Here is a 57,671-nt window from a genome sequence, read left to right on the forward strand (position 1 = left end):
CGCCATCTGATGGGACACCACCACGACATTCGCGCCCTTAGCCATGAACTGGTCACCTTCAAGGCGGAAACGCACTCGGGCTTCATACAGACATGAAGAAGAGCGGATCTGGGAGCAGCTTTGTTCCGGCTGAATCCTCTCACCAGCTCTTTGTGAACGTCTTTGAACTCGTGCCCGGCTCCGGCGTGACCCAGCGCCATGTCGGCTCGCGCAAAGTGCGCGAGCGCGAGGATCGCTGGACGCTTGTTGTGCTCGGCAGGCCAGCGGACGGGTGCAGATCTTCGATTTTCATGTCGAACCTCTTCTGTTGAGGCGCGATTTTGTAAGATTTGGGGCTGAAGAGCCCGACAGACTTATGTGTCCTTTGACCCATTTATATGGCCCCGCACATCCGTTCACCATGCGGACGCGACACGCCCGCATGCCTCAACGAGAAAGCCGCAGATTGCTCTTTTGTTGCTAAGGACCGGTCACCCGCCATGTCATGCGGTTTGCCCGGTCAATCCTCATGAGGTCGAGCCGTTTCTCACGAGCACCGTCGCGTGGAGCTGTCTGCGCCGGCAAATCCCAGAGGCTGTCCTGTGTGTGCGTCAGCGGGACCGCTAAAGCCTCAAAGGCCGATTTCACGTCTGCATAGGCGGCCTCCTTCAAGGCGGTAGCCGTGGGCTCGACCTCATTATAGACGGCCAGCGCCGCTGCATAAGTTTGATAGAGCGGCATTTGGGCCTCGTTGGTCCAGCCGAGACCGAGATGGTGGAACTGATCAGCCGGAACAGTGATGCGGCTTTTGTCCAGCTCCCGGAGGTAGTCCGCCGACCAGTCGTGGATGGTATAGGATTCAATCTTATCCATCATCGACCGCCAGCGCCTGACACGCTCCTCCAGCGGCATGTTGGTCGCTTTCGAAATAGCGTCTGCAATCTCTTCGGGATTATTTGGATCGATCAGCAGCGCCTCGTCTTCGTTCAAATCTTCAGCCGCCCCGGCAAACTTCGATAAGACCAGAACACCGGGATCATTTGGGTCTTGGGCCGCGACATATTCTTTCGCCACGAGATTCATGCCGTCGCGCAGCGGCGTGACGAGACCTATATTTGCGGCGCGGTAAAGACGGGCGAGTGCAGCCTGGCTGAACGAGTCGCTCGTGTAGTGGATCGCCTTCCACTCGTCCGTGCCATGCTCAGCATTGACTTGGCTGATCGCATTCTCCACGTCCTCCTTGTACTTCTGATATTCGCCAACGTCCGCACGAGAGGACGGCGCGATCTGCAGCAACGAGATGCTGCCAGGCTCCGCGGCTAAAAGGTGGTTGAACGCTTCGACCCTCTTATCGATACCCTTCGTGTAGTCGAGCCGGTCGACGCCGATCGCAAACTTTGCGGCCTCGAATTTCTGCAATAATGACGAGAGTTTTTCTTCCTCTGAGGCCGAAAGCTCTGCCGCAAGATACTTTGCGAACTGGTTGGGATCGATGCCGATCGGGAATTTTTGCAACCGGGTCTGGCCACGGTCCGTTGTCACGGTGCCACCCTTGCTCTCCAGCCCGAAATAGACCCGAAGGCAGGCGAGGAAATTGTTGAGATCCCGGTTTGTCTGAAAGCCGAGCAGATCGTACTCGAGCATCGACTTCATAAGCTCGCGATGGTGAGGTACGTGCTCGATCAAGTCGGGCGCCGGCCAAGGCGTGTGCAGGAAAAAGCCGGTCGGCCGATCAATGCCGAGCCTATGCAGCTCAGCCGCGAGCGGAAGCAAATGATAGTCATGTACCCAGAATACGTCTCGATCCCGGACGTCAAAGGCGGCTCGCGCTATGAAGGCGTTAACGTTTCGATAGCTGTCATAATCGCCTTCGGAGCCCGACATCCGTTCGGACAGGGAATGCATTGCAGGCCACAGTGTCGAATTGGAAAAACCTCGATAATAGCCGGGATAGTCTGCCTCTGGCAGGTTTAGCCTCGCCACGTCGCCTGCACCGGTCTTCACCAGCGGCAAGGGCTGGTCGGTCCCATCTCCGCGGGTATCCGAGGAGCCCACCCAGAGTGCACCGGAACGTTCAACGACCGGTTCCAGGCCGGCCGCAAGCCCGCCGGTCTGAGGCTTATTGGGGTCGAAGGGGGCAACCCGGTTCGAGATGACGACGAGCTTCATATCGCGCCGCTGGTCTACCGGGGCGAGGCCGTCCTTCGGGTCGCTTGAGGCAACGGCAGTGGAAGGTCCAGCTTCTACGTGTTTCCCTTGCTCCAGCGGCACGCTGTCCAGGTGCATGTCGAAGGCAGTCTCGCCTCCAGCTTCATCTTGCTGCGAAGCGCCTGAAGTTCCGGTGTCGAGCGCGTCATGGATTCGAACCATTTCGTATCTCCGTTTGACGATGTTTCCGCTTGACGCTGCGCGGATCGGCCGAGATATCTTCACGATCAGGTTGGCAGGCCCAGCTTTCTGGAAGCTGACCAATCGGCGGGACAGATAGCCGGGCAGGCGCGGCTCCATCGGCGAGGCAAGTGCAACAGGCGGTCAACCATATTGTTGACGAGGAAATGCGCGGTTCGGCTGACGCCGGAATCGATTGGCTGGAAGCAAAACGCTGGCCTATGATCGTTACGACAAGGCGGGGTGTTTTCGTGTTCCTCAATGAGGAGATCACGCTCGGATGGAGCGCGCATTCACCGGTTAAGCTGACGAGAGCGGCACGCAAAAATGTTCAGGACAGTTTTTTACGCCAGACGGACGCGTGTGCCCGTGGCAGAGCGCAAGCAAAACACGCTCGCGCGGCAGCGATAAGACTATGATCCGCGACCCCCAGGACACATGAACCCAGCGCCTCGTCGTCCAGGCGTGTCCCTCATGGCGATCTGTCCAAGCGACGTGAGTGCGATCGGAGTTGCGGTCTGTGCAAATGCGTCCGGTTCGTCGGTACCTTGATGGCCAACTACCCTTTCTCACCGGTCCACGAAGGCTGCGATGCCGTGCGTTATCTGCTATCCAGCTCATTTAACAAGCTGCTCAGATTACACGCGCTTCAGCTATCCACTCCGATGCGATCTTGTCGTCGCAGCCGCGTTCACTAGATCTCGTACCGTGACGCGCTGCGCAAAATGGTGAGATGATGCTGGCCTAAATCGGCAAAGTGTTCGTCCTTTTGATTGGGGGCCGTCGTAGGGAGTGCTGTTAGGTTGTCGCGGTTGGCACCGTCACTGTCTTGCTCAAGACATTAGTTGTTTCAGGCGCAACAAATGGGGCGCCGGTGACGAGATGGTGCGGGAATGCTGAGCTTTGTACCGTATGAAAATGCTCGAATGCATGGCATGCCGGTTGCTTGAATCGGTGACGACACCACTTGTGTTCATGATGCTCATCCAGCACGCGACCCGAGTCTTGAAATGAACTGTTACGACTTCATCAGGCGCCGGTCTCTTGATGCAACTCAGCGCGAACTCAATCATCTTGAGATCGCGCGTTGCTTTGGCGGCCAAAATTCCGGGCCTCTAACAGAGTCGCGGCGAATGTCGGTCCAGATAATATGACGTTATGCTTTGGAACAATCGTTTGTGTCACTTTTAAGCTGCGCCTCAGGCGCTGGAAGCGGTGAGATGCCGAGCGGGGTCTTGCAGCTAGGCCACCGGGCTAGCATCGGTGTTTGCAGATGGTGATGAGCTGATGCAGGACGACTGGGATCCTGAGAAAATAACCAGGCAAATGGACGAGCTCAAGGTCGAGCTGCTTCGTGCCCAATCGGTTGTCGCCGAATGTAAGGCAGGATTGGAGGAGTTGGAACGGAGGCTTGAGCGTCGAGCAATCCCATCGTCGCTTGATGAACGCCGCCGGGACCCTGCGGCAACCGATCCAACACGTAGAGCGCGATCGCCCGAATCGCGAACCGTCGATAATCCCATCGACGAGGAGGGTCCCGTGGCGTTTTCCAGTCGATTATGGGACCGTTAAAAGCGGGACACACGTTTACGGCAGCAGGTTTCGCCACCGACAAACTGAGACGCATCGCTTTCGATCCGGGCGCTCGCAATGGCGGCCTCCCAACATTATGGGCGTTTTGGCGATTGTGGTGCGTTGGCCTGCGGATGGGTGCGGAGTAACATCACATCAGGGAGCCCACACTGCAGTTTTGAGCCTAGCTTCCCGTCTGGCGGCTGTTGGCGCAGATGTCCTGAATGAATGTCAACAACTCTTTAGGTTTGGCTCAGGGCCAGCTCGGTTGTTTAGTACGTCATCTACGCGTCAAAACTGCCTGGCAGACCTTTCTGGGCGCGCGTCAACATCGTGACACTCCACAATAGCCTCGGCGCTAGGCCTGCGACGGCTCTGGTACTTGTGACTGCGGATAAAGGGCCAGATCCGGAAATTCGCATCGACGATAACGCGAACTGGCTGACTATGTCCCGCAAAATGTGGTTCGGAAGAAGCCGGAAAACGGCAGTCACTTACGCTACATTCGCCCCGGGCAATGCTCTGCCTGATGCCTTACGGTAGGCCCCGGCTGTAACCTCGTCAGCTTCTCGAAAGCTGGACCGAATACCGAATAATCAACTGCCCCCCGGACGAGAGGTTGCCGTGGACTCGCACAATTTCGACGTATCCAAATGCAGCGGCTCCGCCATTGGTACAGGGCGCTTCTTAGTCGATCAGCAGCCGAACCTGGCTGAACATAAGGTGTCCCTAAGCCTTGGGAGATCGCCCATGACGAAACCCTTCCCCATGAACGCCTGGTACGCCGCCGCGTGGGATGCCGAGGTGAAGCCGGCGCTGTTGCCCCGGACGATCTGTGGCAAGCATGTCGTGATGTATCGGAAGGCCGATGGCTCGGTGACTGCGCTGGAGGATGCCTGCTGGCATCGCCTGGTGCCGTTGTCGAAGGGCCGGCTCGAAGGCGACACCGTCGTCTGCGGCTATCACGGCCTGAAATACAATGCGCAGGGGCGCTGCACCTTCATGCCATCGCAGGAGACCATCAACCCGTCGGCCTGCGTCCGCGCCTATCCCGTGGTCGAGCGTCACCGCTACATCTGGCTCTGGATGGGCGATCCTGCGCTGGCTGATCCCGCGCTGGTGCCCGACATGCACTGGAATCACGATCCAGCCTGGGCCGGCGACGGCAAGACCATCCGCGTGAACTGCGACTACCGTCTCGTGCTCGACAATCTCATGGACCTCACCCACGAGACCTTCGTGCACGGCTCCTCGATTGGAAACGACGCCGTGGCCGAAGCGCCGTTCGACGTCACCCATGGCGAGAAGACGGTCACCGTGACGCGCTGGATGCGCGGCATCGAGGCGCCGCCGTTCTGGGCCAAGCAGCTCGGCAAGCCTGGTCTGGTCGACCGCTGGCAGATCATCCGTTTCGAGGCGCCCTGTACCATCGCCATCGACGTCGGCGTCGCGCCGGCAGGTACCGGCGCGCCCGAGGGCGACCGCTCGCAGGGCGTCAACGGCTTCGTGCTGAACACCATCACGCCCGAGACAGAGAAGACCTGCCATTATTTCTGGGCCTTCGTCCGCAATTACCGGCTCGGCGAACAGCGCCTCACCACCGAGCTCCGCGAAGGCGTCTCCAGCATCTTCCGCGAGGACGAGCTGATCCTCGAGGCGCAGCAGCGCGCCATGGACGAGAACCCGGATCGCATCTTCTACAATCTCAACATCGATGCCGGCGCGATGTGGATGCGCAAGCTGATCGACAAGATGGTGGCGAAGGAAAACGGACCGCAGCATCTGCAGGCCGCGGAGTAGGGCATGGCCGAGGTCGACCGCTCCGTCTCGCAGACCGTGAAGGCGCAGCTCGCGCTGCGCGACCAGATGTTGTCCGGATCGCTCTGAGAACCGTGAGGGTGCGCGGGCCGAAGCGATCATGCGCGAGCACGCCCGGCTTGCGGTGCGCAATCTCCGCCTCGCACTGCGCAATCGCACCCATCTCGACCTCTTGCCGGCGCTCGCGCTGATCAAGACCACAACCGATTGAGGGCACCATGCGCTTCATCGAAACCTGGATTCCCGCAACGCTGGTCTCGACGCGCGATCTGTCGCCCGGCATCCGCGAATTCCTGATCAGGCCCGACCAGTTTGATGGCGCCGCCTATCCGGTCGGCAGCCACATCAGTGTCAGCGTCACCATCCACGGCCAGCCGGAGACGCGGTCCTATTCACTGGTCGGTGAAGCGAGCCCGCAAGGCTACAGGATCGCGGTGCGCCGCGCCGAGGATTCCCGTGGCGGCTCGCGCTACATGTGGCAGCTGGCGCCGGGCGCGCGGCTCGACATCACGCGGCCGGCGTCGCTCGTCGCGGTCGACTGGGAGCGCGAAAACTATTGCCTGATCGCCGGCGGCATCGGCATCACCCCGATCCTCGGCGCTGCGCAGGCGCTGGCGCGCCGTGGATCGAAGGTCGCGCTGCACTATGCCGTGCGCGGGCGTGCGGATGGCGCCTATCTCGATGACCTCGCAAGCCTGCTGGGTGATCGGCTGGTCGTCCATGCCAGCGACGAAGGCAAGCGGCTCGATCTCGAGGCGCTGTTCGCCTCGCTGCCGAAGGGCACGCTTGCGCTGTTCTGCGGCCCGATGCGCATGCTCGATGCCGCCCGCCACGCCTGGATCGGCGCCGGCCATCCGCTGTCAGATCTGCGCTACGAGACCTTCGGCTCCAGCGGCTCGCTGCCGACCGAGGCCTTTCGCGTGCGCCTGAAGGACACCGATGTAGAGCTCGAGATTCCGCGCGAGCGTTCGATGCTCGACGTTCTCAACGCCAGCGGCTTTGAGGTGATATCCGACTGCAAGCGCGGCGAATGCGGCCTATGCGCATCGACGTCGTCGCCTTCGACGGCGAGATCGACCATCGCGACGTCTTTTTCAGCGATCACCAGAAGCAAAGCAACGCGAAGATCTGCACCTGCGTCTCGCGGGCGAGGGGCACGATCACGGTGGATACGCTGCTGCGGGCCGATGCGGTTTGAGTTGAAGCGTCATGCCCGGGCTTGTCCCCGGCATCCAGGTTCTGCTGACTGTTTAACGAAGCGGTTGAGAGCACGAGGCATCTCACAAAACCACGTTATTGCGTCAATGCAGAGTGATACCGTTTGGCATTCGCCGCCCGGCCAATGCTGCGTCTTATAAACGTCATCTTGCACGGGCCAGTAGCGCGCGGCGCGGCTCGATCAAGCTAGCGCTCGGCAATTGACAGCAACGGGCAGAGATGCGCGTGACAAAACACGAGGAGATTGATGACGAAGCGTTTTTGCAATTTGGCCCTATTGTCCGTACTCACCTCGTTACTTGGCTTCCCAGCCGCGAAAGCGCAAGACCGGCGGATTATCAGTGAACCTGTTGCACCTCTTACGGTGTGCGACCGCCCCGTGCCGTCTGGCAAGCAAGATACGGCCATGTTGCAAGATGCTATCGATCAATGCCCCTCCGGAGCCGCCGTGTATTTAGCGCGTGGCGAATTCCGCTCGGGCCCACTCGAGATGAAGTCGGGCGTGACCTTATGGGTCGGACGTGGTGCGAGGCTGATCGCCATCGCAGAGCCTGCTGCTTACGACAAGGGTTTCGGACAATGTGGGCGCATTGCGGAGAAGGGCGATGGCTGCCGGCCATTCATCAGCTTTTCTAAGACGCGAGGCGGCGGCATCTACGGAGAGGGCATCATCGATGGTCAGGGCGGCGCATTGATTGCTGGCAGCGCGGAAACATGGTGGCAGCTTGCCCGGCGCGCCCAAGCCGAAGGCGGCAACCAGAACGCCCCGCGCTTGATCCAGATCGATCATGCGCAGAACATCACGTTCTCTGGTGTCACCTTGCGCAACGCTCCCAATTTTCATATCGCGATGAACCGGGGCGAAGGTGCCACATTTTGGGGCCTCACGATCGATACGCCCGCGGATGCCCGCAACACCGACGGCATCGACGTTGGCGCGAGTCAGGATGTGACCATCACCCACAGCTTGATCCGCACGGGAGACGACAACGTCGCAATCAAGGCCGGCGACAGTGGTTCAAGCAGCCATATCTCGATAATCGATAATTATTTCGGCTCGGGGCACGGCATGTCGATTGGCAGTGAGGTGAATTCCGGTGCCAGAGACATATTGGTGCGTAATCTGACGTTGGATGGCACGACGTCGGGTCTGCGCATCAAGAGCGATGTTAGTCGAGGCGGTCTGGTCGAAGGTGTGACGTATGAGTACGTGTGCCTGCGGGGCAACCGGTGGCCCTTGTCTTTCGACGCAAAATATGATCCGCGCGCTCAAGGCACTAAGATTCCGGTCTATCGGCAAATCGTTCTCCGTCATGTGCATGGTGACTCTGGTGTGTTGCTGATGCGCGGCCTAGACGAGGCGCACGCATTTGACGTGACACTCGAAGATGTCCGATTTTCCAGGACCGCGACTTGGCAAATCGAGCACGCGAAAGTCACCGCAGATCATTCCGACGTATCGCCGCCGCTGCCGGGGCGAGCCGCAGGACCACTGCTGCGCGGGTCGGAGGTTTGTTCCGGGGCATTCCGCGATGGCAAACGGTAAGCACGACATCCGCCGGCGATCTCGGGTGGTGAGTTACGCATGGTCCAAAGCGGCCGGTGTTGACGCAAGTGAGCCCGTTGTCCTGACTTCGTTACGATCGTCCGGCGGCTTGCCAACCTCGGAATGCGAAGCTGACGTTGGCGGGGCTGATTTCGCGCGAAAATGTGTGGGGCTTGGCGCGGCGGCTGTCCCGCTGAGACACGCTCTACCAACTGCGCCCAAGGTGCCGCTGATTGAACGAAGTGTAAGATCACATGGGAATTTTCGTTCGCCGCGCTGTAGTTCTGGCGGGATGTTTGTGCATCCCTCCGGCGTACGCTCAGCCACTGTTGGTGTCGCATGCCGAAAATGCAGATTATCATTCCGTACAGCAAGCCATCGATGCTTTGCCGGCGGAAGGCGGAGATGTCCTGATCAGGCCGGGCATCTATCGTGAGAAGGTCAAAATCTCCAAATCCGGCGTTCATCTCTCAGGGACTGGTAGCAATCCGGGGGATACCGTCATTGTGTATGGGGACGGTGCCATCAATGTAGGAGGAACCCTCCTCTCGGCGACGTTGAGTGCCACTGGCGATGACTTCCGGCTCGACAATCTGTCCATCCAGAACGACTACGCCCTCAATCCGGCCAATCCACCTTCGCAAGCGGTTGCACTATCCCTTACCGGAGACAAGGACGTCGTTACGCGCGTCCGCCTGCTCGGCGCCCAGGACACGCTGTTTGCTGGCAAGGGTCCAAACGGCAGAATGTCACGCCAATACTTCTCGAACTGCTACATCGAAGGGCATGTTGATTTCGTGTTTGGCAACGCCAAGGCTTGGTTCCGGCAATGTGAGTTGCGCGGCATCGCCAATCAAGCGGTCGTCTTTACGGCCCAGAGCAAGGCAGCTCCCGATGAGGACAGCGGCTATGTTTTTGATCATTGCAGCCTAAGTGCCGATCCTGGCGCGCGCAATATCGCGCTTGGTCGCCCTTGGCGGGCCTACGCTACAGTGGTTCTCCTGTCGACCAAGATAGATGCGCAGGTCGTTGCGGAAGGCTGGCGGGAATGGGCTCCCGGCAAGACCAACTCTTTGAGCACGAGCTATTATGCCGAATATAGATCTTTCGGGGTCGGGGCTAACCCCTCAGGCCGCGAACCTCACTCCCATCAACTGACCGATAGCGAAGCCGCGAGATGGTCGCTGGGAGTGTTCTTCGGAGGTGCCACAGATTGGCTGCCAACGGAACGACGTGGAGGGAACACAAAGCAGCACTGACGGTGAGGAAATGACGATGCTCCTTGGATAAACAGCGGGGCGGGGAGGGCAGATAGGCGCTGCCGCGGGCTCACGCCTCACCGGCATCGCTAGGCGCCGTGTCGGAAGACAGTTTTTAGGAAATCGGAGCCGTTCAGACACCTACTCACGAAAGGGGAAGCCCCTCTAGCAGCCTGCGATAGCCGAGTGCTTGATCGACGCCATGCACGTTGAAGCGCTCAAGTTCACCTGCCTTGCCTGTCTCGCAGCGATCTGCAGGAGATAGGTGAGTGGCGCAGTCCGGGGGACTACGTCAGAAGCCGGTCCTCGACGCTGCGATGCATGGGCTCTCATGATTGATCGTTGACCCGTCAGCACGGTGCGAATAGGTCCGGACGGGTCGCCGCAGCGCGCTAACCCTTTCCATACAGCCAACGGGTATCGGGGAAAGGTTTGTACTTTCGTGTTCCCCCTAGAAGAACGGAGGGATCGATCCTGCGCAAGTCCTCTTGAAGCTTCAAAGATGGACCGCCGCCGGTGGTCGCGACTCAATCTTCCCAATCGCTGCCGGAACGACACGAACCGTCCATCATGTTGATGGTCACCATGTATGGCGGAAAGCGCGTCGGCCAAGAAAGTCAAACTACCAGCCTAGCCAGAGCAACGCTCTGGTGGTTCCGGCCTTCACTTCCGAAGCGCCGTGAAGCAAAGAGAGATGTTCGAGCTAACTCTCGCGCACCACGGTCTTCAGGTACTGGTAGGCCTTGATTATCTCGACCAGGCGAGTTTCCCTGGAGTGATCGCCGCCATTGACATCGGGATGGTGCTGCTTAACCAGCACCTTGTACTTCGCCTTGATATCGCCGAGCGTCGCATTGGCATTAAGGCCCATCACCTGCAACGCTTTGCCCTCGGCATTCAAAATCTTGCGCGCCTCGGGCTTGGGCTTCGCGCGCGGGCGGGCCCCGGCACGTCCGTTCAGCTCGGCGAGCGTGCAGAGGGCATGCCAGTCGTCCTCGAAAGCGGCAGTGCTGCCAGTCGTTCTGCGAGCGCTGATGTTCTCGCCTATCTTCCAGGTCGGACGATGGCCAGTCAGCGCATCCTTCCGGTAGCGCTCGACCGCTTCGGCGTCCATCCCCGAGAAAAAATTATAGGACTGATTGTATTTGCGAACATGCCCGATGCAGAAGTGCCAATAGTCGCGCGCATTGCCGCGGCCCTTAGGCGCGGGGTGGGTAGCCTTGTTCTGGCAACCAGGCCATTCGCATCGCGCCGCGGTCTGCGGTTCCTGCGCTCCCTGCTTGTTGATGCGAATGGAGGCGAAGATTTCGGATGTGTCGATCAGCATAACCTTGCTCCGTTGGCGGAGCGGCAGTTAAACAGCGCCGCTTCTATGCTAGAGACTTGACTTGGACGGCAAGTTGGGTCTGGCTCGGCCTTTGCGTCTGGTCAGTCGCCTGGTGTAGCAGGCACGTCCTAGCAATCGATATGCCAGGCCTCGCGAGCTTGGTTCGGACCATCATCTCTTTGCGAATTCAGCTCAGCTAATCGCAATTTGCTGTCGGATTCTGCACACGGACGTCTTGAACGGGACCGGGGAAATACTCCCAAAGGTAATGTGCAGTAATCCGTCGCAACGACGAATGCGAGCGGCGTCTTCTCAATCTTGTTAAAAAGCTCGAAAAAGATTCCGTCTTGCGCAGCGAAACAGAAAGCGCACTGTTCGCGAGGGGCATTCGCAAACTGCTCGTTCACGGATCAACGGAAGTCACAGCGGCGGCGGGCAGCCGACCAATCCCCTCTATTCACCAGCCTACTCATCAAAGCCGAAAACCATTCGCTCTGTTGGAACGGGTGTATACTGGCTCTGATCGACAACCGGATTGGATTGACGGCCGAACGGTAGCTGTCGTGGAGGCGTTTTCGCCGAGGACTACGACGGTATAAGATGCCTTAGTAGGAATACGAGCGGATCATGAGGTTCGCATCTTACCCGCTTGGGCACATGAGCGTCCTGGGTGGAAAATCGATGCCGCACCGAAGTTCAAAATTTCTGGATTCAAAGAGGACCTCGCTGAGTCAGTACGTTGTCGAGCTCGATAGCACTTTCAATGAGCTCTGGGACAAATACAGGAACTGGACGAAGGCGATTTTGTTTATGCGCAGCTTAGCCTCAAATAGACCCGAAAGTCTGTGAGGTCGAATTCCTCTATGTCGGCGTCCCTTGCGCTCGTTTCTGTTCCCGTTGTTCGTCTGTATTGTTGCAATAAGTTCTACATCCAGAAGTCGGTGACCGTAAGGAAATGATGCCAGTTCGTTAGCCTTTGCGCGTCGTCGGAGTCCTCCAGCAACCAAGTACCAGCAATACCGCTGAGAAGTCGCGACATGCTGTTACTCTTCGATCCATGGTAGAAGCAGGTATCATTCGCGAGCAGGCTCATATCGGGTCGGGAAAAACACGGGTGGCGGTGCTGTACTAACGATAATCGTCAAGGCGTTATCCGGTATTGCCTCAAGACAGTTGTAAGGATGCTGCTCCAATTTGTCCTCGCTGTGCCGGCTCGCCGCATATGTCTGTCGCCCGTCCATCTCAGTCCGAGGCAGTCCTGACTAAGCTGAAGTTTCTTCCTCAGGCAGCCCGAAATCGAATGACGGTTGTTCCACGTGCCAGCCCACCAGATCATCCATCGCAATTGCACGATCCGGTCTGTCAGAGCGGCTGACTGTATGGCGTTCTCCTTGAAAGCGGATGTCGTGAGGCGACGGTGCGCGCTTTGTTCTTCAGCGACGCCCGTTGAACTGTTGGACGATCCGATCCACTTTGTTTTCCGTCGAGTTTCGCTTGCACTGCACGATACCCAGTCCGTCGAGTGGACGGCAAAACCGTCCACGCCAAAATCATTCGATTTCGGTGTGGCCCACCCTTCGAGCCCGGCCGGTTGAAAAAAGCGCATGCAGCGTCGTTCGAATTTGAATTTGTCCCTAACAAGCAAATGCTGCCGTAACGCGATCTCCTCCTTCGGCATTACGAAACGGGTGGGTTCATCGGCTGCTCTCTCAGTGCTGCTGCCCCTGAACTCGGAGGATTGCAAAAGACAGCCGAGGGCTCGGTACGATTAAGGCGGGTTCGAAATATCGAATTGGCAACCCCGCCAAGGTCAACTTCAGGTACAGGCTTCAGTCTCACGCGGTCGGGGGTGATGAGGATGGGGACGAGAGCGTTCTGGCTGACGATTTGCCCGCCGTAGACCTGGCTGTAGATGATACGGAAGAGGCCGAAGTGCCGCCGTCGACCGATGTTCCGGCCGACAAGCTCCCGGCGATGTCGCGCGCCATGGAAAACTGCCCCCTCATATTGCCTCAGATGACAATGTTACCGAAGCGCACCCTGGTGTTTTTCTGGATCGGCTGCCGCGAGTCGGAGCAAGCTGCTCGCGAAGCGCGCCCTACAGAGCGCCGTAGCGAGCGAGCGGCTTGCGGTGCTTCGGCGAAAGAACCTGTCAGGATTTAAATACTAAGGCACGAAGCTTGGCCCGATAGTGTGATCTCTGTGCTGCTGATGAGCTGTCGAGCGGCCTTTGATCGCCAATTCTTGACCAATCGCTGCACCGTGCGCCGCTGATGGCCGCTGAACCGACCGGGCGCATGCGCTTCCAGCCGGGAGAGAAGATCGACCGCGGACAAGTGCGGAGCCGCGGCGAGCCATTCCTCGATGATGGGAATGTAGGGGTCGAGCATCGATGGCCGACGTGGCACAGGCTTGCGCCGCACATAGCGACGACGATGAATGCCCCGCTGCTCACCCTGTTTCCAACCGTCGCCGAGCTCTCGGGCAAAGGCCGCTAAGTCGCTATGCCCCTGCGCGACAGTCATCGCTGGCTTTCCAGCCCGTTGATCGACGCGCTTACCCAGCTCATTCTGAGCGTCCCGCATTTGTGCCAGCAATGCCACCGGATCAAGCGTCCGGTAAATCTCCCGCAGCCGACCTTTGAATGCCTCATTGAGCCTCGGGTGGACCAATGCTCTTTCGTACGGCGTAGCGGGAGGAAGATAGCGCTTGATCATCTTGGCACCTTCGCGGTGCTTCTCCTTCAGCTTAAACGAGGGCTGGAAGAAATTGATGTGCAGCCGTGCCGCAGCAAACAGGCGAGCTAATGAGCGAGCGGCATCAATGCCTTCAAACCGCCCGTAGCCCACCAGGCGGCGAACGATAGCTCCGTTCTTTTGTTCAACGAATGCCTGATCGTTCTTCTTGTAGGCCCTGGAACGAGTGACTTCGACATCGTGAGAACGGCACCACGACACGACCGTGTCGTTCATGAAGGCGCTGTCGTTATCAAAATCTAGCCCCCGAATGGGCCAGGGAAATAGGTTCTGCGCCCGCTCGAGAGCTTCGATCACAAGAGCTGCTTCACGCACGACGAGCGGAAAGCATTCGGTCCACCCCGTTGCGATATCCACCATTGTTAGCGTCTGAATGAACGCGCCAGATACGGACATGCCGCCGTGCGCAACCAGATCCGCTTCGCAGTACCCCGGCGGAGGTGATCCCCAGTCATTGAATGTACGCACCGGGACTTGCCGCCGTACGGCACTAGAAAAGCCCGCCCGCCGTCGGCGCCCTCCGGCTGCTGCGATCTTTACGTCGCTCAGCAGGCGATCGATCGTCGCCGCGCTCACCTTCAAAACCTTCGACCTCTCATCGGCAGAAAGCTTCAATCTGCCGTGCCGTTCAAGTGCCGGAAGCAAAAACGGGATCATCGCGACGAGCCGCTTACTGCAGAGCCGGTCAGAGGCGTCCCAGAGCACAATCAGTGCAACGCGAATGGAAGCTCCGTAACTGCGGCCCCGTCGCCGCGGCACGGCCGATCCCGATGCCCCGTCCACCGACAGTGCTCGGATCGCGTGCTTACGATGCCATCCCGTAAGGGCACACAGCTCGTCCAGGATCCGTGCCTTCTCGAGCCGTCCGCTCGCCCGATAACGCTCCACCAGCGCTGATGTGATCTCGCGCTTTGCGCGCATGCTGATCTTCCCTGCCATACCCGCCACCGAACTGATTCGGCAGCTCCGCCCCAGACACGACAGGAAAGTTGTCCGGTAACATTTTTAGTGAGGCAATGCGCCCCTCGGCGTCATGAGGAATTGCCCCCTCCTTGGATAGCCGAGGAGAGAGTGAATGAAAGAGGAACGAATCGCGGAAAGCTCGTCGTGGATTGATCCACGGGGGCAGGTGATGAAGACGCCGGATGACGTGGCGGAGATGTTGCGCCTGAGGGCGTGCGGGTGGGGTCTGAAGCGGATTGCGCGGCAGCTGGGCTGCAGTCATCACACGGTGAAGGACTACGTGGCGGCGGGCGGGGTGAAGCCGTTCAAGTCGCCTGAGCGGCCGAAGCGTCTCGACGGCCTTGAGGGTTGGCTGCGCGAGAGGCTCATTCGGCATCGCGGCAATGCCGACGTGGTGCGCCAGGACTTGTTGGCCGAGCAAGGCGTGGCAGTCAGCCGGCGGACGCTGCAACGCGCCGTGCAGCCCTATCGTCAGGCGCTGAAGGCGGAGGCGTTGGCGACGACGCGGTTCGAGACGCCGCCAGGCCGGCAGCTGCAGATCGACTTCGGCGAGCGTCTGGTCGAGATCGGAGGGGCGAGAGTCAAGGCATTCGTGTTCGTGGCAACGCTTGGGCATTCGCGGCGGCTGCATGTGCGTGCGTTCCGGGCCGAGAGGCAAGAGCATTGGTTCGCCGGCTCGAGAGCACATTCACGACCTTCAGCGGTGTGCCGGAGGAAGTGCTGATGGATAATCCCCGGGCGCTTGTCGTGCGCCACGACGCCGTGAGCCGGTCGGTCCAATTTAACGACAAGCTCATCGCGTTCGCGAAGCATTGGGGCTTCCGTCCTCGCGCCTGCGCGCCGTATCGGGCGCGGACGAAGGGCAAGACGGAGAATGGCGTCGGTTACGTGAAGAAGAACGCGATCGCGGGGCATTCCTTCGCGAGCTGGGAGGCATTCGAGGCGCATCTGGCCGGATGGGAGCGTGAGGTGGCGAACGTGCGTATCCACGGCACGACCGGGGAGGCGCCGATTGCTCGCTTTGCGCGTGACGAGGCACATCGGTTGAAGCCGCTTAGCGGGCAACCGTCGTTCGGATCGTTGCGTGAACTGACCCGCGTCGTCGGGCACGATTGCGCCGTCGAGATCGACACGAACAGCTACTCAGTGCCGTGGCGCCTGATTGGCGAGCCCGTGGCGGTAACGATCGCGGCCGGGGAAGTGCGGATCCGCCATGGATTGCACCAAGTTGCGATCCACAAGCAATCGGATGGACGCCGGCTGCGGATCATCGACACCGCTCATCTCGATGGTGTTGCTGGTCGCAATGGCGCGGTCCGCCGGGCTGAGATCGCGGCGGCGGTGCTGGCGCCGTCCTCACCCCCCTCGTTGTTGCGCCCTCTTGCCGAATACGAAGCCGTGGTCGGAGGAAGCTTCTGATGGCACGGGCAAAGAAGATAATGGAAGCAACGGCCGATCCGCTCGATGCCATGCTGGCGCGACTGCAGCTCTCCGGTATCCGCGATCAGCTCGACACCCTGCTCGACGAGGCGGCGCGCGCGAACCTGTCGGCGCGTGAGACGCTGATCCTGCTGTGCGAGCGCGAGATCGCACGCAAGGACCATCGCCGCATAGAGATGGCGCTGAAGCTCGCACACTTCCCGGCGGTGAAGGAGCTTGCTGGCTTCGACTTCGAGGCGCAGCCGTCAATCGATCCAAAGCAGATCCGTGATCTTGCCGCATCACGTTGGATAGCCAACGGAGAAAACGTGCTGCTGCTCGGGCCGCCAGGCGTAGGTAAGACGCACTTGTCGATCGCGCTCGGGCGAGAGGCGATCCTGGCCGGATACACGGTGCAGTTCACCACGGCGACGACGCTGGTCGCTGGCCTTGCCAAGGCGCACGGCGAGCGACGCCTGGACGAGAAACTTCTCGCGCTGTCGAAGCCAAAGCTGCTCATCGTCGACGAACTCGGCTACTTGCCTCTTGAACCTGACGCGGCCCATCTGTTCTTCCAACTGGTCAGCCGGCGATACGAAACTGGCGCGATGCTGATCACGTCGAACCGCAGCGTTGCCGAATGGGGTACGGTGTTCGCCGATCCCGTGGTCGCCACCGCGATCCTTGACCGGCTCCTGCATCACAGCCACGTGCTGACGATCCGCGGCGACAGCTACCGACTTCGCGCCAAGCGCAAAAGCGGCCTCATCAAGACGCCGACCGCCGGTGACGGCCCTCCGGTCGGCTCCGCCTCCCTCCGGCCCGTCACCGGCGGAAACAACCTTCAACCGAGATCATAATCCGATGGTGGGGGCAGTTCTTCGTGACGCAAAGGGGGCAGTTCCGGAAGGCGTTTGACAGGCGACGTTGCGCGGTATTCACGGAGCGTGCTGAAGCCATTGCGTCTGATACGGGCGAGAAGGCCGGGGAGATCAGTTTGTTAAAAAAACGATGGTGCTCGACACGCTGAATGTAGATCGCAAGCGTCGGGTGCAGGCGTGATTAAAGACCTCACGGTCGCCGCGCGGCTGTTAGCTAAGCTGGTCGAAGCGGGTGAGGTCGCTAAGCCGGGAGACAACAGGCTGACAGAATATCGCCTGGCGAGGTGACAGACAGAGCCATGCCCGCATCCTCAGGAACAGTCGGACCAATCGACATCAAGCTCATCATCGTAGCGCATGCCGACAATGCCCCGATGGAGAGCTTCTTCCACACTCTCAGGACCGAGCGCGTCCATCATCGCCAGTACCAGACCCGCACAGAGGCCCAGCATGATATCCTCGCCTTCATCGAGGGTTTCTACAATCGAACCAGGCTCCATTCCGCCATCGGATATATCCCTCCGATCCAGATGGAGCTAAAGCTGCTTAATCCCGTCCACTTTTTCGGGGGAAGATCATTCCCTGGGTCGCTGCCATCATTCCGATGCTACTCTGGGCTCCACGCTCTCCGAGTAGACCCTAAACAAAATACTTAGCTAGTTCCGAAGCGGACCATGATAGCCATCCTGTATGGCACCGAGTATTCAGTTTGCATTGTGCTGCTCAGTGACGTTACTGCCGCTGAGTCCTGCACTCGCATTGGCAGATCATGAGAGCTTTCATGTATCACCTGCAACACGGGTCTCAAAGCCGATCTCGGCCTCACCACGGGATTGCAGCGCGGGCGACGAAGCGGACCACTCCAATCGGCTTGTTATGTCCTTAAGGGCTGGCGCGCTGTAAACAAAGCGCTCGTCATACCGCAGATACAAGGTCTTAAAGAACTCTTCAATCCGGAGGGAGCTGCCTGTTGGCGGAAACTCCGGCAGAAGACCGCCGACGTTTCCATGCAGCATGTCAATCATCGCGAGTGAAACAGCTTCGTATCGGCTTACATCGTCACGAATGCCGCGACGGCCGGTCAGTTCGCGCAGAGCGGCGTGAAAGCGGATTATGCCCTCAACTGGTTCTCCACCTACCCGAATTGCGATGTCATTCGCAGCAAGTTGACGCGCGGCCGGAAGACCTTCCAGAAGGGTCTTCGCAATTGCTTCCTCTTCCAATCTGTTCGCGCGGATTACGAAAAGATAGCCAAAGACAAGGGCTGGGTAAGTGATGTGGAGGTTGGTGCATTCACCAATGGTTTCCTCCATGCGGTTCGTGAGATTGCGAAAGGCGCCGGTCATGCCCTTGCAGGAGACGGCCAGCACTGGCCCGATCCCACTCTTTTCAACGACCACATCGACATTTTTGGTTTTCAAGCCGCCCAGGATTGTCGCTTCGCCGCCTTGAGCTGCGCTCGCATCGTACTCCAAAAGGAATTCGTCACGTTTTTTACGTACAACGAACGGAGGACGTGGGGTTATTTCCTCTGGACGGAAGCCTCCTTCAAGTACAAGGCGGCATGCCACGTACCAATGCAGCGGCTTTATGTGCTGTTGGCTTTGTGTTGGTCCAGAATACGTCGCGAAGTGGGTCAGCGCCTCGGCTTCGTTCTTCCACTGACACACTCGAACATCAGCATCAGTCATCTCACTGGACGGCGTCATAGTGCCTCCAGCGCTGCATCCTCTCAACCGCTTCGGCAATTACTGCGGAGGATAATAACTTTGCCTGATTGGGAGCTGACACCACAATCTGGGCTGCTTCACGCGGCTCCAACTTTAGCATTCCTCCGCCGAGAGGGTGACCTTCGAATTCGCAACTCAACTGGGTAAACGGCGTATTCCAAGTTTCGACAATGGTGGCCATGGCCGCTTTGTCTCGAACCCGGACGGCGTGCAGAGAATTGGTGCAGGTGCAGCCGGCGGCATTGCGAACGAGGCTGGCCGCACGACCCGACATGTAGCTGAGAAAGAAATCTGGGATCTGGACATCCGGTACCGCGAACCACGGGTCGCGGACACGGCATTTGTATGCTTCCCGCGCTTCGTGGCCCGCATCTGTGTCCAAGTAGCGCCGAACCGATGTCGGGAGCTTCTGGTCCTTTGAAAGCCGGAGCAGCAGCATCGGCTCATCTTGCTGCTCCCACTTTCGCACAACGGCTCGCGTCAAAGTGCCTTCAGGCAAAGCGCGGCCGTTCCGCACCGACGGATGTAGGAGGTCAGATGGAATTTGATGCCGCTCAGCCTCTGATGGTCTCAGGTGAAAGAAATCGTTTGCACCGCTCACATAGCCAATACCAACCGAAGCGACATCACCCATACGGCGCGAGCGAGGATCAAACGCAATTTCCTCATAAAGTGATCTTGCGTCAGCGTGGGCAAGGAACGGCCGCAACCGCCGGTTCCACTTGGTGCGCCATTCGGAAACAGATACACGGATCGCATTTCGAGGCGGTCTGCTGTTTGGCCTGAACTGCTCGACTGCCGAGAACAGAATTGAGGCTGTGCTCCCACCGAAGCCGTCTGCATAGAGCAGCCAACAATCCTCCGACAAATCCGGAAAGAGCTTGCCCTTTACCGCGACCACGTGAACGTGACGGAAGTTGCCGATTAGATATTCCAGCAAGGGCGCGGCGTATGGAGCATGTCCGATCTCGGCGGGGACGACGAAAGCCATTTTCCCATTCTCTTTGAGAAGGCTCGCCGTTGCGACTAAGAAGGGCGCCCAGGAGGAGGTGAGCCCCGAGAAGTTGGCGCCTAGACGCTTGCAGAGTTCAAGCGCTCGTTCGCGAGCGGCGCCTTTAAACGTCTGGTACCGAATGAAAGGCGGATTACCGGCCGCGCACTCAAATCGCTCACTGGTGTTAGCAGCCCAGGCGAATAGGTCACCCTCGTGCACCAGCGCCCACGGCGCGCGCGAGATCGCGGTGCCAATGGCAGCAGGGTCCTGCTCGATGCCCACTGAGTTGCGGTGACCCGCAATAAATCGGCCGTCACCACAAGAGGGGTCAAGAAGCCGATCCGACTGGTCGCGAACGGCCCAATTGAGCAAAGTCGCGACGACTGCCTCGGGAGTGTAGTATGCTCCCGAGATCTTTCTATGCTGCGCGTTCACCTGCTACGCCTCCGGCACCCACGAAACCGACTTTAGGTGATTCGCGAATGCGACCGAACAGGGAGGAGGCCGGGTAGGGCGTGCAATCTGCCGCGTGGCTGCCCCTGGCGAGGGGCGACTAGACCACTTTTGGGTGGCCAAGTGACATCGGCTTGCAGAAATCTGTGGATAACAGGATTGACTTGATGGATTTCCAGGATCTTTAATCGCGCCTAACGCAGGGGACATTGTGTCCGCAAAAAGCCGCCCTTAGCGGGCGGCTTTTTGTTTGGCAGTCACGTAGCCGTGCGGCATCGGCATCGCCCGCTGGGCCCCCCCCCACCACCTAATCCGGCCACCACGAACTCGCCGCTGTTAGCGGCGGGTCGCGACACCGTTTTGGCACGTAGGACACAACTCAATGTAGCGCCTGACGCTAGCCCAAATTCAGCTCGTCACCGACATCGGCGAGGAGGCCCTCAAATCGATGCGCGTCCCGGCCGGATCGCACTTGCCTTCGGCCGCCGTGACGCATTTGCGTCCTCTTGGTATCTGCCGGTCGATGCCCTCGCTATGACGCTCAGCACCACGCTGGCGAGCGCGTGTTCAGCGACACTCTGCTCACGGTGGTAGGCGCGGCCGAAGGGGAGCTCTCGACCGACGCGCTGTTCGCGATCGTTCACCTCATTCGCGAGACTGATGACACGCGTGCTCACCTCGCATGGGGCGCCCGCGAAGCGACACCGGAAGCGATCGCAGCAACTGCTGCGCGGTCGCGAGCAAACCAGGGTTACGTTGCGGACGAGATCAATATCGTGAACGTCTCGCATTTGATCCGCACCGTCCGCATCAAGGCCGCGCGGAATAGGATCGATCTCTTTCTGCCGGCGCCAGACAGCATCGAGTTCGCCGAGATGATGCAGCCCTATGCGACGTTGGAGGGTGGCATCGTGACGCAGGAAGTGATGATGAGGCGCGACCGCGCCGCGCAGCACATCGGCGCCCAGGTGCGGGCTCTCGCAGTCGGGCGGGGTGCTGTTGGCCGTGAGGCGCGGCCGGCGGCAGCTTAAGCATTCGAAATGCAGCGGCCAGGATCGACTGTGCCTCTAACTCACTGCATCAGCCCAGACAAAACCCCCGCAGCGGCTGGCACTAATGCGGGGCGAAATGTTGCGCGTAAACAACCACAGGCCCTTTAGAAAGCAATGATTGCTAAGTCTTCTCTAGGCGAAGTCGCGACTGATCGCAACGCTCGTCGCCAATATCTCGCCGAATGGCTCGCCCAGCACGTTAGGCGACTACCAATGAGCGCGTGCGCGACCGCTGCTCTCAAATATGCGCGATGGGCTTCGAGGTTTTTCCCGCACCACCTGGGACGAAACAGTCTTACAAATCGGCTGAGCACAGCAACGGTAGGCAATGGAGCAAGACATCCGACCCCGAGGAAATCGGCCGCGATTTCCGCAGATGGCCCGAGGCCGATGTCGCTGTCGTCACTGGCACAGTGTCCGGCATCTTCGTCGTTGAAGCCGACGCCGTCCAAGGTCACGGCGTTGATGGTCTCGCCTCGATGGCTGCGCTCGAAGCCCAGCATGGACCGTGGCCCGAGACATTGATAGCGGTCAGCCCCAGCGGTTCGATCCATCGTTACTTCGCCCGCCCCGGCGCCGACTTCAAGGTCTGGAGCCGTAGCGGCAAGCTCGCGCCGGATGTGGATATCAAGCGCGACGGCGGCATGGTGACCGCGCCGCCCAGCGTCAAGCCGGCGTTGGTGAGTATCGCTAGCTGAAGATAAGCCCATCGCAAATGCGCCGGCTCGGCTGATCGAAACCGCCACCACGACAAGGCGTCGCAGAAATACGGACAAGGAATTCGTCATCGAGCGCGCCGTCTGGTGAGCAGGCGCATACAGAAGCGAACGATCCATTCGCAGCATACAGCGAGCAGGCCGTGGCGTGTGCCAGCGCCGATCTGGACCTCGATTAGGTCTAGGCGGCGTTGATGGTGATCCCGAACGACGCCAGCGTCCCTCTATGCCGCGACCAGCGGCTCTGCTGCTGGGTTCGCGATGTTCGGCAGGTGGTCGCAGAAATATCCCGACTATGATGCCGACGACACCAAACCAAATGGGAAGCTCTGAAAAAACGCCCGCCGACTGGCATCGGCGTGGGCTCCATCTTCTATCGTGCAATCAGGCGTCGCCGAGCTGGCGAGATGACTACCGCTCATCGCCTATCGGACGCTTTTCGACCGGCCACCGAGGATGCGAATGAGGCCTGCAACGTCGTTGCAGTCGCCGACCCAATCGACATCTTATGCAGCACAGCCGTTGCGCGGCTCGCTCGCCAGCGTGCGTAGGCCATGCGGGCCAACATGGTGAGCGCATGAGCATCGGCAAGAAATTGCAGGCTGCGTTGATGCGGATGCCTGATGGTCGCGTGACGCGGCAGCCCTGATCGATGCGGGCGATCTGAACATCAGCTACTCCGATGCGACCAAGCTCGAATATGCGCGCAAGGTCCGAATTGCGGCCGGACACGAGCCCCTGGTTTCCGTGTCGGGCCGCTTGGCGAGATCGAAATGCGCACAGGTCGAGGTGCGCGTTCTGATTGCGCGCGCGATCAACGAAGCGTTGAAAGAGCTTCGACCGAAACGGCGCGATGACTAACAGCGCGTCAGCTCTCGCGGCCGAATTAGAGGCGGTCGCCGCGCGTGTGCGCCAGATGGACGCTGGCGGCGATGCCATCGATCAGCTTGCAACGCTCGAACTCCTGCGCCGCGACGATCCCGCGTTTGTCAGCGGACGGGACACATCGACACTCGCGCGATGGGCGGCGGCGGCCGAGGACGAAGGCGCGCCCATCGCCATCCATCGAAAAACGAGTATTTGAGGCTCATACGCATATATGGATGACCGCAGTTCGTACAGATATGCGAGATCAAGCGGAGCAAAAGCCGTCAGATGAACGCATCGCCCGGATGAAGCGCGATCACAATGCCGATCTAGCCATTGACCTGGGAGGAAGCCCCGGGAGCCGGCCAACGCATTGCGCGCATGACAAACTTTCGTTACCAATTCTTGTGACCATTCTCGGTTGCAGATTTGGTCTCCAGAGTCTCGTCGGCCCAGAAGAGAGAATGGCTTCGTTCACTGAAGAGTGGCCTTGACAATCTCCGAGACGATCAGAGCTCTGCCTGGTAAACACCGGCGCGCTGAGACAACGATTCGGCGTAAGGACGACCTAGGAGTGACCGGGCCGGAAGCTGCTCTAATACGCAAAGGCCGCTTCATAGGATAAGGCCGTGCTCATTGAGCACTTTGTCTCTTAGAGCGCCCTTGATCTCACGGGCGAGTTCCCTACGAATTGCGGCACCCAACTCTCGCTTAGCATCGTCAACGAGGTCAGCTTCAGCCTCGGTCAACCCTTGGGCGGCGAGCTGTTGCTGCAGCCGGCTGTTGAACTCGGTTTCCATTGAAGCCATAAGCTCATCGTGTGCCGCGGCGTGGTCTTGGGGTGCGATGTGACTGACGACGTCGTCCCAAGGTTTCCAGTCCACCGCCAAATAGTCGGCGAATTCCGCCGCCTCCCTGTTTCGCACGGATGTCTCTGCGCTATCAACGTCAGCGTCGGTGACGCCCGAAACCTCAAAGAAACGCATGTTCGGGGCGACGTGTTGCAGCCCCAGCCGCTCGCGGAGCTTATTTTGATAAGCAAGAAAGACCTCAATGGGGTCGATGTCTTCGACGTTGTTGCCCGAGCTTAGCGAGGCAACCTTCTCGCGCGCAATCCCCTCCAGCGCGTCCAGGCGGAACATGACCCGGCCAAGATTGACGAGATCGGGAAGCCGAGCCTTCTTGTCATAAGCGCCGTTCTCGACGTCTGCGATGAGGCGTGCGGTCTGCATGCCGTTCCAGGTCAAAGTTCTGCGATCCTCGCAGCTCTCGTTGGCGTCCAGGGCTAATTGGAAGTAGCGCTTACGCAATTCCGGGTTTTGCGCCACCTGGCGCAGATCATTGGCCAGCGACTGCCGGAATTCTTCGTTGCCAGAGTTCACGGAGTCGAACAGGTTGCCAATGAAGAGCGCGTACTCTCGGGCGCCCGGCTCTTCAGCAACGCTCTGCCAAGCGGCCAGCACCTCTCGGTCACCCTCCTGTGGATTACCCCGGAGCCAGTTTGCGACCGTTTCAATGAGAGCATCGGCCTGTTCATCGTCTGTCTCGGACAATTCACTTTCATCATTGCGCGAATGGTAGACGGTCGGACCGGCATAGCCCTCGGAGCGTAAGGCAGTATCCAGATTTGAGAGCACCTGCTCGGGCAGAGGATTGTCGGTCAAAACTATGCTGCCAGAGGCGGCAAATTGCGTCAGCAGATCATCCGGTAGGCTCGTCATTTGGTTTTGGCCGACGTCGAGCAAATCCAGCGAAATAGGGAGGTGCCGCGGCAGGCGCGTCAGTTGATTTTCGCTGACGTCGAGAAACTGGAGAGTGGCTGGAAGGTCCTCCGGTAGATTCGTCAACTGATTGTGGCTGGCGCGGAGAAATTCCAACGAAGCGGGGAGCAGCTCGGGCAGTTCCTGCAACTGATTGTGGTCGAGGTAGAGAAGCTCGAGCTCAGCAGGTAGGACTCCAGGCAAGCTCCTCAGTCGGTTGAAGCTCGCGTCGAGCCCTCTGAGCTCGGTCGGAAGTTCGGGCAGGGTTGTCAGCTGATTGCCCCTAACGTCCAGACGCCGGAGCGAAGCAGGGAGGCTATCGGGCAGAGTGGTCAACCGGTTGAAGGGCACATCAAGCGCAACGATAGCGCTCGGAAGTCTTGGCAGGCTGGTAAGGCACAGCGATCCAAGATCCAGTGTACTGGTCTCACCGAGAGTATTCACTCGGCGCACTGCTTCTTCCCGATCCTCGAGCGGGCCTACCTCCGGTTCAGCAGCCCAATTCTCAAGCAACTCGCCTTCATCCTCAGCCTGGGCAGAATCTCCGGAGCTTTCTGCGCGGACTGTCGCGAGGGCGCTCCACTGCGCCGCCGCCGCTCCGTTTTCCCCACCCTCCTGTCCGGAAGATGCAGAAAGAATGCCACCGCCGCGCTGAATCTGTCCTGCCTCAAAAGGATCCATCTCACCCTCCTTACGAAACTGAGTAGACACAAGCCCGTGGTGACATGCTCTAGGACCTAAGACAGTTAGCTTTCGATAAGCTGACAGACCATCACCGCAAGTGGCACCGATGGCACGAAGCTGGCATGACCCTGAGCGCATGATTTGATCGGCCAATCCCCGACCGTAAGATATTTTCCGCTGACACGTTTCTGCGCACAAGCACGCAGTAGTGGCTCAAGTATAACGACCGCGCCGGGCGGCGGTGCCTTTCGCCAATTGCCTGCGAAGCAAGAGCGCACGCTGTCCAACGTCTGCCTCGGTCCTCTCTCGTGCCAAGACAATCGCTGCCGTGCTGGTATTCGCCGTTGGTGGCGAGCCCAACAATCTGGGTCTTTGCAGCGACACCGTCAGCTGACCGACAGGTGGGCCTGCTAAGGGCGGAGGCTTGCCAGCGTTGACGGTTCTCCGGACTTATCTGGCCGGACGAGATGGCAGACCGCGGGCAGCAGTATCGATCTATTGCCCAGGTTGGGCTCGTATCGGCCTTTGTCGAAGAGATGCTGGACGGCAGTCGCGGCCCACGCACACAGGCCTTCGAATCATCATTTGCTCTGCCGACTTAGCTGCTTCGCGGCCTCGGGAAGCGGAGGTGTACTTTAGCTCTGACGATGGAGAGATTGATGGACACAGGACACGCACAGCGGAGCGGGGCTTCCTCCCGGGACGCATTTGAAGAGGTGGAGCAGGAAAGCTACCTCGGCGGCTTCAATCGTGCCGTCGCGAATTTGGTCGAATCCTTGACAGGGTATCGGACCCCAGCCTGCGCGCGCGCACAGATCCTGGACAATTGGGTTGCCGAAGAAGGGCAGGGCGAAGCCGAGAATAGGCGACAGGGGCGCAGGCGAATCAGGAATTCGGATAATACAGGCTCGCGCTCGCTGGATTTGTCCTCGCTTACGCTGACCGCTCTACCCGCCGCCCTTCCGCCCAGGCTGCGGGAACTGCGCGCCAGACACAACGAGCTAAGCAGCCTGCCCGCCATGTTCCCACCCGGTCTCCAGCATCTTCTCATTAGCCATAATCGCTTGACCAGTTTGCCGGACAATCTTCCGGCGACCCTCTCTGAGCTGGAGGTTGCTGACAACGCCTTGACCAGTCTGCCTGCAAACCTTCCGGCCGGGCTCCAGATCCTGAACGCGAACGACAACCGGCTCACTAGCCTGCCGGACGCTCTTCCGAGCGGGCTCACATCGCTTGCGGTCAGTAGCAATCAGCTGACCGAGCTGCCCGACTCCCTCCCTTCGTGGCTCATTGAAATCAATGTCAGCGGCAATCAATTGACCAACCTGCCCGACCCACTTCCGAGCACGCTCCAATCACTCAATGTCAGCGGTAACCGGCTAACCAGCCTGCCCGAAGGTCTTTTAGATGCTCTTGTGCCGAATAATAGCCTCTACTACCCGCATCTTGAGAGCTTCGAGCTCGCCGATAACGCGCTGCCTGACCACGTCCTCGCTCATCTTGCGGCGGCTGAAGGGCCTCCGCAGCTTGCGCAGCAATCCCTGCATGAGGCTGCCGCACACTGGCTCACAGACGACCCGGCCGCGCTGGCCGAATGGCAGAACTTTGCCGATGAGCCGGGCGCCCAGGACTATGCCCAGTTCCTAGATCGGCTACGAGGCACTGTGAACTACGGCAATGACCAGTTTCGGCAGGCAGTGGCTGACAATCTGCGGCAAGCGGCCGCCAATTCGACATTGCGCGAGCAGTTCTTTGGGCAGGCTTCCGAGGCGAACACGAGCTGCGAGGATCGCGTCACCCTGCACTGGAATGGTATGCAGACCGCCCGCATCAACGCCGAGGTCAAGGACGGGGTCTATGACGATCGGCTTCGTGATCTGATCCAGCGCGGCCGCGTCGCCTTCCGCTTGGAGGCTTTGGACGAGATCGCGCGCGCCAGGATCGACTCGCTCACCAGCGGCAACCCGAACGTAGACGAGATCGAAGTCTACCTGGCCTATCAACATCGGCTGCGCGAGCCGCTCGAGCTCAGTCATCTCGCCCCTGACATGCGCTTCCTGGAGGTCTCTCACGTCAGCGAGGGCGATGCGACGGAGGCGCTTGACCTGGTCCGGGAACGGGAGGCAAGCGAGTTCACCGACTACATGGCCAGCAGCTGGCAACCCTGGGAGACGGTGCTGGAGCGCATCGCTCCGGACGAACATGCAGCGATGGGAGACCGAGTGCTCGAAGCCATGGGCGAAGTGTTTCAAACCCGCTTGGATCAGCGACTGGCCGAGCATGATCTTCTAGGCGATCCAGATGCCGAGCGGGTGCTCGGAGCCCAAGTCCGAAACGAGATCGCTGGTGAGATCAAAGGCGAGGTCATGCACCGTGTGCTCGCAGAGCGTGGCCTCGAGCTATGAGGCTCCGTACCGCCGCAGAGAAATTTATCATTGCTCTGCGGCGGTACAAAAAGATCGATCGTGAAGCTAGCCGATCGCTCTCAAAGGTGCTTTTGCACCTTCGAAAGCGGCTGCCGTCGATCGAGGCCTTTCTGTCTTGTCGAGCGATAAAAGGTCCTGCGCGCGAGGCAACGGCATAGCTGCGTGCGGTCGAAAACCTTTGGGACGAAAACTTCGTCGGTCAAAAAGTTGTCGAGGAGAGCAAGGCAAGTAGCGGCGAATCATTAGTTACGGGCGCTACCGCAGCCGCCAGCTCGGTTTGACGAGGAAGCTAGCTGTTCGCCAGGTCTATTTGACGCGTGCTTCCCGCGAGCTCCATTTTGGCAAGCAAGCTGTGGAGTTCAAGCATGCACTGCGCTGGCAGCTTACGACCGCCAAGCCGTCGTGCAGGTGATGTCGTGCGTGCGCTCGCGCGGGTTGGTCCCAAGACTGCACAAGAAGCCTTGGGCCCCTCAGTCAAAGATTGAGCCCCATCGAAGTGAGCGAATTGAAGTGTGCCGGATGTTCATTGCCGAGTGGGCTTGGCATGCCCGTAAGCGAACTGCGCGCTGAGCAAACTGTGAACCTTTCTGATCACAAGAGGCGCTCGGCGTTGTTGCTGTGAGTCAGGACGGCCTGCACATCTTCTCGAAGAACATTTTCAGGTCGTTCTAATGGGCGCTCGCCGGCCACTGGGGCTGAACCTCCCTTTCGAAGCAGGACCTATGGAACACCAGCGAAGACAATTCGGTCTCTCAGGACGTCAGTCAAGAAAACGTGGAACACCAAGGCACGAGAGCGCTCCCAGTTGCGTCAAGCAAAGACCTTGCGAATCATCAATGCGCGCCTGCAGCAGGCTCACTGCCAAAGTTAATGCCAAGGGCGACAAGATCTCGTCACCTATGATCGACTCGAGACTGGTACCCGCTCAGGCGACCCATTGTCAGATCGGTCGTCAATTTCGTCGGCTCAAGCCGAGGGCTGGCGAAGAGGTGCGGCAAAACTGGATGGACTCCATCCTTCGTCAGGCGGCTTCGGATGCGACGCCTTTGCGTGCAGCAATATCCTGATCTCGTCAGCTGTTCGAAAGGTTGCGGCTATAACAATCGAGAATCTGACGCTTGCAGAACGAGCTGCTATTGGGCCGTAATCCACGCCGTACGATTGCTGCAGGGGTCTATGCAAACATGAGGAGAGCAGGATGGATCCGGTCGACCCATTCTTCGATTCAGGAGCCTGGATGCGCGAGTACGCCGCCCTTCAGGGGCGGGCTGGCCAGCGAGCAGGCAGCCCAAGCGTGCAGGGTGACTTTGAAGGGCGGCTGCAGGATCTGAAACTCCATCGGTCTGATGAAGGGAACTCAACTTCGCCTAATCGGTCCCCCGCAGCAGGTGGTCGAGCAGTCCGGCGGGGCGACTTCGGCGGTTCGATGCGGGTGCCGCCGCACTCCGCTTTTAGGGAGAGTGCGCTAGGCGGTACGCGTCGGAGCGTAGACATTCCCAACTGTCAGCTTCCAACTTCGGCACAACCGCAGTCTAGATTGCGAGACGATCTGTTCAGCAGCTCACGCTACAGCTTTCCGGACGCAGTGTCTGCCGCCTCGGCCAAGAGCGAAAAAAGTCGCGGGTTATGGTCACGCTTCAAGTCGGGAATCGGCAACGTCCTCGGCGGAAGTGGGAACGAAAAATTATCGCGCGACGCTGGCCAATCTGACGTCTTTTCGACGAATGTGCGAATTGATTATGCAAGGCAGCCGGGCCGGACGCGCGGGGTCTCTGCCGAGGACAAGGAGCTTATTGAAGATTTCAGAAACAAGGCGGCGGGTAATCTCAGCGACGGGACCATCAAGAATGCGGCAGCCGATTTGCGCCATTTGAGCGCGCGACTGAGCGACGCCGGCAGGCCCTCGATCGCCGATCGAATTCGCCGGGAATTGGAAAACGCGCAGCTGGAAAATCCCGATGTGGAAAACCACCAGCTTGAAGCTGAGCTCGATGAGGACGTGGACACCTACGCAAAGGACCGCGGCAGGCGCATCAAGGCGGCCCTGAAGAAGCTTCGTGAAGTCGGCGCCGGAAACACCCTGGCGGCGGATGTCCGCCGGCTGGCTCCTCATGCTGACGACGCAACCCTCATCGGCATGTGGGCGGCTGCGGAAAAGGCGACACACAGGATCGACCCAAAGACGATCGACAGGCAAACCCGCCGCATGTTCAGGCTGAGTGAGTGGCTGCAGACCAATGACAGGCCGCCGATCGCCGGTCGGCTGTCCACTCCTGGTCTCGCCCAGGATGTGGAGGCGTACAAGCGCCAAACGGAGGACAGCAAGATTAGCGCTGATCTGGTCAGGCTCGGCCGTTACCAGCAAATCCTTGAGGCGAACAGGGCACTTGGATTGCCGCCTCCTCAGGATCCGGGTCATCCTGCTGCGGAAGCTGCTCGGCAGGCCCGCTCGCCACGGGAGCTTCCCGCAACGCCCGCCACGCCGAGCGCGGGAGCTTGGGAATGGCTTGGAGAGCAAATGCATGGATCTGGTTCATCGATGCCGGCGCCGCAAAGCGGATGGCAGGCCGGCTCGTCCCAGCAGCTTCCCGCAACGCCGGCCACGCCGAGCGCGGGATCCTGGGATTGGCTCGGCGAGCAAATCCATGGTCCTGTGTCACCGCTTCCAGCGCCGCCCTGGGCCGCCCACGCTGATCTGCCAGTCGAACTTCCTGCGACTCCAGCCACCCCAAGCCAAGGCGCATGGGCCTGGCTTGGGCAGCAGATGCAAGAGCCCGCATCGTCGTCGTCAGTTCGGCCCCAATCGTCGAACATCTACGGCGGTCTCGGCTCCTTCGTTGATCTGGATCCACCTACAGCCCACGACTTGCGTGACGATGCGCGCTCTGCGCCAGCACCTGAATTTGCACCCGCCTCGTCGTTCGCAGGATGGCCGGGAGCGGCTCCGGAATTGCGGGACATTGGAGCGATCGTGGGCACCAACTGGCGCCACGGCTCCCAGCCGGCTTCAGACGTGTTGATCGATGTCTTGGGCAATATCAATTTGCTGCCAAATCAGTTCGGGCCAACTCAATTTGCGATCAATGGAGAGCGCTATTCGGCGACCTTTGGACCAGGCGGTCGCAGGGATGTCCGCCTGGTTCATCACCCGCGCGCCGGTGGGATGAACGAGGCCGGGTCATCCCGGCCGCAGCATCGTCCACCGCCAATCGCAAGCGCAAGGCAAACCGTGGAAGGTGTTGTCGATCTTGGCCATCTTATCCGGGGCGGCTGGGAGCATAGGGAGCGGTTCTTGCCGCCTTACCTCGTACGCGTTTTGGAAGGCGAGCGCATCATGCCGCAGCCCGGGCGGCCGACCTATTTCCAGATCCGCGGAGTGCCTTATAGGGGCGAGTTGGTGGAAAGCGAAGGGCGCCAGCGCGTTCGCGTCTATCCCGAACAACCTCGGTGAACAAGTATTCCAAATGCTCCGCCGGCGGCTCGCCCGAGGCGTTCTTCGCGCGTCGCTTGACCGGCCATGCACCCAATTTATGCAGATCGCAGAGTTGGGGCGGGAATACACGCCTGATTTCGAGCGCGATGTTGGCTCAGTGCGGATTCCGACGAAGTCGCCTCAAGCGAGCGCGGCGCGGACCCGATCGAGTCAAACAACCCATTCAAAACGGAAGTTTGGGTACAGGGTAAGCTGCCCTGCAAGATCCGCATCGGGCGAGTCAACATCCGGCAGGCGTCTAGTTGCATGACGATCGGTCCCACGCACGCGGCGTTTGCCTCATGGTGCCGCTTTATCATTGGCTCGCCGTGCCGTGTTCGTGGTGCTGAAACAGGAGCGCGTCGGCCCGCTCGCTGCGCCATGATTTAAGTCGGCGCCCAAGCCTTCTCATAAAAATTATCAAAATACCGCACTTGAATGGCCGGTACTCACGTCAGCTGGTACCATCACGTTTGCTGATACCGCACAAGGAGGAGCGAGCACGCCTGTCTCCAGGATTCCCCCAATTATCCCTGCGAACAGCCTATCGCCTAAATCGATGTGCCCTTTTTGCGGATTCCGATCGATGTCGCCCAGGATTCCGAGATGATCTCGCCCACCATTCCGATTTGAAGTCGCCCACCCGTTCCGAGATGATGTCGCCCACCATTCCGGGATGATGTCGCCCGGGTGACGAGACCTCTTCTGGCTCCCATAGGGTCAACCTTTCGGCTTTGCGAAGGGGGACCCTGGATGCCGACGGAGAGGCTTGCGATGCGCCGTGTGCGCGATGTGATCAGGATGAAGGCGGCTGGGCTGCCGAGCCGCGAGATTGCTCGGCGGATGGGCGCGGCGCCCTCAACAGTGCGGCTGACTATCCGGCGGTTCGAGGCCGCAGGCCTGAGCTGGCCGTTGCCCGACGAACTCACGGACGCGGCCTTGGAGGCCCGCCTGTTCGCCAAGACCGGCAACGGTAACCGGCAGGGTCATCGCCGCATCGCCGAGCCCGACTGGGCGGCGGTGCACCGCGAACTCAAGCGCAAGCACGTGACGCTGTCGATCCTGTGGGAGGAGTACATCGGCGCCGAGCCCGGCGGATACCGGTACTCGCGCTTCTGCGAGCTTTACCGCGCCTGGGAGGGACGCCTGTCGGTGACGATGCGCCAGGCGCACGCGGCCGGCGACAAGCTGTTCGTCGACTACGCGGGCGACGGCGTGCCGGTGGTGGTCGACCGCCTCACCGGCGAGCGGAGGACGGCGCAGATCTTCGTCGCCGTGCTCGGCGCCTCGAGCTTCACCTACGCGCAGGCGACGTGGACCCAGGGGCTCGCCGACTGGATCAGCGCCCATGTTGGCGCCTTCGCGGTGATCGGCGGCGTCCCGGCGCTCTTGGTGCCTGACAACACCAAAGTCGCAGTCATCAAGGCGAGCCTCTACGACCCGCAGATCAATCGCACCTATGCGGAGATGGCCGCGCATTACGGCACGGCCGTCTTGCCGGCGCGACCTCGCAAGCCGCGCGACAAGGCCAAGGTCGAGCAGGCCGTCCTCATCATCGAGCGCTGGCTGCTCGGCCGCCTGCGCCACCGCGTCTTCTACAGCCTCTCCGAGGTCAACGCAGCGATCGGCGAGTTGCTCACCAGGCTCAACGAGGAGCGGCCGATCCGGCGGCTCGGCGTGACGCGCCGCCGGCTGCTCGAGGAGATCGACCGGCCGGCGCTCAAGCCGTTGCCGGCGAGCCCCTACGTGCTCGCCGAGTGGCGGATCCGCCGCGTCAGCCTCGACTACCACGTCGAGGTGGAGAAGCATTATTACAGCGTTCCGCATCGCTTCGCGCGTGCCGAGGTCGAGGTGCGGTTCACCGCCCGCACCGTCGAGATCTTCCACAAGGGCGAGCGGATTACCGCGCATCAGCGCATGAGTGGCAATCACAAGCACACCACCGTGCCGGAGCACATGGCCTCCAGCCATCGGCGCTACGCCGGCTGGACTATCGGGCGTATCCGTCAGGACGCCGCCGCGATCGGGCCGGCAACCAGCGCATTGTGCGACCTCATTCTCGACGAGCGCTCGCACCCCGAACAAGGCTTCCGCGCCTGCCTCGGCATCCTCAGGCTCGCCGCCTCCTATGGGCGCGAACGGCTGGACGCGGCGGCTGCGCGGGCGATCGACATCGGCGCGCGCACCTATGGCTCGGTCAAGTCGATCCTCGCCAACAATCTCGATCGGCGTCCCGCTCACCAGCGCTCCGCGGACGATGCGCCGATCCTGCATGCCAACATCCGCGGACCGCGCTACTACAACTAGGAGACCGTCCCTTGCTCACCCATCCGACCCTCGACCGCCTCAACGCCCTCGGCCTCCACGGCATGGCCAAGGCCTTCGCCGACATCGAAGCCGCCGGTGAGGCTGGCAGCCTCGGTCACGCCGAATGGCTTGCTCTGCTGCTCGAACGTGAAGCCTCGCTGCGGCACGACAAACGGCTCGCCACTCGCCTGCGCTACGCCAAGCTGCGCCAGCAGGCATGCGTCGAGGACATCGACTACCGCACCCCGCGCGGTCTCGACCGCCCGCTGTTCGCCAAGCTTGTCGAGGGCCGTTGGATCGACGACCCACGTCAATCTCCTGATCTGCGGCCCGGCAGGCGTCGGCAAGAGTTGGCTCGCCTCGGCGCTCGGCCACAAGGCCTGTCGCGACAATCGCTCCGTGCTCTATCAGCGCGTCCCGCGCCTGTTCGACGATCTGGCGCTCGCCCGCGGCGACGGTCGTCACCCACGCCTGCTGCGCGGCCTTGGCCGTGTCGATCTGCTGATCCTCGATGATTGGGGGCTCGAGCCGCTCGATGCCGGCGCCCGTCACGACCTCCTGGAAATTCTCGAAGATCGCTACGGTCATCGCTCCACCATCGTCACCAGCCAGCTCCCCGTGGACCAGTGGCATCTGCTCATTGGAGATCCCACCTATGCCGACGCCGTGCTCGATCGCCTGGTCCACAATGCCCATCGGCTCGACCTCAGCGGTGAGAGCCTGCGCCGAACCCGGCAATCCGCCCGAAAGACCTGAGCGCTGTGGACATGCCGCTGCGCTTGGACAACGCAACCGCGTTGCCCACATGCCCACAGCAACCGCAGAAGAAGAAAAAAGGTTGAAGTCGCGATTCCAGATTGACCGCGCGGCTTGACCGATGCCAGAGAACCAGCCGGCCAGAACGCCTCGCCGCTGGGCGAGATCAAATCGGAAAGGTGGGCGACATCGTCTCGGAATCCACGGGCGACTTCATATCGGTACGCCTGGGCGACTTCGTCGGAATCCGCACCCTTTTCGAACGCGGACGTCATTCCCTTCCTAAAGCTCCGTTAATTATTCATCATCAAGCAGTCGCCGAAGCTCCCCTGGAGAAAGCCCCTCCGGCTCGAAAGTAAATTCTTCTGGATCAATGGAGACCGGAGGAGAGGAGTGATCGTCCCGTAATCCGTGAAGTGCGTCGTGCAACTCCTTTTCCAGTTGCCGCAGCTCTTCTGGAGGGACGGAGGCTGGCAATTGGCTGGGTGCATCATCGCGAAGGTCGGCCTGAGGGAGCTGCTCCGAACTGAGTGCGACTCGCTCATGGATGAAAGCCGAGGTGGCGGGTTGATCATCACGCCCCTCGGTAAGCTCCTGTGTGTCTTCATCCTCGAGCAGTCGCCGAAACTCCGCGGGAGAGAACTGGTCCAGATCAATGACAAGCGCTTCTGGATCAAAGGAAAACGAGGGGGGAGGAGGATCCTCCGATTGCCGGAGCAGCTCGTTACGCAACTCCGTTTCCAGCTGCTGAAGCTCTTCAGAAGGCGGGGAAACTGGGGAGGGGATGGCATGGTCATCAAGCTGGTCTCGCAGGTGCCCAAGCTGCTCCTGACGAAGCTGCTCTGGATCGACTGCGACCTGTCCTTCGAGGAGAGCCGGGAGAGGTTGATTGTCGTGTCCCTCGTGATGCTCTTCTTGCCGGTTGGCTTCGTACGACGCGTGGTGCTGCGCAGGGGTGCTGTCGATGCGTGTCAGGTGTGCCAGTAAACCGGCTTCGGGATTGATGCGCGTCACGTTCTGGAGGGAAGGATTGAGCTTAGCGCGACGCCCTGGACGCACGATGGGCATGATGGCCCCCGTCGACCGAAAGGTCCGCAGATGCTCTAATGCTCTAACGAGACTGTTACTATCAGAGGCACCGCTGAACTCGCGCACGTCACTGCCATCGCTCAGCGATTTGCCGCCCAGCCGAGCAACAATGCTTGGTTTGCTTTTTGCGAAGAGCCAACGGCTATAGCCAAGAAGTGAACCTGCATGCTGCTTCGCCGTACTGGCCGCCGCGCCACTCTCAATAAGCGCTTTCTCAAGTCTGAAGATATCGGCAGCATCTTCGGGGTAAAGAGGCCGCTTGTCCCATCGTCCCCGAATTATGACGCCCGTTGAGGCGACCGGCATTGCTCCGCCACTTTCTCCTGAAGCGGCGCTTGCGCTCGGTTTCCGATATACCTGAACTTCTTGCGGATCGTTCAGCGTCCTTTGTCTTTTAGCTGCTCTCGATTGAGCTGTGTCATCTTCATAATTGACGGGGACCTCCTCGCTAGCCAGAAGATTGCTCCGGGCACGTGGATCCATCGCCTCGTCCGGGAATTGCTGGGCATGCTCAGATGCGTCCTTAGCTGAGGGGAGCGCGCGCGGTCGCCCACGAGAAACTAAATGACCGGAATCATGATAGGCTCGAAGGACGCTTATGCCTGTCTTCATGAGGGCGTCCTTCGGAAAGTAAGTATCTCGGTGATTAAGCAGGGATTGGTGGTCCTTTAGATCAGTTGTTTGGCCACGGGCGCGGAAATCATCCGCGAGTCGACAAAGTGCCTGAGTATAGAGCCTGACCGTGTTCGTTTGTGGGTTCTTCTCATCTACATATCGAGCAATCGCCTTGTCGATCAGGTCCCGGTCCTCTGTAGATAGATGGGGATAGGAGCTTTCACCGGCGACAGGAGCGGGTTCGACCTGCTTTGCCTCAGCCAGGTGCTGCTCAAAGCGATCTTTTCCAAACTGGCTCGTCTGCGGCTCTTGCGAGACTGCGTGCTGCACCTGCGACCAATCTGGCAAGTTAAATGCGTCATATTCTTGCGGGTCCACGCTAACCTCACCTCTAGGATCACCTGAACAGGTCTGCCTAGTCGGGTAAGCTTTCGAGAACCTGACGTGACCATGATTCCGCGCGGAGCGTTGTTCGCGGTGGCCAACCGCGGAAATGACGCGTTTGGAACCAGGCTCTTCTAGAACACTGCCTCGGCCTTCCTAGGATCTATCTCTTTTCCATAGGTTCTTATAGCTGGCGGACCCTAACAGGCTGGTCTGGCACAGATGCAGTTGGTCCCTTCACAATATCGCGAAGCCTCAATTCCCATGCAGCACGTGATGGTTGAATCAAAATGACCGTTTGCGATGATCAGAAGAATATCAACGTAGATACCAACAGATTGAGGGCGTGTTCAGTTTGGGGCGTGTGGGTGATGCTTGTGGGGTTATGAACGTATGATAGTCCCACACCGGCATATATTCCTGGAGCAAGATGGGCCGTATATGTTGCGGTAATTGCTGTGGTATCGCGATGCGCAAGCCGGCCTCCAGCCAAGGCTACATCCACCGCAAATTTGCTCCAGCTCGTGTTGCTAGCAACGAGCGCAATCAGATCGCTGGATCGACTGTCAAATGCGCCCCTCGCGTAAAGGCGAAGCTCATAATACCGGCTGATTCTATTCAGGTCCGCCGGAGCTCCCATAATGGAGAAGCCGCCGTAGATGCCTCGAGATGGGGTCCCATCTGCGTCGTTTTGCCAGAACTGCCTGTCCGCAGCGATGTAGTGAAAGTTATTCCCGTCTTCACTCCGCCGCGAGGGATCCGTCAAACTTGTGTACCGGCTGCTGTTGAAACCAACGCCCGCCCGCAGCCATGTGTCCGGTACGCCGGAAGCTGCCTTGCTCTTGTAGCCGGCTTCATCAACGAGAAGAATGCCCGCATGGGGCGTGCTCCAGTTCAAGCCCGTGGGATTTTCCGTTATCTGCACATAGGGACCATCTGGGCTAATCGAGCGCTGGACGGAGACCTTGTTGTATAAGCGGGGGTCAAAATTGTACTTCAGGTTGACCGCAGGCGTCGGTGCGGCATTGGTGCTCATGCCTGCCTGTAACAAGGCGGCCATGTTCGATCCTGTAATCCCTCCGAACAGGGTGCCGGCGAATTCATTTTGGTTTCTGAGGTAGCCAAGTTTTAGCTCTACGGTCCTGTCGAAGAAAGTCTGATAGTAGGCGAGCGTGTTGAGACCAACTCGATCTGGACCCGGGCGATCCCACGTCGAGTATTGCTGCTCGACCCCTAGGACGATCTGTCCGTCGGAAATGCCAAATCGGCTGAGATCGTAGGTCACTATCATAAAGTTTGCCGACGCGAAGGTCGGATTCTGGCCCATGTAAAGCTGGTTTGCGATAGTGCTTCTGGCGGCATTCGGCAGCAGGTTGTTTGCAAAGCTGTTCTGTGTCCAGCCGATGTAGCCGATTCCGACATCTGCAAGCGCCGATCTGACGCCGCCTTTGTCTTGATCGATCGTGTCCGCAGGGCCAGGTATGTTGAACCACAGTCCTTTTTCACGCAGATTATCGTACCTTGCAAAGTCGATGGTCGTTTGCGTGCTTGTCTGGGTAGGCCTGTCCGCATTAGCGCGCTTTTCGAAGGGCACACCGGAACTTGGTGCTGGCGCCGGGACAGGAGAGCTGATTTCCCGGTCGACCCGGAACTTTTCAACGTGGTCAGAAGCCTCTCGTCGTCTGCTGGCCTGATCCACTGGGTGGTTACTGGCATCAACCCCGCTCGCTCTTTGTGCAAGTACGGAATTGTTGAACAGACAAGCCGTCACCGAAACTGCGATAGCAAGCCCACGTTGGTTTCGCCTTCGTTCTAAATTGAAAGAATGTGCGGCCGCCGCGGAGCATCTCGGTGGCAAAGTCGTCTCAAGAAAGCAGTCAGGCACAGCGTACGTCGGTTCCATCTCTGCCAGCCATGAATAGATCGCGGCGAGGCCTGACTGGCCAAGAGTAAACCTCTTAGCGCTTTCGCGTCCGAGGGCTCGCAAGACGCGGTAGATCTCGATTTTTCCAATCAGAGCCGCTCACGCTTTGCAAAGCTGTTAGCTCGGGGGGGCATGGACCAGGATCGCAACCGTGCTTATGGCGCCGGTGGGCCGAGAGCGCGCCGCGAGCGTTGGCTTGTCAATGCTAACAACGAGCGCGAGGCTGTCACGGGCACAAAAGGCTTGCGAATGTCCATTTGCTCCCCCTGGCTCAGGCGCGATTTTGGCGGCGAGGCCAGGCTTTACAAAGCACCTCATTGGTAATTGTCGCGGAACACGATACAGTCGCCAAGCTGGCGGAGCAGCCGTCGAAGTTGCGCATCCGGCAATCCCAGCTGTCTGGCCTGCCGGCCAGGCGGCCGGAGCGATCGGGAATAGAGCAGCTTTCGCGACTACCTGCGAGCAAGTTGCTGGCTCTCTCAGTGCCGGTGTTGCGGCAAAATCTGTGTTGCATCCGATTTCTCGACGTGCGCGCGTTCGTTGGTCACGCTTGCCATGTATCCGTCGCCTCGAACAACCCGCCGAAATTGGTAGTTGAACAGTAACGATGATAGCTGGTCCAATCTGACATTGCGGCTCAGCCGCTCACCCGTGGCGGCTATTTTGATGTGCCGGATGAAGTTGCTGATGTCGTCAAGGCGCAAGGCGAGGCTGAGCAATCTGCCGGGTTCTTCGTCTGAATGATAAGAAAACGCTGCGCCATCAACCTGCGAGACCCAATCTTCGAGGGATGAGCGCAAACTGCGCCGTTGCCTAAAAGGGGTAAAATGAAAGCAGGAGCAGCCGGCCAGGAGTTCGCCAAGATTTCTTATTGTGGACGCTGGCAGCTCATTGAGCGCTTCTGAATCGCAGGCCGTTGATCGTCAAAGAAACCTGCTGGAATCGGATGTTGAGCGAGGAACAATGGATGTGAGTGATCCAGCTGCGCCTTCGGACTTGCGGCCGCTCTTGCACAGTCCGTCAAGACGAAATCTCGCAGTGTTTTTTGTGCTGCCGGTTCTCCTCGCTTGCTCGTGTGCTTCGGGAGCTTGGCTTTGGATTAACCTTGAGCAGTTCGGTGAGACGCCGGAAGTCCAGGATGTCGCTTCAACGATGAGTTCGCCCCCAGGGGACAGGCCTCTCCTGTCGGAGATGAGGTGGGCACAACAGAAAGCTGACGATGAGATCGTGATACTCAACCGCCAGTTCGATGCGCTGCGTGAGGACTTGAAAGGAATCCTGGATCAGATCAGCATGTTAGCCTCGCGAATAGATTCGCTGCAAAGTTCAACACCTCTGCCTCCTGCTGCTCCTGTGCCGCCTTTGCCGAAAGCCCGCGCTGTTTCAAGCGGCACCACGAAAGGCTTCGGCCGGCCCAAACCAGAAGGGCCTGTTTCTGTCGGAGGAGCGCCAGTGGTCGCAGGACCGAAGAAAGACGAGCCGTGAGGTCGAGACCGCTGCAGGCGTACCCGCTTCCAGCTGCCCCCGAGGAGGGCCATGCTTCGCAAAGCTGCGCCGATCGCAAATAGCGAAAGCTGAGGTGGTGCCGGCGTATCGTGTCGGAGTTTGATCACGATAGAGATCCTCTGCCGTAGCGGGCAGAGCCTTCCTCGAGGGTAGACCGCAGCGCCCCCATGCACTTCGTTTTCAATCGGCTCTCCTCTCATCAGCTCTCGCCAGTTTCGAGGCCATACCTGAAAGCCTCGTCATACCGCGCATCCTCGAGATCTGGCCTGTCTGCCCGGACGCGCTTGTTGGATCTCTCCATCGCAAGTAGCGTTTTGGATGTAGTCTGCTTACATGCGTGGCTTAGGTAATAGGAATACGATCGAGACAAGTGTCGAATGCGGCAGCAACTGCACGAATGACAAACCTATGCTCCTGCTTGACCCGAATAAATCCATCTTCAATGTCCACGATCCCATCTTTGGCAAGCATGCCTAGGCGGCCTGCAGAATCGAGGAGGAAAGCCGGATCAAATTCGTGAGCAGCGCAGATCGCTGGTATGTCGGCCTGCAAATCGCACATCAGACGCTCTATAATCGCGGCGCGAAGGCGATCTTCTGCGGACAGACAGTAGCCTTTTGAAGTGGCCAGGCGGCCGGCCTGAATGTGTTCCTGATACGAAGTGGTCGACATCTCGTTCTGAACGTAACCCTCACGCAAACGGCCGATGGCGGACGGACCTAAGCCGATCACCGTCTTGCAAGTGTCAGCCGAATAACCGAGGGAGTTGCGGCGCAGTCGACCAGCTTTCTGCGCCAGCGCGAGCTCGTCGCCGGGTAGAGCGAAATGGTCGAGCCCGATCTGGTGGTAGCCGGCCGAGACCAGCGTATCTGCGATGGCCGCGGCTTGCTCAGCGCGGGCAATATTATCCGGCAGCGCCGTCTCGTCGATGTGGCGTTGACGTTTCATATAGGAGGGGACGTGAGCGTAGCCAAAGACCGCAAGCCGGTCTGGCCGCATTGCCAGTACTGTCCGCGCGGAGGCTACGCAGGACCGCACCGTCTGATGCGGTAGCCCGAAGAGAAGGTCGAAATTGATGCGTCTAATCCCATGCTGGCGTAGACTGGCGACGAGGGAAGCCGTCACCTCCTCGCTCTGCACGCGGTTGACAGACCTTTGAACCACGGGATCGAAGCTTTGCACGCCGATGCTCGCGCGGCTGACCCCGGCCGCTTGTAACGTTTCGACCATCTCGGCCGTGAGTCGACGCGGATCGATTTCTATGGCAATGGTAGTTGTATTGTTGAACTGAAAACGGTGGCGTAGGAGTTCCATCAAGGCGAGAAAATCGCAAGGTGCAACGGTGGTCGGCGTCCCACCGCCGAAATGCACATCGCTCACCGGCAAAGCGCTCGGCACTTGCTCTGCGACCAAGCCTATCTCGTCCCACAGTGCTGCCAAATAGTTGCGAAGCGGTCGCTTGCTGCGCGCAAGGCTGGTAGGGAAGCCGCAATACCAACAAATAGAGCGACAGAACGGAACGTGGATGTAGAGCGATACAGGGTCGTCGGGCAGCAGCCGAGACAGCCATGTTGCACAAGTGTCAGCGCCAACTATCGCGGAAAAGTCCCGGGCGGCCGGGTAGATCGTGTACCAGGGCAGGCGAGCATCGCAATACTTGTTCAAAAGAGAGGTCTGCAAGTCCTAACTTTCCCATGCTCAGGTAAGCACAAAGCTGACAGATCCTCTCTCCAATGTCTTTGCGTTATGTCAAACGGGCGTCGTGGGCCGAACCAGAACTTCGCAACGTTGCGATGCCTAAGTGTCGGCAGAAGCGTTCGATGGACGTGAGGATGTCGTCTGGGGATTCGGTCCACTTGAATCGCAAGGGATTGGCATTGTGATAACTGATGAAGTCCAGAATGCCCGTGCGCACGGCCTGGGACTCTGCGATAGACGCCAAGCCGCATCTTCTTGTCGGTGATGAGCGCGAGGAAGCGCTCAACCGGAGTGAGCCAGGACAAACTGGTCGGTAGGAGCTCAATATGCGAACACAGCCGTTTCGCGAGCCAGCTGCGGATCAGTGGGGCGTTGTGTGGCGAGTCGTCAATGAGGAGATGGACATTGCGTCCGCGCGGGATGGCGGCCTCGATCGCGTCGAGGGACTTGGCGAATTTGCGGCACGGTAGCGGGAATAGCATTTGCCGATGACCTTGTCCGTTGCAATGTCGAGCGCCGCGAAGAGCGAGTCGTCAGACGCTTCAGGCCCGTCAGCTTTTCATCAGCAGTCACGCGTAGCAGGTAATCTCTGCTATTTGAGTTTCCTAAAAAGGATGAGGCCGCCTCGAAATGTTGTTGATTGCCGGCAGTCCCGCACAATTATCGCTTGGACCGATGTGCTGGCGCACGAGTCGTTGAGCGTAGACTTGCCTTCAGAATAGCCAGGTGGCACGAGCAACGCTCGCAGCGTTTTCGTGACATCGCCAGTCGCCGTGGTCGGCTCCCGACCGTCGAACGCGCGCCTCCTTTTGAGGCGGACGTGATATGGATGATAATCTCCATGAGAGTGCGAGTAGCGTCACAGTACAACGTGACGCAACGTGCGATTCAAGTCCTTTGGCACAGCGCACGAAGATAAGTTTGATCCAGTATCGAACACACAAGCCTCAATTCTGCCACGCTAGTTGTTTCATTGCCGCAAGCATCATCACGGATGTACTGATGATGTTGGGGCGACCCCAGCGCACTTTCCGTCCACGGCGAAGTGCGTCGGGGCGCTTTCGTTAGGCGGCGGCGTCTCGTTCCTGCCCGATGCGGTTCACACACCCGCAACGACTGTGAACGTCTTGCTAATTGCAAGAGGAGACCGTCCCGAATGTCTTCAGAGGCGAGACTATCTGCGATATTCGATTCTGCTTCACAGCTGGGTTGTTTTCGTTCTGACATTGCCTTTGTAGGCATCGCTCGCTGCCACGTTACGTGGCTCAACAAAGCTCATGATGTCGGGTGACTTGAGGTTGAGGCTATTTGACGCGCTATTCCGAGGCGAAGCATCCTTCGGCTCTGCACACGGCCAGCGAAGCGCTCATTACTCGAAAGCCTGCAGCCGAAATCGCTGAGGTGAAAGGCGCCCTCAAGTTGTAACCTCTTTCCAAGAACAGATTTTCGTGATCGCGTGAGTCAGTTTTCGGAGCTAGGAAAGACACTCGGACCAGACCCCGCTGCGGCCTCCATCATCGTGCCTGCCGATCTGACCGCGCAGGACCTGCTGCCAATCGCACTAAAGATAGAGTTGAGACTTTCAAGCAAAAACCAACTGGACGCCGGCAATGAGCAGAACCGTCACGAGAATAAAGTTGATTCCTGTCGCGTCCAGCCATTTCAGGCTGATTATCGTTCCAGCGACTGCCCCCGCCAACGCTGAGATCGCGTAAATGGCCAAATCTGGCGAGGGAAATTGCCCGGCGAAAAGGGCTCCGACGAAACCCACTGTGGAATTGGCCAAAATAAAGGGCGGTGATAGCGCCACGGTCTGCTTCGGTGACGCCCAATTCAGTGCGATGAGCAGCGGGGCGAGGAACACTCCGCCTCCCACCCCAGTCAGCCCGGAAACGAGGCCTAAGACCGCGCCAATGCTCACGCTCGCCCGCAGCGGAGTTTCGCGAGCGCGGCCAGCAGCTCGTCCCCGCTGCGTGATCATCGCTGCGCTCGCCAGAAGAAGAATGAGCCCCGTCAATGTTCTGTACATATGCTCACCGAGCACAATTAAGCCGCCGACGAGGGACGTCGGCATCGAGGAAAAGAGAAGCGGGCGCAGGATTGCCCACTCAACGACCTTGTTGCGGTTGAGGAGCCAAGTAGAATAAGTCGCGACAACAATGTTGAGACCAAGTGCCGTCGGGCGCATCTCTGTCGATGACATCCCAAACCATGCCATTAGGGAGAGGAACGCAGTGCCACCAGCCTGGCCAACGCTCGCATAGAGCAGTGAGATGATCGCGATGAGCAGAGAAGCCATGCTTCACCGATCTTGGCGGTGATTTTCGTCCTTTTCCATCAAGCTCATCATAATTCCTCCTTTAGGTGCGGCCGAGTTGTATTTGGCTCGAGGGATCCAGGCGAACTTCGCCGACACGCGCGGCTGGAACTGCAGTTGGTTCAAGTTCCTGGACGAGTGCCATGTGTGGATCGGCCCATCAATTGCCGACGTTGGCACTTGACCAGGCCGTAATGGGATTGCGTTAAGGTCCTAAAAAGGCGGGGCTTGAGGCGGCCGGCCGCAGTGAGCTGCCGAGGTGAAGTGCGGTGTAGCTCGCTTGCTGTCGCATTCCCTCGCAATGTCATGAATGCTTCGAGGTACCTACGTTGTACCCAACCGTCCGCGTTCGGAGCGAGTTCTGCGACGCCTGATTTTAGCAAGCTGATAGTTGGTATGGCATTTGCTGGTGCGTCTGGCCCGGGTCATCTCCCTGCTGGAGAAGCGCATGCACAGTGTCCTCTGCATCAAGCAGATCCCGCGTGTACGAGTAGCTCTCGTTGCGCCTGTAGCATGGCCCGCTTCTGAGCGTTCGGCTTTTTCGCGCCTGCCACGCCGGGCGGACCCAATGAGACGCCGTACAATGATGCGAAAAAGATGTCTTGTGCCTTGGCTATTCCGTGTTGCTCATCGATCGCGTTCGCGTCGCCGCCACAGGGCGGTGGATGAGCGAACGCCATGGTGATTCGCAATATAGGTAAAAAAGATGGCGTTCCTGTTGTCATCGTCTAGAAGCAAGGTCTTGATACGGACAAGGGGCGGGTCGAGTCCCGCATCGCCATGCGCATGCTCTACCTTACCTATATCGCGCGATTTTCGAGCACAGGATCTTCTCGTGCCATTCAAGACTACACGAGCCTCATCCGAGCACGATTAAATTCTATCCTCATGCGAGCTAAACAGGGCCTCGGGTCTTGCGGTTAGTACTGCTTGGTCCTTGTTCCAGGCGCAGTCCGCAGCCTCCCACGTTCTATCATTGCCGCATGAGTAAGGTGGGCGCATCGCTTAGTCCTCATCGACGGCAAACCTCAACAAAACGGGCGGCAGACGATGATCTCCGATTTTGTCTGTTCGCTATCGGCGACCTGGACCGATCACTTCATCGCTCGCCTCGAAGCAGGGATGATGGCGATATCTCGGCTCCCTGACCATGCGATCAGGCAAGCGCCGGCAGCAGAGCGCCGAGTGCGGCGAATGGCGTCTGAATCTGGCGAGCGATCGCACTTCGACCTCTTCAGCTTCACCGAGTGCACGAACCAGACGCATTCCCTCAGGGCGCCGTTCGAGTTACTTGTGCGCTGTGCCGGCAAGGAAGGGTTCACTGAAGTCGGCCTACGGCGCTCTCAACGTCGTCCAGGCAATCGGGCTAGAGGACTGTCCACCTCCGATATGGCTGTGAAGTGGCCGCCACCGCTAATTTAAGCGCAAGTACCACACTATCGTCCAGTGGTCCGGCGGACGCCGATGCTTTCGCGACCGTTTTTGTGGGATCACGTCGCCGAACACCATCAACTTCAACCGGATGAGAGACGCGTCCTGGAGGAGGCGAGAGAGGCGGGCCTGAAGCATGGCATGAGCGTGCCTGCCGTTGTTTGGCCCGTTGGGTCGGATATCTGTGGTGTCGTTTGCATGGGACTTCGACGATGCTGATCCTCAGGGAGCGCATCGGGCATCTGAACACGCTCGCCTGTCTGATTCACGCGCCTACAGCGAGATCGCTCGTCCTCGCAGTACCTTTTGCGAGAAGAAAGTGACGCTCTCGAAGCGGGAGCTCAGTTGTATGCGGTGGGTCGCTGAGGGAAAATCGTCCTGGGAAATTGGGATGATCCTAGGAATCCGCGAGAATACAGTCAATTTTCCTGTCAAGAACACGATGCCAAAACTGGGTGCTGACAGCCGGATTCAAGCAATCGCCATGGCTATTCGCCTTGATGTTCTTTGAATTCGATTGAGCGACGATCGCTGACCGGCACATCTTTGCCTTCCGGCTTCAGGCGAGTTGAGCATCGTCACGAACTCGCAGATACAGTGCTCTTGGACAAGTCGGCTATCTCGCGCTGACCGAGGTTCTTGGACTTTCGTAAAGCCGATGGGCAGTGGAACGGGCGCAGCGATTTGCCTCACGAGTTGGGCGTGACGGCCTCACTCTATCTCGCGGGCGACCATTTGCTCAAATAAGCTCGCAGCTGTGGCTCTGGAACTGGGGCCGGAGAGGAGCACTTGAGGAAAGAACCCCGACCGCGGGTCGGGGTCCCGATTCATGCAAGTGCGTGGGGATCTTTATCGGGCAAACGGCGCGCCAAACTTGTAGTTAAGCCGAGCCGTGATGAGGTCGACGTCCTGATGCACGCGATCGGTGCCAAGTGCCGCTGGGAAGCTGATGTTGCTGCGCTGCATGAACAAGTGGTTATACTCGACGCCAGCTGACCAGTTCGGCGTGAGGCTGACTTCGGCGCCGGCGCCCAGCACGCCTCCCCAACGCACATCATCGTTTTTGCCACCCGCACTGGTTGTCGCCGAGTTGACCTGATAGGTGTTGCTGGTCACCGCAGCACCGCCCTTGCCGTACACTAGCACAGAGTTGAATGCGTATCCGATATGGCCGGTGAGTAGACCGAATGCATCTGTCGTGGTGCCAATGGTGTTTGCCGGGAAGGCGGTGCTAACATTGGAGCCTTTGAAGTCCGCCCAGTTGCCCTGACCTTCGATGCCATAGACCATGTTGAAGATGTGCCAACGATAGCCGATCTGGCCGCCAAAGGTGCCGCCAGCCGAATCATGACAGCCTTCGGAAGTGACGCCATTGAAATCCCAGCAATTGCGGCTCGTTCCCCAGCCACCATTGACGCCGACATAGTAGCCGGACCAATCGATGACTGGGGCTGCGACCGCCACCGGTGCCGCCTTGACCTTGTTAGGCTGCTCGGCCAAGTCCGCGCCGAATGAGGGAGCGGCCGCACCAAGTGCGCCGATGCTGGCAGTCAGAACTAGAATCTTTTTCATTGCAGTGTCGTTTCCTTTCGGTGCCCCCAGCGGCGTGCGTTTAACAACATGAACGCGAATTGCTGTAACTGCCGCACAACATGTCTTGGAAAGAAATGTGCGCAATCGCACGCCACGTCAGGTTGCGCGGCGCGCAACTCGCCGCTGCTCCGCTCCTAACGCGACGCTGTGGCTCGGCAGCGATCGCGTCGAGGCTTCGTCGCATAGGATCGTTAACCATGATCTGCGAGGCAGAGCGGCGGTGTCTGGCTCCATCTGTCGCAAGGGACGCCAACAGGCCGCGCCTAAAATGCCGGCCCGATGCGCGCCAACGCGATGCTTCGGGCAACACGGTCATGCTATCGCTCTTAATCGGAGCTGCGCGATGCCGACCGACCGCGCGCGCAATCGCCGGGTCGGGAAAGCCATTGCGGCTAGATATTGCTCTTTTAGTTGCGCAAAGTTGTGCCGAGCTCAGGGGTAGGAGAGAAAACGGTGATCGGTTTCCTGACGCCAGCGAATACCAGTGCGGCCGGCGCCTCTCATCGTCGACCCGGCCTGGTGTTCAGCTTACGGGTCTCGAGTCGGCAGATGAGGTGCAGAGGTAATAGCTTTTCGGGAACGTTCTCATCAACGAAGATGCACATGAGGAGAGCAAAGTTTGCTCGAACGCGCGCTGACCCGGTTGTTCTATCGCATTGCGCCTCTGAATGCGATGACATCAAATCGTCTCGACGCTAAAGGTGAAAGCGCCTCATTTCTGGCTCGACGGCGCCAATTCAGCCCGCAAGTTGCGTATCGCGTCGTTTGCCAGATTTAGAGTATTCCGTTCGCCGTTTTTTACCGAACATTCGAGGTAAGTGCGCAGCCGGCTATAAAGGACGGCCCTGAGATTATGTGCTAACAAGGGATCCGTCTCAACAAAGCTCCATGCCTTGTCCAATGCGGCGCTCACGACGGCGTCTGGCACCTGCGCGTGCTGGGAAAAGATCTGATCCATCTCAAACATTCCTCGACATCTTGAAACAGAGAAAGCTGACATTATGCAGCGTGCGTCAGCAAGCAGGGCGTCAGCCCGGCAGACTTTCTATCGAGCTGCTCTCGATGCTTTATGGAGAGCATATAGATGCTTGTTGAAAGTCCGATGACCGAAGGTCGCATCGCCGCGCCGAAATCGGACGAATTCGGAAAAATAGATAATCAAAATGCGGGTCATTGTTCATTGGTTGCCGGAGTGGTCCTGTTGGTCGGCATCGGTCAAAAATCACGAGATGTAGCTGCTCTTCATGCCGGAGCATCGGCACCAAACAGTCGCGATTGAAGCCGAGCAATGCGAAAATGGACAGGGCTGGTCATTTCTCGCGCTGCAGCCAAGAAGCGTCCAAACACATTGGCGCTGGTGATATCCGCTGCGGGATCATGTAAGCGTGTTCTGGATCCGCCGTGTCGGCTTTCTGACATAACTAAATGACCCATCGACGTTTTACTCACCCAGCCTATGCTTCTGCCCTGTGTGTGTGGCGCTTGTTCCAGGTCAGTCGCCTACACAGGGAGCGCGATGCAAGGGCAAATGCGATGCTCTCGAGAGGGCTCTTTGCCACTCGCGAAAGAAGCGGTGGCCGTTCGCTTCCGGGCTCAAAACAGAGCGAGCGGAGGGGAAGCCGGCACATTCGTAATAAACCTCAGTCCACTGCTGCACGTGAAAAAATGAGCTTGGCGATCGTCATTCGATTGGCGGAGGTTCGTAGCGCTTCCGGCAAAGCCGCCACAGTTTGATCAAAAAGGCGTCCCAAAACCCGGAGCTCCTCGGGGTAGTAGACACCGCGGTCTCGCGACAGTCGCATTTGTCCGCCGCCGGATCTGGCATCGCCAAGCTGGACGAGCTCCAGCTCCGCCGCAATCATTTGACTTATGAGCGCATTGAGCAGTCGGATCGCTTCAAGCTCGTCGCCTTCTTCGCGCATGAGTCCCGCCACGATGTCGAGTTGCAGATCGATCCGATCCTCGAGATGCTGTATGCGTGAATTGGAAGGGTCAAGTTCCACGGTATTTCTCCAAAGTAGTGAATGCAACGCAGGCTGACTAAAGGTATCGTTTTGCGTACGCCAAACGGCGGAAGCTCCGCTGGACAAATGAATGCTGCACGGCAGGTGTGCCGGTTTTCTAGAAAGGGGGCGCATAAGTGCCGCCAACGATCCAGGGGAAAACGAAAACTGTTGATGGCTAGCGATTTGAACGTATTGCGAGCCATCCAGCGCGCTCCGCAACAGCAGTGACTCCGTTCGGGGCCATGCAGCCGATTGTGACGCTTTGGCCGCAGGCCGCGATGACGGTGTCGGATAGCTGACGCTACCGGCCTGGTCGGAGCGAAAAGTCCAGCCCGCACCGGTGCAGAGGGCAGTTCAGCTGCCCAAGCTCTATGCTGCAGAGCATTTACCATTGCCGAACAGTTTGCCTGAGAGCTGACTTCGCGGAGCCATCAAGTATCATGCCAAAGGGATGGCCACGATGTTAGAGATTGCGCGGCTGGCTAAGATCGGACCTCGCACTGCATTCGCCCCCACATGTCTCGCTGCCAGGCGATGCTCGACGCAGCCGCGATAGACGTGAGCTGGACTGCGACCAAGCTGAAAAGGATCCATTAACACGCGACATTCGTGAGCTGTGCCTTCCGTAAGCCGGCGGCCGACTTATGCGGTGTTAGGCTCGAACTAGTAAAATCGAAAGTGTTGATGGAATGCATCCAGTTCGTTGATAGCGCAGCTATCTCAACTGCCTTGATGGGAAACCGGTCAATGGGTGTTTCCGGCTGTCTAGCCTTGGCAAGCATAAGAGATATCGGCAGATTGCTGATCCGCTGTTGGCGGGCCATGAGTGAGAGGGCAAGAGATAGCAGCGAATCGTTTTGACGAATCCCGAACTCTGAGTAGTCCCAGACCGAAGTGGGAGACGAGCAATCTCGGCAACTTCTATCCGGCAGCCCGGCTGCTCCCACTACCCTGGTATAGGCTAGGTAGTCTGTCCGACTGCGTCATACCGTCCCTCTCTCACTCGATCGTGGATCACAGCTTATGATCGAGAAAAGAGAATACGTGGATACTGAATCTGACAGCAAGCGCCGATTGCATCCAGCTAAGCCCGTGCTTGACCATAAACATGTGAGCTTCGCTCTTCCTATCTTGAACCTGGAATCACTCGGCCGCAGAACGATCATGTATTCAAACCCGTAGAAGGACATGGCCACCTTCAGAGACCCTATGACTGGGCGGATCACGCAAAGGGGGCTGCTATTTGTCTATCATCGGACGTAGCACCTCTGTCTGGTCAGGGCTGGGTAGCTCTGCGAGTGCGGCAGCGAGCGCGAAAAATGCTCCGAGAGCGACGAGTATAAAGCAGCCAGCGAGTATCGCTGCGAAGACCTTCTGAGAGCGTTTTGTCATTCGCGAGATGTCTCGCTTCGGGCGCCGGCTTTGCATGAGAATCAGTGCTCCTTGACCCGTTCAACATGGCCGTTGCGCCATCGATAAACGAAGAATCCAGAGGCCGAGTTGTCGCCCTTTTTATCGAACCGGACCTGCCCAACTACAGTATCGATCGGCCGTGAACGGAGCGCGCTGGCGACGCGCGCAGCGTCGAAGGAGCCGCTCCGGTTCACCGCTTCTGCCCAGGCTTGCACAGCTGCATAGGCGTATAGCGTGTAGCCTTCAACGGACAGGCCGGAAGCTTTGAGACTGGCGGCCACTGCGGCCGCGTTGGCATCCCCAGCGGGGTCAGCCATGAAGGTAAACAATGTGCCATTCCCAGCGCTGCCGGTGATGGCCCAGAACTCGGAGCTCATTAGCGGATCGTTGGCCATGACTATGAAGTTTGCGTTTGCTTCCGACGCCTGGCGTGCGAACAATCCAATTTCAGTGTGGTAGCCGCCGATATAGGCGACGCGCACCCGATCCTTCTTCATTCTTGAAACCAACGCTCTGAAGTCCTTTTCACCGGCAATATAGCTTTGCCGGCTGACTTGTCGCCCGAACCGATGAAGCTGGGCTTCGACCACGTCGGCAATACCCTTGCCAGCCGTGCTCTTGTCATCGAGCACCGCGATGCTCTCGTTGGGGTGGTTCGCCTGAATGTAGTCGGCGGCAACGATTCCCTGTCGGTCGTCGCGGCCGCAGATCCGAAAGACAGTTTCGAGCCCGCGCTCCGTCAACAGAGAACTTGATGAGCCTGGTGATACCTGAACGATGCCTGCTTCGGCATAGACGTCGGAGGCCGGGATCGATGAAGCGGAACAAAAATGGCCAACCACCAACAGAACCCGCTCTGTTGCGAGCTTATTCGCGACTGCGACAGCTTGCCTTGGGTCGCAGGCGTCGTCAACGACACTCAGTACGACCTTGGCATGGTCGGGAAGTAGGGCCGAAGCATTTATGGCCTCGACTGCCGCAGCCGCCCCATCGCGCATTTGCGCGCCGAACGTTGCGCTGCTTCCAGTCATTGGGCCGGCCACCGCAATCTTTATTTCAGAGCCGCGCGCGAAGGGAGAGGCAAACGCGCAGAAGAGAAGCGCTGCTCTCGCAATAGAGGCGGGCCGCATATTTGACATTCCGATGGTCACCTAAAGTAAAACCGCATGTACTTGTGACCAGACGCCCCTGGTCGAGGTCGCTTGCCGAGGCAAACGTTCGTTAGTTCGACGAACCCCCATCGGCGATAAGGTTCTACAATCTGACGTTACGTGCGGATCAAGCCCGTTGGGAAGAGCAGTGGATGCTTCGGGGCGCGGATCGTTGGACAGAGTCCAACCTGTCTGTTTTATCCGCTAAATCCCATAGCCGCATCAAAGAACGCGGGCGTCAATCCCGCGTATTTAAACCTACACTAGGTGAATGATGGAAGCGTGCGCTGCTGCCAATGCTCGTGAATGCATCAGTACGGCTGATCTTCCAAGCCGCCTAGGGCGAGATCGAGATATTGCATCAGGCAGGGATCCCAGCCAGCCAGGCTGCGGGGCGCGCTTAATCGTGAGAGTACTTTCAGGATCATAGAGACACGTGAATCGGCGCCGGCGATTTCGCTGATCAGCAAGCGTGCAGCACCCGCGACAGCCTTTGCGCGCTCGCCGCAAGGATGTTCGCCTCCATCCATGCATGCGCGAAGGTCGTCACGGATTCGACGCCAGCGGTCCTCGCGCTCCGCAGCAAGATTGCAGGCGCATCGCGGCGGATCATCACGCGTCTCCGCCCGCGACATCGCATTGAGGGTCGCAGGCAGCTCATCCACACTTACCTTCGCGTCGCCGTCGATGGTCATGTTGCGCAAACGGTCGCGCAACAGAGTGGCTCGCGCAACTTGGAGCTCTATGCGCTCTAGATGCTTGCGCAGGAGGTCCGTAAGTGAGGTCGTGCCCTCCATAGCTTTACGGATCTCGACCAGCGAGAAACCAAGCTCACGCAGCGCACGGATTTGGTGAACCCGTTGCAGGCTTTCTCGGTCATACATCCGGTGACCACCGTCGGTTCGCTCCGTGGCTGCCAAGAGCCCAGTGTGCTCATAATGGTGCAGCGTGCGTACCGTTACTCCGGTCGCATCTGCAAGTTCGCCAATGCGCCATCGACGCCGTCTTGGTGCAGGTCTGTTCATGTTGTTCAATTTCAAAGCCTACAACCTGACGTCACGTGTGATTCAAGCGGCTTTGTAAGCTCCAGCTAAATCGTCTTCCATTCCAGACCGCGAGTGGTGACTATCCTTAAGATGGCAGCCGATCAACCTCGGGGGAAAGGGTAATGAACAAGTTCATCAGGCGCGCCAATTGAGCATCGCCAGCGGCCGTACGCTCCAAGATGAGTTTGGCGATAGCTGTGCGGTTGTCTTGACTACGCATCGATGGGGGAAGCGCGTTGACGGCGTGGTCGTAAACGCGTCCAAGGGCCGAGAGCTCTTCCGGATCGAAGACTCTGCTGCAAAGATTCAACGTTCAACTCCTCTTTTGTTTGCATCAAGCGCAGCGCGCGTCGTCAAGACGTTTGGCTGCGATAGGGCCAAAAGAAGACATAGGTGCGGCATTCAGTCGTGAATGTCGCGATGTCCTGCACCGTGATGCGACAGGGCCACACGGTGCCGGACACTTGCTTCGACAGCGGGGCGGCTCCCAGCCATATGCATGCTCGAGGGCCGCGGTGCTCACAACGCAATTTAGCAGGCTCAGAAGAAGCTGGTCGGATCCGTTCATCGGAAGCAGTTGCTGACCTGGACAGTTGACGACGTGAGATCGGTGCATGTCCTACTTCTTTTGGCAGGTGCGTCCCGCGGCCGGGTGTGTAACGCTCAGCGTGGATGCATTGCTCAGCTGCATCTTCAAACTACGGCGACACTGTGCAGGTTGGAGGAGCTAACGCGACCGTACGAAAGGCGAAAGATTGCCTCAAGGGTCGTCCGCTGCGAGGGTCTCTATTGGTGGGCAATGAGAGCTAACCATGGGAGAAGTCTGTGTGGTCTCAGCTGGCGCGGAACGTCTTCACGACGCCGGCGAGACAGATCGTACATGCCCCGCGGCGCGCGATTCTTGGCAAGTGCTAACAGGGGGCTCTTGTGCTGTTGCCATGCGGGTGGCCTCCTGCAGGAAGATTTCCCGCAGCCACAGGCTTTCCGGGTCACTGTTGTGAAGCGCGGGCCATTGGACCGCCTCAGTGAAGGCCGGGAGTTGATGCGCAAGCTCGACGATCTTAAGTGGCATCGTGCTTTGGAAGTGCCGAGCGAGGCCCAGTGGCATCGTGCCGATGCGGTTCGTCCCAAGCAAGAGCGGCGGCATCAGGCTGAAGCTCTGCACGAGAATGTCGATGCGCCGGGAGGAGCCGGGATCGATGAAGAAGGATTGCTCAACTGCGGTCGGGGGCACGCCTTCGTTCTTAACTGCAACGTGGCCCATGGACATATAGCGATCGGATGTAAGCCGGCATTGCAATTCCTTATTCGCCCCGCAGCCTACGCAGACGAGTCTCTCATCGAATAGCGCTGCTCTGGGGTGCGCGCTCGACAACAACAAGTCCGGCAGTATGACAAAATCGAGCTCACCCCGGCGGAGTAGCTCCTCGTGCTGATCGGTCGGCGCCACCAGTTCGAAGCTGACGGCCGGGGCCTCTCGCGTGACGCGCTCCACGACATTTCGGAAGAATACAATTGTTATAGAATCAGAAAGGGCAATCCTGAATCTGCGGTTCAGTCGGGCTGGGTCGAACGCGTCTCGCGCAATGATTGAAAGTTCAATGTGCATTAGAGCGTCCCGCACCGGAGCGCCCAGCCGTTCCGCGCGGGAGGTCAAGACAAGCTCGCGGCCCCTCATTCCAAACAAATCATCATCGAAGTACGAGCGTAACCGCGCCACGGCTGCGCTCATAGCCGGTTGGCTGAGATGGAGTTTTCGAGCCGCCGAGGTTAGGTTGCGCTCCGTTATTAGAGCATCCAGCGCGACGAGAAGATTTAGATCTAGACCTTTGAAACGCATCTCTTCCTCTCCGGGACAAACGTCTTTGCGGCACAAAAGCGCGGGCTGGCAGCTGCGTCTTGAGCAATCGTCTCGGCTCGCGCGAATGGACGTCGGCGCATCCGGTATCGCGAAAGAAGCTCGCGAAGTGATCGCTAGAATAGAGAGCAGCCGGTCAGCAGCGGCGGGAGAGGATCAGGAGCCTCCAAGCTGATTGATCTCACCGGCTCCGGCTAACCACGCAGCGGAGCTCGCTGACGCAAGGTCAACCCGGCCGCCGATGGCGCGGTGAGCTCGCCAAACCGCCCCGTCGACAGCTGCGCCTTGCAGCGCCACTCAGGATCGTGATCCTACAATCTGACGCAATGTGCGATTCAAGCTATTTTATTAGCCAAGAAAAACATCTGCACTGGAGAGATGTTCTTTGTTCTTCCCGCGACAGTGCAGCCGAAATGCAGCTCAGGTGCATCAAAACCATTTCTGGAGTTCATCGCTTTGCACCTGGGAGCGCCCTCGCGACCAACCGCCGCAGTCGTTCTTGGATGTTCAGAGTGCGGCGGACGATAATTCTAACACCGCCTGCGAGTTGGAGGTTTCTGCTCCCCAGATGACATGTTGGATGCCTCATCGAGCAATATCCGTCGCATCCAGATGCTCGCAGGATCGGTATTGTGGAACGAGGGCCACTGCAGGGCCTCTGTGAAGGTGGGTAGAGGGAGAGGCGGTTCGATGATCCGCAGTGGCATCCGCTTTTCAAAGTATCTGGCCAGGCGGAAGGGCATCGTGCCGATACGGCTCGTGCCTAATAATATAGGCGGAATCAGGCTAAAGCCTTGCACGACGACCTCTATTCGTCGTCTGACACCGTGCTCAAGCAAAAACCATTCTTCAAGGTTCGGTCTTAGTGCCCGCCCGAACTTGGCAGTCACGTGTCCCATCGAGATGTATGTTTCAAACGTAAGCTGCCGGGATAGCTGCTTGTTCGCGCGGCATCCCACGCATACGAGGGTCTCGTCGAACAGCGTCGCCTTAGGATGCGCGCTCGACATGAACAGTTCCGGCAGGATCAGAAAGTCAACCTCGCCCCGCCGGAGCAGCTCATCCGGTTCATCGGAAAATGGCAGCAGTTCGAAGCGCACGGCGGGAGCTTCTTGTGCCATGCGGTCGACGATTCTGCGGAAAAACACGATAGTCATGAAATCCGAGAGAATGACCCTGAAGCGCCGACTGGACTGAGTCGGGTCGAACGCGTCTCGCGAAATGATGGAGAGTTGGATGTGCAGCAGGGCCTCGCGAACCGGGCCTGCAAGCGACTCCGCACCAGGTGTCGGGACGAGTTCTCGACCTTTCATAGTGAATAGTTCATCGCGGAAATAGGTGCGCAGCCGTGCGACAGCAGCGCTCATAGCGGGTTGGCTCAGGTTAATTTTGCGAGCCGCCGCTGTGAGATTGCGCTCCGTCATCACGGCGTCGAGCGCAACGAGAAGATTTAGATCGAGTCCCTTGAACCGCATGTCGTAAGTCTATCCATCGTGTGGATGTGTTGTATCGAAACAATCGATTTTACCAAACTGCGGGAGATTGGATAGCAAACTGAAGTTTGGAAAAATAATTAGGCCCACCGCGATGCTCCTTGATCGTTCACGTGCGCTCGCTGAAAGTCTTCCGGATGGGAGAGCGAATGGCGTCATCCGTTTTGAGGATGCCTATAGGTGCGCGGCGTTGCTTCTTTTCGGTGCTAGGCCCGCTCGATCGGGCTCGAAGCAAGTCCCGATAAACCTTGGTATGCGGATTTCAACCGTTCCCATATTTGATGTTTACTCGCGTACAATTGAGAGCGCTTCAGCCTCGTTCTACTGTCGAGAAATAGCGGCAGAGCAGTTTGCGAATGCCAAGCTTTGCAGGCCCGTTTCAAACCGCCTGCTTGTCCAGCGTATTCGGGGCGTCTTGAAGATGTTTAAGAAACAGTTTGGTCCGATGCCGCTCAGATGCGCCATCGATGAGGGCCCGCGCCTAAATGGCTTGCCGCAAGACCACAATATGCCGGATTGCGCCGCGAGGGGAGGGAGAAGAGCTCTCTGGCGCAAACAGGATCTGGCTTGTCCAATCGCCTCGAAGGCATCTTCCGACATATCGCGCGCATGGCACATCCGCCGGATCAAATGTGCGGACAAAGCCATGGCTCCGCTGCATGCAACGCGAGGCGTGCGAGCGCAGAACCGCGGTGCCGAACTCAGACACAGCATGGCGGCGCGTTCCAGTATTCATCGTGGTTCAGCGGGTAACGAGGCCTTGTGACCATCTCAACTGTTACAAGGAAGCTTGCCATGAACATTGCGGTATCTCCGACTGCGGAGGGTGCCTCTGCGCGCGCTCAGGTACAGTGGCGGCGTCGGTGGGAAAGCGAACTGGGGCTTACCGAGCACGCCGAGCTCGCTGAGTTCTTCCGCAAGAGTTACGGCCCGACAGGTGCGTTCAATGCGCAGCCGTTTCAGGGGAGCCGAAGTTGGGCCGGCGCAAGACCCGAGGTTCGTGTAGTTGGTTACGACGCGCGCGGGATAGCAGCACACGTCGGGCTACTACGACGCTTCATCAAAGTTGGCGGAGCCGATCTCCTTGTGGCCGAACTGGGATTGTATGCGGTCCGTCCGGATCTCGAGGGGCTCGGAATAAGCCACGCAATGCGCGTGATGTATCCAATACTGCACGAGCTGGGCGTTCCGTTTGGCTTTGGCACGGTTCGACCGGCGCTCGAGAAACATATGACGCGACTGGTCCAAAGGCAGGGGTTCGCCACTCTTATGAATGGCATCCGCGTGCTCTCCACGCTGCCTGACGTCTATCCCAATTTGTCGCCGACCCGCATGGAAGACGTGATCGTGGTGGTGTTTCCAGTTGGTCGCTCGATCACTGAGTGGCCGGCCGGGACGGTGATTGATCGGAACGGGCCTGAGTTGTGACAGAGCGTTCCTCCCCATCTGTTGTCCGCTGCGACTACGCTGACGCGAGCGGAAATCCGGCTGTCTACTTGACCTTTGACGACGGGCCGAACCCATTTTGTACGCCTTCGGTGCTCGACGTGCTGGCGCAACATCGGGTCCCGGCGACGTTCTTCGTCATCGGCACGTATGCGATCGAGCATCCTGAGCTGGTCCGACGAGTGGTTGCGGAAGGGCACGAGATTGGCAACCATACGATGACGCATCCTGATCTATCCAGATGCGGCCCTACGGAGCTTCACGATGAAGTGCTGAGCGCGAGCGAGGCGATCCGTCTGGTGTGCCCGCACGCCTCGCCCCGGCTTATGCGAGCACCTTACGGAATATGGACGCAGGA

General features: G+C 58.9%; 36 protein-coding genes and 5 pseudogenes (1 of these 41 running past the window's edge). 23 read left to right on the forward strand and 18 right to left on the reverse strand.

Translation table 11 applies throughout. From position 1 onward, the window contains the following. The first annotated feature begins 92 nt into the window (after positions 1 to 92). On the forward strand, positions 93 to 311 hold the full coding sequence (locus ACVIIW_RS16525; RefSeq protein WP_456701689.1) for a hypothetical protein: 219 nt from the start codon (positions 93 to 95) through the stop codon (positions 309 to 311). Between the two features lie 148 nt (positions 312 to 459). Here ACVIIW_RS16525 and ACVIIW_RS16530 read toward each other — a convergent pair whose 3' ends face one another. After that, positions 460 to 2,487, reverse strand: coding sequence for an alpha,alpha-trehalose-phosphate synthase (UDP-forming) (locus ACVIIW_RS16530; protein ID WP_456701690.1), 2,028 nt, complete (start codon positions 2,485 to 2,487; stop codon positions 460 to 462). A gap of 11 nt (positions 2,488 to 2,498) precedes the next feature. Here ACVIIW_RS16530 and ACVIIW_RS16535 point away from each other — a divergent pair, with 11 nt between their 5' ends. The 6 genes and pseudogenes from ACVIIW_RS16535 (at position 2,499) to ACVIIW_RS16560 (ending at position 9,780) form a co-directional block, all read left to right on the forward strand. Beyond that, the gene (locus ACVIIW_RS16535) at positions 2,499 to 2,786 is read left to right on the forward strand and encodes a hypothetical protein (protein ID WP_456701691.1); all 288 of its coding nucleotides are present in this window, start codon (positions 2,499 to 2,501) and stop codon (positions 2,784 to 2,786) included. A 1,903-nt stretch (positions 2,787 to 4,689) separates the two neighbouring features. Further along, positions 4,690 to 5,739: an aromatic ring-hydroxylating dioxygenase subunit alpha gene (locus tag ACVIIW_RS16540; protein WP_456701692.1), complete on the forward strand. Its 1,050-nt coding sequence runs from the start codon at positions 4,690 to 4,692 to the stop codon at positions 5,737 to 5,739. A 76-nt stretch (positions 5,740 to 5,815) separates the two neighbouring features. After that, a pseudogene (locus tag ACVIIW_RS16545) lies at positions 5,816 to 5,968 on the forward strand (GntR family transcriptional regulator); the annotation flags it as partial. A 7-nt stretch (positions 5,969 to 5,975) separates the two neighbouring features. Next, a pseudogene (locus tag ACVIIW_RS16550) lies at positions 5,976 to 6,955 on the forward strand (PDR/VanB family oxidoreductase). Positions 6,956 to 7,222: 267 nt separating this feature from the next. Next, a complete protein-coding gene (locus tag ACVIIW_RS16555) occupies positions 7,223 to 8,521 on the forward strand; it encodes a glycoside hydrolase family 28 protein (protein WP_456701693.1) in 1,299 nt (432 codons plus the stop codon). Between the two features lie 254 nt (positions 8,522 to 8,775). After that, positions 8,776 to 9,780: a pectinesterase family protein gene (locus ACVIIW_RS16560; RefSeq protein WP_456701694.1), complete on the forward strand. Its 1,005-nt coding sequence runs from the start codon at positions 8,776 to 8,778 to the stop codon at positions 9,778 to 9,780. 703 nt (positions 9,781 to 10,483) lie between these two features. Here the strand turns inward: ACVIIW_RS16560 and ACVIIW_RS16565 are convergent. Both ACVIIW_RS16565 and ACVIIW_RS16570 read right to left on the reverse strand, forming a co-directional pair. Beyond that, a complete protein-coding gene (locus tag ACVIIW_RS16565; protein ID WP_456701695.1) occupies positions 10,484 to 11,107 on the reverse strand; it encodes a J domain-containing protein in 624 nt (207 codons plus the stop codon). A gap of 2,159 nt (positions 11,108 to 13,266) precedes the next feature. Then, positions 13,267 to 14,802, reverse strand: coding sequence for a DDE-type integrase/transposase/recombinase (locus tag ACVIIW_RS16570; protein WP_456701696.1), 1,536 nt, complete (start codon positions 14,800 to 14,802; stop codon positions 13,267 to 13,269). A 136-nt stretch (positions 14,803 to 14,938) separates the two neighbouring features. Here ACVIIW_RS16570 and istA (ACVIIW_RS16575) point away from each other — a divergent pair. The 3 genes and pseudogenes from istA (ACVIIW_RS16575) to ACVIIW_RS16585 form a co-directional block, all read left to right on the forward strand. Then, positions 14,939 to 16,245, forward strand: a pseudogene (gene istA, locus ACVIIW_RS16575) (IS21 family transposase). Further along, positions 16,245 to 17,105, forward strand: a complete 861-nt coding sequence (gene istB, locus ACVIIW_RS16580; RefSeq protein ID WP_456701697.1) for an IS21-like element helper ATPase IstB — start codon at positions 16,245 to 16,247, stop codon at positions 17,103 to 17,105. Before istA (ACVIIW_RS16575) ends, istB (ACVIIW_RS16580) begins: the two are co-directional and overlap by 1 nt. Positions 17,106 to 17,488: 383 nt before the next feature. Then, positions 17,489 to 17,662: pseudogene (locus ACVIIW_RS16585) on the forward strand (IS3 family transposase); the annotation flags it as partial. 243 nt (positions 17,663 to 17,905) lie between these two features. Here ACVIIW_RS16585 and ACVIIW_RS16590 read toward each other — a convergent pair. Further along, entirely contained in the window at positions 17,906 to 18,835 is a 930-nt protein-coding gene (locus ACVIIW_RS16590) for a hypothetical protein (RefSeq protein WP_456701698.1), read from the reverse strand. Then, positions 18,819 to 20,285 carry an Eco57I restriction-modification methylase domain-containing protein gene (locus ACVIIW_RS16595; RefSeq protein WP_456701699.1) on the reverse strand — a complete coding sequence of 489 codons (1,467 nt, stop codon included), beginning with the start codon at positions 20,283 to 20,285 and terminating at the stop codon, positions 18,819 to 18,821. Before ACVIIW_RS16595 ends, ACVIIW_RS16590 begins: the two co-directional genes overlap by 17 nt. 581 nt (positions 20,286 to 20,866) lie before the next feature. Here ACVIIW_RS16595 and ACVIIW_RS16600 point away from each other — a divergent pair. The 3 genes from ACVIIW_RS16600 to ACVIIW_RS16610 all read left to right on the forward strand — a co-directional run bounded on the left by ACVIIW_RS16600 (position 20,867) and on the right by ACVIIW_RS16610 (position 23,155). Next, positions 20,867 to 21,334 carry a hypothetical protein gene (locus tag ACVIIW_RS16600; protein WP_456701700.1) on the forward strand — a complete coding sequence of 156 codons (468 nt, stop codon included), beginning with the start codon at positions 20,867 to 20,869 and terminating at the stop codon, positions 21,332 to 21,334. A gap of 272 nt (positions 21,335 to 21,606) precedes the next feature. Next, a complete protein-coding gene (locus tag ACVIIW_RS16605; RefSeq protein WP_456701701.1) occupies positions 21,607 to 22,053 on the forward strand; it encodes a bifunctional DNA primase/polymerase in 447 nt (148 codons plus the stop codon). Between the two features lie 934 nt (positions 22,054 to 22,987). Further along, positions 22,988 to 23,155, forward strand: a complete 168-nt coding sequence (locus ACVIIW_RS16610; RefSeq protein ID WP_456701702.1) for a hypothetical protein — start codon at positions 22,988 to 22,990, stop codon at positions 23,153 to 23,155. 397 nt (positions 23,156 to 23,552) lie between these two features. On the opposite strand, the gene ACVIIW_RS16615 is transcribed toward ACVIIW_RS16610, so the two are convergent. Then, complete coding sequence (locus ACVIIW_RS16615) at positions 23,553 to 25,379, reverse strand: NEL-type E3 ubiquitin ligase domain-containing protein (RefSeq protein WP_456701703.1); 1,827 nt, start codon at positions 25,377 to 25,379, stop codon at positions 23,553 to 23,555. Positions 25,380 to 26,041: 662 nt separating this feature from the next. On the opposite strand from ACVIIW_RS16615, the gene nopM reads away from it, so the two are divergent. From nopM to istB (ACVIIW_RS16635), 4 genes and pseudogenes are all read left to right on the forward strand, one after another. Then, positions 26,042 to 27,787 (forward strand): T3SS effector NEL-type E3 ubiquitin ligase NopM, encoded by a 1,746-nt coding sequence (gene nopM / locus ACVIIW_RS16620; protein WP_456701704.1) that lies wholly within the window; start codon positions 26,042 to 26,044, stop codon positions 27,785 to 27,787. A gap of 1,558 nt (positions 27,788 to 29,345) precedes the next feature. Further along, complete coding sequence (locus ACVIIW_RS16625) at positions 29,346 to 31,259, forward strand: hypothetical protein (protein ID WP_456701705.1); 1,914 nt, start codon at positions 29,346 to 29,348, stop codon at positions 31,257 to 31,259. Between the two features lie 795 nt (positions 31,260 to 32,054). After that, positions 32,055 to 33,587, forward strand: a complete 1,533-nt coding sequence (istA, locus tag ACVIIW_RS16630; RefSeq protein WP_456705175.1) for an IS21 family transposase — start codon at positions 32,055 to 32,057, stop codon at positions 33,585 to 33,587. Positions 33,588 to 33,598: 11 nt separating this feature from the next. Beyond that, a pseudogene (istB, locus tag ACVIIW_RS16635) lies at positions 33,599 to 34,343 on the forward strand (IS21-like element helper ATPase IstB). 297 nt (positions 34,344 to 34,640) lie between these two features. Here the strand turns inward: istB (ACVIIW_RS16635) and ACVIIW_RS16640 are convergent. The 3 genes from ACVIIW_RS16640 to ACVIIW_RS16650 form a co-directional block, all read right to left on the reverse strand. Further along, positions 34,641 to 36,425: a hypothetical protein gene (locus tag ACVIIW_RS16640; protein ID WP_456701706.1), complete on the reverse strand. Its 1,785-nt coding sequence runs from the start codon at positions 36,423 to 36,425 to the stop codon at positions 34,641 to 34,643. A gap of 313 nt (positions 36,426 to 36,738) precedes the next feature. Next, a complete protein-coding gene (locus ACVIIW_RS16645; protein ID WP_456701707.1) occupies positions 36,739 to 38,130 on the reverse strand; it encodes a carbohydrate porin in 1,392 nt (463 codons plus the stop codon). Positions 38,131 to 38,834: 704 nt separating this feature from the next. Further along, positions 38,835 to 39,155 carry a hypothetical protein gene (locus ACVIIW_RS16650; RefSeq protein WP_456701708.1) on the reverse strand — a complete coding sequence of 107 codons (321 nt, stop codon included), beginning with the start codon at positions 39,153 to 39,155 and terminating at the stop codon, positions 38,835 to 38,837. Between the two features lie 73 nt (positions 39,156 to 39,228). Between ACVIIW_RS16650 and ACVIIW_RS16655 the strand changes: the two genes are divergently transcribed. Next, entirely contained in the window at positions 39,229 to 39,840 is a 612-nt protein-coding gene (locus ACVIIW_RS16655) for a hypothetical protein (protein WP_456701709.1), read from the forward strand. Between the two features lie 363 nt (positions 39,841 to 40,203). Here ACVIIW_RS16655 and hemN read toward each other — a convergent pair whose 3' ends face one another. Both hemN and ACVIIW_RS16665 read right to left on the reverse strand, forming a co-directional pair. Beyond that, entirely contained in the window at positions 40,204 to 41,541 is a 1,338-nt protein-coding gene (gene hemN, locus ACVIIW_RS16660) for an oxygen-independent coproporphyrinogen III oxidase (protein ID WP_456701710.1), read from the reverse strand. Between the two features lie 1,600 nt (positions 41,542 to 43,141). Then, the gene (locus ACVIIW_RS16665; protein ID WP_456701711.1) at positions 43,142 to 43,858 is read right to left on the reverse strand and encodes a sulfite exporter TauE/SafE family protein; all 717 of its coding nucleotides are present in this window, start codon (positions 43,856 to 43,858) and stop codon (positions 43,142 to 43,144) included. Between the two features lie 1,482 nt (positions 43,859 to 45,340). Here ACVIIW_RS16665 and ACVIIW_RS16670 point away from each other — a divergent pair. Beyond that, positions 45,341 to 45,526, forward strand: coding sequence for an autoinducer binding domain-containing protein (locus ACVIIW_RS16670; RefSeq protein WP_456701712.1), 186 nt, complete (start codon positions 45,341 to 45,343; stop codon positions 45,524 to 45,526). After that, positions 45,495 to 45,818, forward strand: a complete 324-nt coding sequence (locus ACVIIW_RS16675) for a LuxR family transcriptional regulator (protein WP_456701713.1) — start codon at positions 45,495 to 45,497, stop codon at positions 45,816 to 45,818. The genes ACVIIW_RS16670 and ACVIIW_RS16675 overlap by 32 nt, the downstream gene beginning before the upstream one ends. A gap of 338 nt (positions 45,819 to 46,156) precedes the next feature. On the opposite strand, the gene ACVIIW_RS16680 is transcribed toward ACVIIW_RS16675, so the two are convergent. Together ACVIIW_RS16680 and ACVIIW_RS16685 are read right to left on the reverse strand one after the other, a co-directional pair. Next, positions 46,157 to 46,879 carry an outer membrane protein gene (locus ACVIIW_RS16680; RefSeq protein ID WP_456701714.1) on the reverse strand — a complete coding sequence of 241 codons (723 nt, stop codon included), beginning with the start codon at positions 46,877 to 46,879 and terminating at the stop codon, positions 46,157 to 46,159. A gap of 733 nt (positions 46,880 to 47,612) precedes the next feature. Next, entirely contained in the window at positions 47,613 to 47,858 is a 246-nt protein-coding gene (locus ACVIIW_RS16685; RefSeq protein ID WP_456701715.1) for a hypothetical protein, read from the reverse strand. A gap of 126 nt (positions 47,859 to 47,984) precedes the next feature. Between ACVIIW_RS16685 and ACVIIW_RS16690 the strand changes: the two genes are divergently transcribed. Beyond that, positions 47,985 to 48,179, forward strand: a complete 195-nt coding sequence (locus ACVIIW_RS16690; RefSeq protein WP_456701716.1) for a hypothetical protein — start codon at positions 47,985 to 47,987, stop codon at positions 48,177 to 48,179. Positions 48,180 to 48,540: 361 nt separating this feature from the next. Here the strand turns inward: ACVIIW_RS16690 and ACVIIW_RS16695 are convergent, their stop codons facing one another. From ACVIIW_RS16695 to nodD1, 5 genes are all read right to left on the reverse strand, one after another. Beyond that, positions 48,541 to 48,903 carry a NolY gene (locus ACVIIW_RS16695; RefSeq protein WP_456701717.1) on the reverse strand — a complete coding sequence of 121 codons (363 nt, stop codon included), beginning with the start codon at positions 48,901 to 48,903 and terminating at the stop codon, positions 48,541 to 48,543. A gap of 1,436 nt (positions 48,904 to 50,339) precedes the next feature. Continuing rightward, a complete protein-coding gene (locus ACVIIW_RS16700) occupies positions 50,340 to 51,458 on the reverse strand; it encodes a branched-chain amino acid ABC transporter substrate-binding protein (protein WP_456701718.1) in 1,119 nt (372 codons plus the stop codon). A gap of 323 nt (positions 51,459 to 51,781) precedes the next feature. Then, positions 51,782 to 52,495 carry a MerR family transcriptional regulator gene (locus ACVIIW_RS16705; RefSeq protein ID WP_456705176.1) on the reverse strand — a complete coding sequence of 238 codons (714 nt, stop codon included), beginning with the start codon at positions 52,493 to 52,495 and terminating at the stop codon, positions 51,782 to 51,784. 874 nt (positions 52,496 to 53,369) lie between these two features. After that, positions 53,370 to 54,356, reverse strand: coding sequence for a LysR family transcriptional regulator (locus tag ACVIIW_RS16710; protein ID WP_456701719.1), 987 nt, complete (start codon positions 54,354 to 54,356; stop codon positions 53,370 to 53,372). Positions 54,357 to 54,904: 548 nt separating this feature from the next. Continuing rightward, entirely contained in the window at positions 54,905 to 55,849 is a 945-nt protein-coding gene (nodD1, locus tag ACVIIW_RS16715) for a transcriptional regulator NodD1 (protein WP_456701720.1), read from the reverse strand. 813 nt (positions 55,850 to 56,662) lie between these two features. Here nodD1 and ACVIIW_RS16720 point away from each other — a divergent pair. Then, the gene (locus tag ACVIIW_RS16720; protein ID WP_456701721.1) at positions 56,663 to 57,295 is read left to right on the forward strand and encodes a NodA family N-acyltransferase; all 633 of its coding nucleotides are present in this window, start codon (positions 56,663 to 56,665) and stop codon (positions 57,293 to 57,295) included. Continuing rightward, positions 57,292 to 57,671, forward strand: the 5' portion of a protein-coding gene (gene nodB, locus ACVIIW_RS16725; protein ID WP_456701722.1) for a chitooligosaccharide deacetylase NodB. 280 nt of this gene lie beyond the right edge of the window; 380 of the gene's 660 nt are visible here — the first part of the coding sequence; its start codon is at positions 57,292 to 57,294; its stop codon lies beyond the right edge, outside the window. The genes ACVIIW_RS16720 and nodB overlap by 4 nt, the downstream gene beginning before the upstream one ends.

This window comes from Bradyrhizobium sp. USDA 4449, assembly GCF_054056275.1.

What these genes read in the sequence shown, in the direction of transcription:
- ACVIIW_RS16590 (WP_456701698.1), bottom strand. Translation starts at nt 18,835, where the DNA reads ATGACGCCGTCCAGTGAGATGACTGATGCTGATGTTCGAGTGTGTCAG.
- ACVIIW_RS16680 (WP_456701714.1), bottom strand. Translation starts at nt 46,879, where the DNA reads ATGAAAAAGATTCTAGTTCTGACTGCCAGCATCGGCGCACTTGGTGCG.
- ACVIIW_RS16690 (WP_456701716.1), top strand. Translation starts at nt 47,985, where the DNA reads ATGCTTGTTGAAAGTCCGATGACCGAAGGTCGCATCGCCGCGCCGAAA.
- ACVIIW_RS16720 (WP_456701721.1), top strand. Translation starts at nt 56,663, where the DNA reads ATGAACATTGCGGTATCTCCGACTGCGGAGGGTGCCTCTGCGCGCGCT.
- ACVIIW_RS16605 (WP_456701701.1), top strand. Translation starts at nt 21,607, where the DNA reads ATGGGCTTCGAGGTTTTTCCCGCACCACCTGGGACGAAACAGTCTTAC.
- ACVIIW_RS16700 (WP_456701718.1), bottom strand. Translation starts at nt 51,458, where the DNA reads ATGTCAAATATGCGGCCCGCCTCTATTGCGAGAGCAGCGCTTCTCTTC.
- ACVIIW_RS16565 (WP_456701695.1), bottom strand. Translation starts at nt 11,107, where the DNA reads ATGCTGATCGACACATCCGAAATCTTCGCCTCCATTCGCATCAACAAG.
- ACVIIW_RS16685 (WP_456701715.1), bottom strand. Translation starts at nt 47,858, where the DNA reads ATGGATCAGATCTTTTCCCAGCACGCGCAGGTGCCAGACGCCGTCGTG.
- ACVIIW_RS16540 (WP_456701692.1), top strand. Translation starts at nt 4,690, where the DNA reads ATGACGAAACCCTTCCCCATGAACGCCTGGTACGCCGCCGCGTGGGAT.
- nopM (WP_456701704.1), top strand. Translation starts at nt 26,042, where the DNA reads ATGGACACAGGACACGCACAGCGGAGCGGGGCTTCCTCCCGGGACGCA.
- ACVIIW_RS16670 (WP_456701712.1), top strand. Translation starts at nt 45,341, where the DNA reads ATGCTTTCGCGACCGTTTTTGTGGGATCACGTCGCCGAACACCATCAA.
- ACVIIW_RS16560 (WP_456701694.1), top strand. Translation starts at nt 8,776, where the DNA reads ATGGGAATTTTCGTTCGCCGCGCTGTAGTTCTGGCGGGATGTTTGTGC.
- nodD1 (WP_456701720.1), bottom strand. Translation starts at nt 55,849, where the DNA reads ATGCGGTTCAAGGGACTCGATCTAAATCTTCTCGTTGCGCTCGACGCC.
- ACVIIW_RS16530 (WP_456701690.1), bottom strand. Translation starts at nt 2,487, where the DNA reads ATGGAGCCGCGCCTGCCCGGCTATCTGTCCCGCCGATTGGTCAGCTTC.
- ACVIIW_RS16665 (WP_456701711.1), bottom strand. Translation starts at nt 43,858, where the DNA reads ATGGCTTCTCTGCTCATCGCGATCATCTCACTGCTCTATGCGAGCGTT.
- ACVIIW_RS16610 (WP_456701702.1), top strand. Translation starts at nt 22,988, where the DNA reads ATGGACGCTGGCGGCGATGCCATCGATCAGCTTGCAACGCTCGAACTC.
- istB (WP_456701697.1), top strand. Translation starts at nt 16,245, where the DNA reads ATGGCACGGGCAAAGAAGATAATGGAAGCAACGGCCGATCCGCTCGAT.
- ACVIIW_RS16525 (WP_456701689.1), top strand. Translation starts at nt 93, where the DNA reads ATGAAGAAGAGCGGATCTGGGAGCAGCTTTGTTCCGGCTGAATCCTCT.
- ACVIIW_RS16570 (WP_456701696.1), bottom strand. Translation starts at nt 14,802, where the DNA reads ATGGCAGGGAAGATCAGCATGCGCGCAAAGCGCGAGATCACATCAGCG.
- ACVIIW_RS16615 (WP_456701703.1), bottom strand. Translation starts at nt 25,379, where the DNA reads ATGGATCCTTTTGAGGCAGGACAGATTCAGCGCGGCGGTGGCATTCTT.
- ACVIIW_RS16705 (WP_456705176.1), bottom strand. Translation starts at nt 52,495, where the DNA reads ATGAACAGACCTGCACCAAGACGGCGTCGATGGCGCATTGGCGAACTT.
- ACVIIW_RS16710 (WP_456701719.1), bottom strand. Translation starts at nt 54,356, where the DNA reads ATGCGTTTCAAAGGTCTAGATCTAAATCTTCTCGTCGCGCTGGATGCT.
- ACVIIW_RS16555 (WP_456701693.1), top strand. Translation starts at nt 7,223, where the DNA reads ATGACGAAGCGTTTTTGCAATTTGGCCCTATTGTCCGTACTCACCTCG.
- istA (WP_456705175.1), top strand. Translation starts at nt 32,055, where the DNA reads ATGCGCCGTGTGCGCGATGTGATCAGGATGAAGGCGGCTGGGCTGCCG.